This window comes from Streptomyces sp. NPDC097129 (assembly GCF_055668065.1).
The window spans coordinates 1-55,959 of sequence record NZ_JBVOQE010000021.1; the positions used below are offsets into that span (position 1 = coordinate 1).

A 55,959-nucleotide genomic window follows, 5' to 3' on the forward strand; every position below is an offset into this window, starting at 1 on the left:
GTACTGCAGGGGGGACCCTGTGGGAGAGTAGGACGCCGCCGAACAATTCTTGAAGAAAACCCCGCACCTTATGGTGCGGGGTTTTCTGCGTTTCCGGCACATCTGGAACCTTCAGAAGGTCAGTTCCTTCGTGGTCGTCGTCCCACCCTTGCGGCCGGGGGCCGAGTGCCACTGCCAGTACAGGTTGGTGTGTGCGATCACCTGCTCCGGGGCCGGCGCCCCGTACTTGGTCAGGTCCTCCGTGGTGTGGGCGTCGGCGACCAGGGTCGCGTCGTAGCCACGGACGATCGCGCCGTGCAGGGTCGATCGGATGCAGACGTCCGTCTGAGCGCCCGTCACCACCAGCCGCCCCACCTTGAGCTCCGCCAGCAGGGCTTCCAGGTCCGTTTCCTCGAAGGAGTCGCCGTACTTCTTGTGGACGAGCGGCTCGTCGTCGCGGCGGACCAGCTCGGGGACGTACTCCCAGCTCTTGCTGCCGTACTCCAGCTCGTCGTCGGAGTGCTGCACCCAGATCACCGGCACTGCGGCTGTGCGGGCCTTCTCCGTGAGGGTGCGGATGTTCGCCACGACGGCGTCCCGGTTGTGGGCCTGGTCCACCACACCGTTCTGGACGTCGATGATGAGCAGTGCGCAATGGGGTCTGTCGGGCAGAGTCGTCATGGGCCTCAGGGTAAGTGCGGGCACTGACAACGGCGGCCGAATAGCAGGTGTGGGGGGAGCAGTCGCTGACTACTGTGGCCGCATGAACTCCCTGACCAGCGACGGCATCGCCATCCGCCCCATACGTGCCGAGGAATGGCAGGCCGTGAAGGAGCTGCGGCTGGCGGCCCTGCGGGACCCGCTCGCGCATCTCGCCTTCCTCGACACCTACGAGCAGGCCGCAGAGCGGTCCGACGCCTACTGGCAGGAGCGGTCGGCCGGTTCGGGTGAAGGCGGCACCGGGGCACGGCAGTTCATCGCGGAGGGCGCTGACGGGCGCTGGGTCGGCTCGGTGACCGTACTCGTCGAGGAGGCCGGGACGACCGACTGGGCCGGGCATCCCGTGAGGCGGCGGCAGGGGCACATCGTCGGCGTCTACGTGCGGCCCGAGCACCGTGGATCCGGGCTGACGAAGGCGCTGTTCGATGCCGCGCTGGAATGGGCGTGGGGGATCGGTCTGGAGCGGGCCCGGCTGATCGTGCACGAGGACAACCAGCGCGCTCAGGCCTTCTACCGTAAGGCCGGGTTCGTGCCGAGCGGGCTGACCGTGCCGCTGCCGGGGGCGCCCGGGCAGGCCGAGCTGGAGTTCGTGCTGGAGCGGGGCTGAGTGCTGGAGCGGGACTGAGTGCTGGAACGGGGCTGAAGGCCGGCCGGCCCGGCCCGCCCCTTGCCGGTCACACCGGCAGTTCGTCGTGGGGCCAGCGGGAGCGGGCCTGTTCGCGGGAGCGGAGCAGGGCCAGGGTCGGCAGGCCCCGATCGGTCCCGCGTGACAGCAGCTCGGGGAGCTGGGGGAGCGGGGCCACGGCGGCGATGTCGTCCAGGACGAGCGTGAATGGTGGGTCGAGCCGACCGGAGGATGACCGTTCGGCCATGCGCCGGCCGTGCTCGACCACGCTCGAGACGAGGGCCGTCAGGAAGGGCATCGCGCCCGGCCGGGTCCTGGGGTCCTCGAGGGATTCGCCCACCACGTAGAGACTGCCCCCTTCGTGAACGAAGGAATCCAAGGCGAGCGCATCAGTTCGGTTGGGTGTGCACGCCTCGCGGATGTTGACCGTGGACAGGGCGGACAGGGCCCGCGTCAGCAGTTCCTGGGCCATGTCACGGCGGTCGGGGTGGGCGGTGAGCGCGGCCTCCAGTTCCCCCGCGGAGCCTGCGGCGGCCTTCGGACTCGTACGGAGGACGCGGACCGCGTCCTGGATCTGCGTGCCCTGGGACCAGCGGTGGACGTGGCGGAGGGTGCGGCCGTCGACGGCGGCGGCGTGCAGGTAGCTGCGCAGAAGGGTTTCCGCGGTGTCGCCGACCGCCTGGTCCAGGCGGGAGGTGGGGCGGACGGGGGTGAGGAGAGCGGTGGCTCTCTCCTTCGCCGTCTGCTTGTCCTCGCAGCCGGTGGTGGGGGACCAGTGGAGGCGGGACGGGGTGTCGCAGAGGTGGGCCGGGTCGTAGAGGTGGGTGGGGCCCAGTTTGGCGCGGGCGTCCTTGGTGTCCTGCCAGACGGCCGGGTTCGAGGTGACGACCAGCAGGGGGCCCTCGGCGTCGCGTACGGCTTGGACGGCCGTGAGCAGGCGGCTTTCCCGGGGGGCGTAGTGCACCGGGCCATCGGGTGTCTCCCAGCCGGTCACCGGTGTGCCGTGGGGGAGGGAGGCGGCGGGTTCGGGCGTCGCTTCCGTCGCCGGCAGCGGTTCCGGCGGCTCCGGTTCCGCCCGGGGCGCGGGGACCTCGTGCACGTCCGGCTGGGCAGGCGGCGCGGGTGACGTGGGCGACGACGCCGCCGCCTCCGTACGCCGTCGCGCTCGTCCCGCCCGCCAGCGGGCCAGGGTGCCCATGACGAAGACGGTCAGGACGAGCAGCACCATCAGCTGGCCGATGAACAGGCCCCAGAACAGGCCGTAGCCGGAGAGTTCGCCGGCCGGGGTGTCGGGCCAGGCGCCGGCGACGTCGTGGGGCCGCCCGATCAGGTGGCGCATGGCCGCCGGCGTGCGGGTGAAGGTGACCGCCGCCGGCCAGGCGCCGTGGGCGAACAGGCCGGCCAGGCCCGTCGCCGTCCAGACCAGCAGGGTCATGCCGAGCAGGAACGCGAGTATGCCGACGAGCAGGCCGTCAGGGATGCCGCCCTGGTTGCCGCGGCGGCCGTCGCGGTCGTCACCCGGTCTCATGGCTGCGCTGCCCTCCCCGCCGTGCCTAGGCCACCGTCGACTCGGACGAGCCGTCCACGTCGGCCAGATGCTCCTCCATGAACGCCGCCGCCCGCTCCTCGGCCTCCAGCTCGGCGGCGCGCAGGGCGTCGTGGTCGAGGGAGGACTCGGTCATCGCGCGGTCGGTGAAGACCAGGGGGCGTTCCGCCTCCGTGACCAGGTGTTTGACCACCTGGACATTGCCGTTGACGTCCCAGACCGCGATACCGGGAGTGAGCGACGGGATGATCTCCACCGCCCAGCGGGGCAGACCCAGGACGCGGCCGGTGGCCCGTGCCTCGTCGGCTTTCTGGGCGTAGATCGTGCGGGTCGAGGCCATCTTCAGGATCGCCGCCGCCTCCTTCGCGGCCGCGCCGTCCACGACGTCGGACAGGTGGTGGACGACCGCGACGAAGGACAGGCCGAGGCGGCGGCCGAACTTCAGCAGGCGCTGGAACAGCTGGGCCACGAACGGGCTGTTGATGATGTGCCAGGCCTCTTCGACCAGGAAGATGCGCTTCTTGCGGTCGGGGCGGATCCAGGTGTGCTCGAGCCACACTCCGACGATGGCCATGAGGATGGGCATGGCGATGGAGTTGCGGTCGATGTGCGAGAGGTCGAAGACGATCAGCGGGGCGTCGAGGTCGATGCCGACGGTGGTCGGTCCGTCGAACATGCCGCGCAGGTCACCGTCGACCAGGCGGTCCAGGACCAGGGCGACGTCCAGGCCCCACGCGCGGACGTCGTCTATGGCGACGTTCATCGCCTCGGCGGACTCCGGCTCGGGGTGGCGCAGCTGCTCGACGATGTCGGACAGGACGGGCTGGCGGTCGACGATCGTCTCGTTGACGTAGGAGTGGGCGACCTTGAGGGCGAAGCCGGCGCGTTCGTCCAGGCCGTGGCCCATCGCGACCTCGATGATGGTGCGGAGCAGCGCCAGCTGGCCCGTCGTCGTGATCGCGGGGTCCAGCGGGTTGAGGCGGATGCCGTGGTCCAGGGCGGCCGTCGGGTCCAGCCGGATCGGCGTTATGCCCAGCTCCTGCGCGACGAGGTTCCACTCGCCGACGCCGTCCTCGCCCTGGGCGTCCAGGACGACGACCTGGCGGTCGCGGAAGCGCAGCTGGCGCAGGACGTACGTCTTCTCCAGGGCCGACTTGCCGTTGCCGGACTCGCCGAGGACCAGCCAGTGCGGAGCGGGGAGCTGCTGGCCGTAGAGCTGGAACGGGTCGTAGATGTAGCCCTTCCCGGAGTAGACCTCGCGGCCGATGATGACGCCGGAGTCGCCGAGGCCGGGGGCGGCGGTCGGCAGGTAGACCGCCTGGGCCTGGCCCGTGGAGGTGCGCACGGGCAGCCGGGTCGTCTCGACCTTCCCGAACAGGAAGGACGTGAAGGCGTCGGTGAGGACGGACAGCGGATCCCGCATCGGCGAATCAGCCCCTACCTTCGGATGCCGGTGGCGAACGGAAGTGTGTTCACGAAGGCGCGGTGGTGCTCGCGGTCGCACCACTCGAGCTTCAGATACGACTTTCCGGCCGAGGCCCTAATGGTGCGCTTGTCGCGGGCGAGTGCCTCCGGGGAGCGGGACGACACGGTGATGTAGCCGACCAGGTTCACTCCGGCGGCGCCGCTGGCGAGGTCCTCGCCGCGCTGGTCGAGCCGGGTGTGGGCGGCGATGTCCCGCGGGTCGACGGTGCGGTTCATCTTGGCGGCGCGGGAGGCCTCGGCGACGTCGTTGGTCTTCTCGGTCAGCATGCGTTCGATGGCGACCTCGGTGGGTTCGAGGTCCATCGTGACGGCGACGGTGCGGATGACGTCGGGGGTGTGGACGAGCAGGGGCGCGAGGAAGTTCACGCCGACCGGGGTCATCGGCCACTCCTTGACCCAGGCGGTGGCGTGGCACCAGGGGGCGCGGGTGGAGGACTCGCGGGTCTTGGCCTGGAGGAAGGTGGGCTCGCGGGCGTCCAGCTCGGCCGGCCAGGCGTTGCGTTTGGTCATCGCCTGGATGTGGTCGATCGGGTGGTCCGGGTCGTACATGGAGTGGATGAGGGAGGCGAGTCTGCCCTGCCCGAGGGGCTGACGGACCCGGATGTCGGCCTCCTGCAGCCGCGAGCAGATGTCGGTCAGTTCGCGGGCCATGACGACGGCGAGGCCGGCGTCGCGGTCGGCCTTGCCGCCGTGGGCGCGGGCGGCGCGGGCCATGGCGTTGGCCTCGGCGGCGAGGTCGCGGGTGTAGTGCATGCACGCGACGAGGTAGGCGCGGTGCTGCTCGCTGGACGTGGACACCATCGACTGCAGTTGCTCGTACGACTGCTGCAGCCACGCCGGCGCCTTGTCGTCGCCGCGCACGGCGACGTCCTTGGCGTGGGCGTCGGGGTCGGCGGGCAGGGTGCGGGCGAGCATCTGCAGCCGGGTGACGAAGCCGTCGCCGTTGGCGACGTGCTTGAGCAGCGTGCCGAAGCGGTCGACGAGGGCTTCCTGGTCCTCGCTGTCGCGCAGGCCGACGCCGGGGCCCTCGATCTCGATGGCGGCGGTGACGGTCCGGCGGTCGGCGTGCAGGAGTACGGCGATCTCGTCGGGGCCGAAGGGGGCGGCGAGCCAGTTGATCCGGCCGATGCCGGGCGGCGGGCCGACCTCGATCTCCTTGCCGTCGAGCCGGGTGCCGGCCTCCACGGCGCCGGAGCGGTAGGCGGTGCCCTGCTTCAGGGTGCGCTTGTAGCTGCGGTTGATCTCGAACCACTTGTAGAACGTGCGTCGCTTGTACGGCACGTAGACCGCGGCCAGCGCGAGCAGCGGGAAGCCCATGAGCAGCACGATGCGCAGGGACAGGACGGGGACGAGGAGCCCGCACATCATGCCGAGGAACGCGCCGATGATGATCAGCGCGAGCTCGCCGGGTTCGCGGTTGCGTCCGACGATGGCGTTCGGCCGGGCGCGGCCGATCAGATATGTACGGCGGGGCGTGACCGGATGGGACACGTGGGACTCGGTCGTCAACGCCCTTCACCTCCCGTGCGGTTGGTACTGCTGTTGCGGGTGTTGCTGGCGTGCGGCGTGTTGACCGGGTTGTTCGCGCGGGGCGGGGGAGCGGCGGAGGGGACAGTTCCGCCGCCACCACCGGTCGAGGTGCGCGCGCTGTGCGCGGCGACGCCTCCGGAGGCGGGGTTGGCCTGGCGGGGGGTGCTGGGCGCGGACCCGGGGGCCTGGCCGCCGTTGCTGTCGGCGCGGGTGCTGTGCGTCTTGATGCCCTGGGCGACGAGGCTCGCCGGGGAGCTGATGACGGCGGCGGCCTTGCTTTCGGCGCCCTGCATGATGCGGTTGTTGCGGGAGTTGACGATCTCGTCGCCGAAGCCGGGGACGAAGCGGTAGATCATCGCCGAGGCGAAGATGGCGAGCAGGATGATCGCGAGGCCGGAGACGACGGCGGAGAACGCGTCGGGGCCGTCGCCGGAGGACAGGGCGCCGGCGAGGCCGAGCACGATGACGATGACCGGTTTGATCAGGATGACGGCGATCATGATGCCGGCCCAGCGGCGGACGTGGCCCCACATGTTCTTGTCGACGAGGCCGGAGTAGACGACGGTGCCGAGCAGGGCACCGACGTAGAGCAGGGCGGCGCGGATGACGAGTTCCAGCCACAGGACGCCGGCGGCGAGGATGCTGACCAGGGAGACGACGATCAGCATGATCGGGCCGCCGCCGATGTTGTCGCCCTTCTTCAGGGCGGCGGAGAAGGTGCCGAAGAAGGTGTCGGCCTGGTTGCCGGTGGTCCTCGCGAGCACGTCGCTGACGCCGTCGGCCGCGGAGACGACGGTGTAGAGGATCAGCGGGGTGAACGCGGAGGCGAGCACGGTGAGCCAGAGGAAGCCGACGGCTTCGGAGACGGCGGTGCTCAGGGGGACGCCGCGGACGGCTCGCTTGGCCACGGCCAGCAGCCACAGCAGGAGCGTGAGGATCGTCGACGCGGCGAAGACGACGGCGTACTGCTGGAGGAACTTCTGGTTGGTGAAGTCGACGTTCGCCGTCTCCTTCACGGCCGCGCTGAGCTTGTCGACGGTCCAGGACGCGGCCTCGGCACAGCCCTTGGCGAGGGAGGAGAGGGGGTCGAGGGTGGCGGTGGGGTCTTGGGTGACGGATCGGCTGCCGCGGGCTGCGCCGTTGCCTTTTTCGCAGTAGTCCTTGGCGGGGCCGACGATGAGGTCACAGTTGCCGTTGGAGGCGGAAGGCGAGGGCGAAGGGGTGGGGGCTGCCAGGGCGCGCGTGGCGAACAGCACGGCTGCCGTCTGTACGGCCGTGAGCGCGGCGGCGACCTTGAGGACGCGGCGTGGGCTACCGGGCATAAGTGAACCCTCCGAACTCCTGGACCGCCTTGGCCATCTCGTCGGCGCTGGACGCCTTGTCGTCACCGGGCACGGGCGCGGGACCGTTCTTCTGCGAGAAGCTGTCGACCTTCCACCCGCCGTCGGACCAGCGCAGCTGCAGCGTCATGGTGAACCAGTCGCTGGTGACGGGGTTGGTCGAGTTCTCACCGGCCAGACCGTAGAGCCCGGTGCACCAGACCTCGGCCGTGGCGGTCGCGTCCGTGTAGCTCGTGACCTTGGTGCCGATCGGCACCGTGCGGGACACGTACGTCTGCCCGGCGGCCGGATTGCCGTTCTCGTCCAGGCCGATGCTGCTCAGGAACTCCTTGGAATAGGTCTGGTCGAACTTGGCCTCGAGGCCTTGCTGCTTGTCGGCGGTGAAGACCTGCTGGACGATCTCCGTGCGTCGGGTGGGCATGAGGATGTCGGCTGAAACCAGCACGACCGCATAGTTCGCGGCAGCGGACTGCACCCCCTGCTGGTCGTGGGGGAAACCCGTGGGGATGCCTGACGTGTTCGTCTGGACCGGCTTCGCTCCCGTCGCCGCCGTCGGGGCCGCCTTGGGTTTGTTGCCCGACGCCGTGCCGGACGACGGGCCGTCACCGCCGCGGTTGGCGAAGGCGATGGCGGCGATGAGGAGGACCACCACCGCGACCACCGTGACCATGCTCCGTGAGGAGGAGCCGCGGCCGGGGCGGCGTGCCCCGCCGTAGGGGTCGCCGGAGCGTTCCGGCAGCCGTGTGCGCGTCTGGCCGCTGCCGCCGTACCCACCGCCGGCCGCGTCGTGCTCGTCCCCGAGACTCATGCCGCGTACGCCCCCTCGACGTCGTTCAAGAACACCTCGTACCGGAACGCGTAGGAGTACGACGGTAGCCGTGCTGGTTCCCGCGCGGGCGCGGTGTGGTGACTCGACATCAGGGAAACGCAACCTCAGCCGGTGGGCACGACAGGTGGGTGGGACGGGAGGGGGGACGGGAGACGCCTGTTACACGGCCATGCCGTACACGATCGTGAACAGCGTGCCGAGCGAACCGATGATGAATACCCCGGTGAGTCCCGCGATGATGAGTCCCTTGCCCTGTTCGGCGCTGAAGGTGTCCCGCAGGGCGGTGGCGCCGATACGCTGTTTGGCGGCGCCCCAGACGGCGATGCCGAGGCAGAGCAGGATGGCGACGGCCATCACCACCTCGATCATCACCTTGGCCTCGTTGCCCAGGCTGCCGAACGGGCCCCAGTCCGGAGCGATCCCGCCGATGATGGTGTTGATGTCTCCCTTGTCGGCCGCAAAGAGCATGTAAGTCACCGCCCCTGTTGGGTAGTTCCGCAGTCCCCTGCGGTGTGCAGAGGTCAGGCCTCATTCTCGCCGACGATGCCGCTGTCGTATGTCGACTTGGCGTCATTCGCTGGCGGGTTTCGTACGAACGGCTTGCGAAGAGTCGTATGGTCACTCTGTGTATCACGGCAGGTCACGCCGGGCAATGAGGCCGGAGCGGAACCAGTCGTGTGGTTCCGTCGTTGCGCCCTCTTGTGACCTGGGCCGTTTCTGACGGCTGATCGGGTGAGCGGTCGTGTGACTGTTCCGAGGGTGAAGGCTATCTCCGGCCGGTGGAAGAGGGCGCGCTGGCCCCGTGTGCGGCCAGCGTGGTGACGGAGCGTCAGGGCCGGAGCGTCAGGGCCGGCGCGGGGTGAGGCCGTGCAGGAGGTGGTGGACGTGGTCGTCCAGGCCGTCGAGGGCCTCCTGTGCGGGGAGTGCGCAGCTCGCGACGAGGGCGGCGAGGCCGTGCAGGCTCGCGGCCATGACCATGGTGATGCGCTCGGGGTCGCCCGCGACGAGTTCGCCGCGCTGCTGTGCGTCGGCGACGAGGTGCGTGAGGGAGCCGATGGAGCGTTCTACGGCGTCGGCGAGCTGGGCGTCCGGGTCGTGTTTGCGGGCGAACATCAGCTCGAGCAGCTCGGGGTTGTCGATGGCGAACCCGAGGTAGGCGCGGGCGAGTGAGGCGAGGCGCTGCGGCAGGGGGTGTCCGGGGGTGTCGGCGCTGTGCAGGGCCCGGATGAGCCGTTCGTAGCCGGTGAGGGCGAGGGCGTCGAGCAGGGCCTGCTTGTCCTTGAAGTGCCGGCCGGGGGCGGCGTGGCTGACGCCGATGTCGCGGGCGAGTTCCCGCAGGGAGAGTGCGCCGGCGCCCTTGTCGCGGAGGGTGCGTTCGGCGCTCTTGAGGAGGGCGGCGCGCAGGTCACCGTGGTGGTAGGGGCGGCTTGCGGGCATGTGGGTCATCGTATCCCGATGTTGCCGGTAGCAGCATTGTTGGCGGTGCCAGCTTTGTTGTCGTTGACAGCATTGTTGGCGCTGTCTACATTGGGTCCATGGCTGACAGGCAGAGCAAGTGGAACGTGTCCGCGATCCCGGATCTGAGCGGGCGTACGGCGGTGGTGACCGGGGCCAACAGCGGCCTCGGCCTCGTGACCGCCGGCGCGCTGGCCGGGGCCGGGGCGCACGTCGTCCTCGCGGTACGGGACGAGGAGCGGGGCCGGGCCGCGGCCGCGGGCGTGCGCGGCAGTACCGAGGTGCGCCGGCTGGACCTGGCCGATCTGGCCTCGGTGAAGGAGTTCGCGGCCGGCTGGGAGGGGCCGCTGGACCTGCTGGTCAACAACGCGGGCGTGATGATGGTGCCGCGGGGCCGGACCAAGGACGGCTTCGAAACCCAGTTCGGCACGAACCACCTGGGCCACTTCGCGCTGACCAACCTGCTGCTGCCGCACCTCACCGACCGCGTGGTGACGGTGTCGTCCGGCGCGCACCGCTGGCCCGGCGCCGCGATCCACTTCGACGACCTGAACCTGGACCGGCGCTACCACCCCCGGCTCGCCTACTCCCAGTCCAAGCTCGCCAACCTGCTCTTCACGCTGGAGCTCCAGCGCCGCCTGTCCGAGGCCGGCTCCCCGGTGCGCGCCCTCGCCGCCCACCCCGGCTACGCGGCGACCAATCTGCAGAGCCACGCGGCGAGCCCGGTGACACGGGCGCTGATGCAGGCCGGCAACCGCTTCTTCGCCCAGGACGACCGGGCCGGCGCCCTGCCGACGCTGTACGCGGCGGTCGAGGACCTGCCCGGCGCGAGCTACGTCGGCCCCGACGGCCTCGGCGAGCTGCGCGGGTCGCCCGCACTGGTGGGCCGCTCGGCCGCGGCGAGCGATCCGCTGGCGGCGCGGCGGTTGTGGACGGTGTCGGAGGAGCTGACGGGGGTGGGGTTGCCGGCGGGGGTCGCCAAGAACGCCTGAGCGCGCTTTTCACCGGGGTGGCGCCGTTCGGGTGTCGCGGCGCGACCCGGCGTCGTAGCGTGGGGCTGCCGTGCCGGGCGGGCCGCATCAGGTGTGCGGGGCCGCCCGCGGGGCATGCGGTGCGGTGTCGGTGCGATGAAGGACGGAGGCAGCCCTGTCATGGCCGTTGTCGTGGTGGGCGTCGCGTTCGGTGTCCTGGTCGAAACGCCCTGAACGCCGCGGTATTCGTGGTGCGGGCAGACGCCGGCGCAGCGCGTCTGACGATTTTCTCACCTTCGTCCGTCACAGTGGTGGCCGATGAAGCGCTCCTCACGCTCCGTGGGCCCCCGCAGACGCGCGCTGTTCTGTGTGCTCGTCCTGCTGGCCGGTGCCTCGTGTTCCGGTGCCGCCGCGCGCGCCTGGCCGCGTGCGCTCGGTGTGACCGTGCATGCCGCGCCCACTCCGCCGAGCGCCCGGATCGGGGCGCTCTTCCACGCCGGTACGACGGACTGGGAAGGCGAGCACTTCTGCACCGCCTCCGTGGTGCACAGTCCGCACCGCGACCTCATCGTCACAGCGGCGCACTGCCTGAGCGGTGACGGCAGCGAGGACGAGGGCGATCTGGTGTTCGTGCCGGGCTACCGGTACGGCAGGGCGCCGTACGGGGCGTGGCCGGTGCAGCGGATGATGCTGCCCGACGGGTGGCAAGAGGGGCACAGCGAGGACAGCGACGTGGCCTTCGCGGTGCTGGCGCCGCGGGGCGGCAAGCACATCGAGGACGTCGTCGGCGCCAACCGGTTCGTCACCGGTACGGCGCCCGGGGCGGCCGCGGTCACGGTCACCGGGTATCCCGACGACCAGGAGTCGCCGGTGGTGTGCACCAACAAGGCGACCCGGCACAGCAGCACCCAGCAGCGGATCACCTGTCCCGGATTCAGCAGCGGCACCAGCGGTAGCCCCTGGGTCAGCGGGGACGGTCTGGTCGTGGGGGTGCTGGGCGGCCTCGAGGGCGGCGGTGACACGGACGACGTCTCCTACAGCGTGGTGCTGGGGACGGAGGCGGCGGAGGCGTACCGGGACGCGGTGGGACTCGGCTGAACGGCCCGGCCCGGCCGCGGAGCTGAGCGCCCGTCATACCCGCCTGCGCGGCGATGATCTTTGTGGCAGGGTCGGTCCGTGCACGCACTCAAGGCTCACGATCCCGCGCACATAGGCGCGTACACACTGCTCGCGCGGCTCGGTGCGGGCGGGATGGGGCAGGTCTACCTCGGGCGGTCGCCCGGTGGGCGGCTGGTGGCGATCAAGGTGATCCGCGAGGAGATCACCGACCATCCCGAGGCCCTCGCCCGCTTCCGCCGCGAGGTGGAGACGGTCCGCGCGGTACACAGCGCGTACACGGCGAACCTGATCGACGCCTCGCTGGACGCGTCGCCGTTGTGGCTGGCCACGGAGTACGTCGCGGGACCGACGCTGGCTCAGGCGGTGGCCGCGCACGGGCCCGTCCCGCCCGGCAGCGCGCCACGGCTGCTCGCCGCGCTGGCCGAGGCGCTGGCGAGCGTGCACGCGTACGGCGTGACGCACCGCGACCTCAAGCCGCAGAACGTGATCCTCTCCCCGCAGGGCCCGCTGCTCATCGACTTCGGCATCGCGCGGGGCGCGGCCGACACGGCGCTCACCCACACCGGTCTGACCCCCGGTACGCCCGGCTACACCGCGCCGGAGGTGCTGACGCACGACCGGGTGGGCGCGGAGGCGGACGTCTTCGCGCTCGGGGCCACGGTCGCCCACGCGGTGACCGGGCGGGCCCCCTTCGGCGGCGGCGCCGGGCACGCCGTCTCCTACCGCGTGGTGCACGAGGACATCGACCTCGTGGGCGTCGAGCCGGCCCTGGCCGCGCTCATCGAGGAGTGCGTCGCCAAGGACCCGGCCCGCCGTCCCGCCCTGGACGCGGTCATCGCGCGCTGCGCGGTGAGCTCCGCGCTGACCGAGGACCCGTACTACGCGCGGCTGGCCGGGCAGGGTGAGGCGGCCCCGCGGGACCTTCCCGCCGCGGTGGCGGCCGGGCTGGTCCCGCCCGGCCACGGGGCGCGGCCGGACGCGTCCCGGCCGACCGTGGGCCCGGGCTACGTCCCCACCCTCGCGCCGGCCGCGCCGCCGGCAGCCACGCGGCGGTCCCGCTCCCGCCGTACCGCGTGGATCGTGACGCTGGCCGTCGCCGTGGTGGTGGGGTCGGGGACCGCCGTGGCCCTGCGCACGCTGAACGGGCAGGAGCAGCAGGAGCAGCGGGACCAGCAGGGGCGGCAGGCGCAGCGCGGCGGCGCGGCGCCCTCCGCGAGCCCGGTCGCGCAGGCGAAACCGCCCGCGTACATCGAGAACAACCGGATCTCGCGCGACTACTGGCGTCTGTCGGACGATCCGGACGAGGCCGCGCACGGCATCGGGCAGTGCGCGATGGTCGGGGCGGTCAGCCCGCCCGGTGAGCTGCAGACGAGCGTGGACGACGTGGCTGACGGGGCGTCCGCCACCGTCCGGACCAAGGCGAAGATCTCCTTCCGCTTCAAGGAGGCGAAGCTCCTGAGCAAGCTGCCCGCCCCCTACTACGTCTCCGTCGGCGTGAAACCGCCCCATGAGATCGACCCCGACACGGGAAAGCCGTACGAGGACGCGCTCATGGAGAGCAAGAACATCGGCTACACGAGCAAGCCGGTGGACATCTACCGGGCCGGGGACGACGTCGGCTTCATCGACCTGACCTATCCCGACGACTTCCGCAGCCACTTCCCGGGCAGGTCCGACAACGCCATCCCGGTCACCAACGACCCCGGTGACTGGACCGTGGTGCTCTATCACGTCAAAAGCGGCCCCGCCGACTACGAGAGCTTCGGTTGCACCGGATTCCGGGTGGGAAGCTCCTAAACTGGCGCGGGCGGACTCCCGGTCGGTGAGGGGCGGTTGACGGTGCGTAGGACGTGGCTCTGGGCGGGTGGGGCCGCCGCGGCGGGAGTGAGCTTCGTGCTGCTGCTCGTCGTCGGGGTGTACGTCGTCGCCGGCAACATCATGAACGGCGTCGGCGGAGCCGGCCGGGCCCTGGCGAAGGGCGCGGTGCCCGCCGCGTACCAGGCCCTCGTACAGAAGTGGGGCAATCTGTGCCCCGCGCTCAGCCCGGCGCTGCTCGCCGCCCAGCTCTACCAGGAGAGCGGGTTCAACCCCGCGGCCAGGAGCCCGGCGAAGGCGCTCGGGATAGCGCAGTTCATCCCCGGCACCTGGGCGACGCACGGCATCGACGGCGACGGCGACGGCGACCGCGACATCTGGGACCCGAATGACGCGATTCCGTCGGCCGCCTCCTACGACTGCGAACTCTCCACGTACGTCAAGGACGTCCCCGGCGACGCCACGCACAACATGCTCGCCGCCTACAACGCGGGCGCGTACGCGGTCATCAAGTACGGAGGCGTGCCGCCGTACCGGGAGACCCAGAACTACGTGAAGACGATCACCACGCTGCAGGTCAGCTTCGCCGCGCCCGTGGGCCGGGTCGACCCGTCCAGGCAGGCCGCGGGCGCCATCGACTTCGCGCAGAAGAAGCTCGGCACGCCCTATCTGTGGGGTGGCGAGGGCACGCCTGAGCAGGGCGGACGGTTCGACTGCTCGGGCCTGACGCAGGCCGCCTACCAGACCGTCGGCATCACCCTGCCGCGGGTGGCCAACGACCAGTACAACGCGGGGCCGCACCCCAGGCGGGACGAACTGCTGCCGGGGGACCTGGTGTTCTTCTCCCACGATCCGGTCGACTCGCGGCAGATCCACCACGTGGGCATCTACGTCGGCGGCGGGTACATGATCGACGCGCCGCGCACCGGGGCCGTCATCCGGTTCGATCCGATCGACACGGGCGACTACTTCGGGGCCACCCGGGTCACCCAAGATGGCGCGAAAGCGCTCCCCACCTCGGTGTGAACCCTCCGTGAACCCACCCCCTGAGCTGCGGCGATGAGTCTCTCTTCGATAACGTCTGAGTGATCATTCGGTGGAGTGTGGAACGTATCAACGGGGACCGTGCGTTCCTGTTGACGTAGTCGAGCGCACGTCTGACGTAAGCGGGTCTACAAACCACGGGGGTGGGCAGCAGCGGCGCACGCGAGGTGCGCCCGGGACAACGACGAAGGGGCCGCAGCACGATGGCTGGACTCGCCGAATCCGGGTCGAACCCCGACGTCGACCTGCTCTACGACATCAACGGCCTCGCCAAGGACGCTCCGCACTGGTTCGACCGGGCCATGGAGTTCGTCGGCGAGTACGGGCTGCTGCTCGCCATGGTCCTGCTGGTGCTGTGGTGCTGGTGGTCCGTGCGGCGCCGGGGCGGCGAGGACGCCGCGCCTTCCGTGGCCGCGCTGGTGTGGGCGCCGCTCGCGGCCGGCATCGCCGTCCTCGTCAACGTCCCCATCCGCGGCTTCGTGCAGCGGCCGCGGCCCTTCAACGACCATCAGGGCCTGGACGTCCTGGTCTCCGGCAAGAACGACTTCTCCTTCGTCAGCGACCACGCCACCCTCACCATGGCGATGGGCGTCGCCCTGTTCGTCGCCAACCGCCGCTTCGGGCTCGTCGGCATCGCACTCGCGCTCCTCGAGGGCTTCTGCCGCGTCTTCATGGGCGTGCACTACCCGACCGACGTCATCGGCGGCTTCGCCCTCGGCACGGCCGTGGCGCTGCTGCTGTCGCCGCTCGCCACGGCCCTGCTGACGCCGGTGGCGAAGGCCGTGGAGCGGTCGGGGGCCGGATGGCTGATCCGCTCCCGGCGGCTGCCGGCCGGCGAGCAGGAGGCGCTGATCCCGAACGCGCGGTCCGGGCAGCAGTCCGGCAGCGAGGAACGGGACCTGGCCGCCTGAGCGGCCGCCGGGCCCTCGCAGGGCCTGAGGCGAGCCCCTGCAGGGTTTGAGGCAAGCCCCTACAGGGCCTGGGGCAAGCCTCTACAGGGCCTGAGGCAAGCCCCTACAGGGCCTGGGGGAAGGTGAAGAAGCGGTTCGGGTCGTAGGTCTTCTTCACCTGCGCCAGGCGGGCCGCGGCGTCGCCGTAGTAGGCGGTGCGCCAGTTCTTCAGCGTCGCATCGGTGTAGTTCTGGTACGCCGCACCCGAGGCGTACGGCCGCATCGCGCCGTGCGCGGTCGCGAGCCACGACTGGGACGCCGTACCGGAGGTTCCCGCACGCCAGGCCGCGATGTACTGGGCCAGCATCCGGGAGCGGCGGTGCACGAACGCGGTCGAGGCCGGGGCGACACGGTTCACCGCACCGCCCAGCGCGGTCAGCGCGAAGCTGCCGGTGCCGCCGCGGACGGACCGGATCTGCGCGAGCAGCGTCTGGATGCCGGCCGGTGACAGGGAGCGGTCGAAGAAGTCCGAGCGGGCCGCGTACGTCTCGCGGTGCAGCAGGCCCTGCGCGGAGCGGCCCGGCGTCGCGCCCGGCAGATGGCACTGCGCGTCGGCGGAGAAGGCCGAGCAGCCGGCGTAGATCTCCATCGCCTCCTCGTAGGAGCGGCGGCGCAGCGAGACGCTGGTGGCGTTCGCCCCGGCGGCGTGCGCGAGGCGGTCGACGGCGTTCTTCAACTCGCCGTAGGTGCCGAGGGAGAAGGCGGAGACGGTGACCGTCGGGGTGCCGCCGGTGTCGTTCGCCAGGTGCAGCGACGACCAGATCTCGTCCGGCTGGGAGGGGCCCCACTCCTGCCATGCCTTGACCACCGCGGCCGCCTTGGACCACGGCCAGCTCAGATACGCGGTGACGGCCTGCGGGGCGGGGTGGGTGCGGAAGTGCAGCTCGGTGACGACGCCGAAGTTGCCGTTGCCGGCGCCGCGCAGGGCCCAGAACAGGTCGGGGTGGTTCCTGGCGTCGGCGGTGAGCTGCCGTCCGTCCGCGGTGACGAGGGTGGCGGCGGTGAGGCTGTCGCAGGTCAGGCCGTAGGCGCGGGAGACCACGCCGTGGCCGCCGCCGAGGGTGAGGCCGGAGACGCCGACGGTGGGGCAGGAACCGGCGGGTATCGTCGCGCCCTTCGCGGCCAGGGCGCGGTAGACGTCGATGAGCTTGGCGCCGGCGCCGACCACGGCCGTGGTGCCGGAGGCGCGGACCTGGTTGAGCCGGGAGACGTCGAGGATCAGGCGGTTGTCGCCGGAGGACCAGCCGGCGTAGGAGTGGCCGCCGTTGCGGATCGCGACGGTGAGGCGGTGGGCGCGGGCGTAGGCGAGGGCGGTGCGGATGTCGTCGGGGTGCGCGACGTAGGCGACGGCGGTGGGCTTCAGGGTGTCGAAGCGGGTGTTGTAGAGCTGGCGGGCGGCCGTCCAGGCGGTGTCACCGGGGCGGACGAGGGTGCCGTCGAGGTCGCGGGCGAGGGCGGCGAGGCCCGCGGGGACGGAGGCGGCGGAGGCGGTCTTCAGCAGGGGGCCCGAGGTCTGGGCTGCCGCTTTCGTCGCGGTGCCGCCCGTGCAGGCGGCCGTGGTCACCGTGGCGACCGCGGCGGCCGCGGTCCCGCCGAGGAAGGTGCGCCGGTCCATGTGTTCGTCTCCGTCCCGTGGGGGTTCTGTGGGTGGGGACGGGGTGGGGGCGCGCGGGGTTCCCTCGTGGCCCCACGGTCACGGCGTGTTCGCGTGGGTCTGCGCGTCGGTGCGGGCCTGGCTTCGCGCGCGGCGCGCCGGGCCTCGCCAGCCGCAGGTGCAGCGGGCCAGGCAGAAGCGGCCTTGTTCGACGGTGGTCGTGCGGTGTTCCTGGCGGGCTGCCTCAGGACCGTCCATCTGGGTCACGTACCCACCGTAGCGGGCGGTGGGCGACGGGCCGTCAGCCGGCCAGGGCTGCGCCGCGCGCCCGTGACGGCCGCACCTACCCGTCGTTAACCGGAACGACAGGCGGCCCGCGACGGACGTACCGGCTGGGGGTAGGCAGGCGATGGCACAGCGGCGGCAGCGCCGGCGGCGCGGAGGCGGGGCACTTGCCACGGCCGGGGTCATGGTGTGCGTGTGCGCCGGAGCCGCCGGGTGTTCCGGCAGCGGGGCCGCCGCCGACGACGGGCGCGGGACGGGCGACGTCGTCGGGCTGCTCCGGCAGGCGCCGGACCGGCTGGAGGCCGCCGGGAGTTCGAAGGCGCGCACGGCGATGGAGATGGCGACCGGCGGCACCCGCGTGACGATCCGCGGTGAGGGCGTCTACGACTTCCGGCGCAGGCTCGGGGAGTTGCGGGTGGTGCTGCCGCAGGATCCGGCGGGCAGCAGTGAGCACCGGCCGATCACGGAACTGCTCGCTCCGGGTGCGCTGTTCATGAAGAACCGGGGCGCCGGGGTGCCCGCCGACAAATGGGTGCGGGTGGAGACCGCCCAGGTCTCCGACGGCAACCTGGTCACCGGCGGCGCGACCGACCCGTTCGCCACCGCCGAGGTGCTGCGCGGCACACGGACCGCGACCTATGTGGGGCGCACCGAGGTCGCGGGGACGCCGGTGCGGCACTACCGCGGCACCGCCGACCTCGCCGCGGCCGCGCGCGACGCTTCCGTCCCCGCCGACCGGGACGCGCTGCGCGCCGCGGCGAAAGGGTTCGCCACCGCGCTGGTGCCGTTCGACGTCTATCTCGACGACGCCGGCCGCATCCGCAAGATCCGGCACCGGTTCAGCTTCGTCAACGGGCAGAAGAAGGACGCCGTCGCGGTCGCCTCCACGACGCTGCTGTACGACTTCGGCGCCCCCGTCGCCGTACGGCTGCCGAGGAGTGCGGACATCTACGACGGGCGGATCGCCCAGTGACCGAGGACTAGCCCTTCCGTGCCATGCGCGGGCTGTGGGCCGCTCCCTACTCTAGGAAGCCGGTGACGGCAGAGATGAGGTGAGGCTCGTGGCTCCGCTCGGCGGTACGGCGGTTCAGGACCATGTGGCGCTCGCCGAGATAGAACTGTGCTGCGAGCTGATCATCGCCGCCTCGGCCGCCCGGGAGCGGCTCAGCATGGAGAGCATCGACGAGGTGCTGCGCGTGGCCGAGGAGCGGGACGCCCGCGACGGATGACCGGCGTGGGGTGACCGGCGGGGGTGACCGGCGCGGTCCCGCGCCGGCGCCGCCTCAGGTGCGCAGCATGCGGGCGATGGCCTGGGTGGCCTCCTTCACCTTCGCCTCGATCTCCTCGCCGCCCTTGACGGCCGCGTCGGCGACGCAGTGCCGCAGGTGCTCCTCCAGCAGTTGCAGCGCGAAGGACTGCAGCGCCTTGGTGGAGGCCGACACCTGGGTGAGTATGTCGATGCAGTACACGTCCTCGTCGACCAGGCGCTGCAGGCCGCGGATCTGGCCCTCGATGCGGCGCAGGCGCTTGAGGTGCTCGGCTTTCTGGTGGTGGTACCCGTGCACGCCGCGGTCGTGGTCGCTCACCGCGTCCGGCGTCGCGGCCGTGGTGTCCGTCTCCATGGCGGAGGGCGCACCAGCGCCTGTCTCGGTCGTCATCGCGTCCTCCCGGTGTGCTGCCCTGTGTGCCGACCCGTGTCCAGATTACGGCTATATACCCCTGGTGGGTATATGGTACCGAAGTTTGCCGGGTAGAAGGGGAAACGGCCGCCGAAGCCCCCGTGCCGATCAGTCTCCTTGATGGGCGACACTGGGGGGCGGCCCGTTAGCCGTGGCCGGATGATGCGCCTAGCATCAGCCTGACCGAAAACCGATGCATCCCGAGGACCCCACGTGCGCTTTCGTCTGACCCCCAGGGAGACGAGCTTCTACGACATGTTCGCCGCGTCCGCGGACAACATCGTCACCGGCTCGAAACTCCTGATGGAACTGCTCGGGGCGGACACTTCCGCCCGGGCCGAGATCGCAGAGCGTATGCGGGCCGCGGAACACGCGGGCGACGACGCCACGCACGCGATCTTCCACCAGCTGAACTCCTCGTTCATCACGCCGTTCGACCGCGAGGACATCTACACCCTCGCGTCCTGCCTCGACGACATCATGGACTTCATGGAGGAGGCCGTCGACCTGGTCGTCCTCTACAACGTCGAGGAGCTCCCCAAGGGCGTCGAGCAGCAGATCGAGGTGCTGGCGCGGGCCGCCGAACTCACCGCCGAGGCGATGCCGAACCTGCGGACGATGCAGAACCTGACCGAGTACTGGATCGAGGTCAACCGCCTCGAGAACCAGGCCGACCAGATCCACCGCAAGCTGCTCGCCCACCTCTTCAACGGCAAGTACGACGCGATCGAGGTGCTCAAGCTCAAGCAGATCGTGGATGTGCTGGAAGAGGCGGCGGACGCCTTCGAGCACGTGGCGAACACGGTGGAGACCATCGCCGTCAAGGAGTCCTGACCCCTCCATGGACACCTTCGCTCTGATCGTGACCGTCGCGGTCGCGCTCTTCTTCACGTACACCAACGGCTTCCACGACTCCGCGAACGCGATCGCCACCTCGGTCTCCACCCGCGCGCTCACCCCGCGGGCGGCTCTGGCGATGGCCGCGGTGATGAACCTCGCCGGCGCCTTCCTGGGGTCGGGCGTCGCCAAGACGGTCAGTGAGGGTCTGATCGAGACGCCGCAGGGTTCGACGGGGATGGGCATCCTCTTCGCGGCGCTGGTCGGCGCGATCGTCTGGAACCTGGTCACCTGGTACTACGGCCTGCCGTCGTCCTCGTCCCACGCCCTGTTCGGCGGCATGGTGGGCGCGGCGCTGGCGGGCGGCACGGACGTGCTGTGGAACGGCGTCCTCGACAAGGTCGTCATCCCGATGTTCCTGTCTCCCGTCGTCGGCCTGGTGGTGGGTTACCTGGTCATGACGGCGATCATGTGGCTGTTCCGCCGGTCCAACCCGCACAAGGCCAAGCGGGGCTTCCGGATCGCCCAGACCGTCTCGGCGGCCGGCATGGCCCTGGGTCACGGTCTGCAGGACGCCCAGAAGACGATGGGTGTCGTCGTGCTGGCGCTGGTCATTTCCGGCCATGAGACGTTCGGCGACCCGATCCCGGTCTGGGTGAAGCTCGTCTGCGCGGTGATGCTGTCCCTGGGCACGTACGCCGGTGGCTGGCGGATCATGCGCACGCTGGGCCGCAAGATCATCGAGCTGGACCCGCCGCAGGGGTTCGCGGCGGAGGCGACGGGTGCGTCGATCATGTTCACGACCGCGTTCCTCTTCAAGGCGCCGATCTCCACGACCCATGTCATCACCTCCGCGATCATGGGCGTCGGCGCGACGAAGCGGGTGAACGCCGTGCGCTGGGGCGTCGCCAAGAACATCGTGCTCGGCTGGTTCATCACCATGCCGGCCGCGGGGCTCGTCGCGGCCGCGGTCTTCGGCGTCGAGAAGCTGGCTTTCCTGTAACCACCACGCACAAACCAACGGGCCCGCCCCCGGGAGCCAGGGGGCGGGCCTTTTTGACGCCTCCCGGTGGCACCGCCATGCAGCACCGCGAGGGGTTCGGGCGGCCGGTCGGCGGGGGTGGCTGCGGTTGCGCGGGCCGCGGGGGCGGGGGTGCGGGTCGGTTTAGGTGGGCCGCTCGGCCGCGGGGGCGGCTCGGCCGCGGGGGCGGCTCGGCCGCGGGGGCGGGTCGGCCGAGGGGTGGTTCCGCCGCAGGGGTGGTTCCGCCGAGGTGGGTGGGTCGGCGGAGGTGTGCCGCTCGGCCGCAGGGTGGCTCCGCTGGGGAGGCGGCTCGGCCAAGGGGTGCTGTTCGGCCGAGCGGGCGGCTCGGCCGCTGGCCGCCACCGCACAAGTCGACGGGGCCGTCCCTGGGAGCCACGGGGCGGCCCTTTTTGGTGCTTCGCGGTGGCATCGCCATGCAGCACCGCGAGGGGTCTGGGCGGCCGGTCGGCCGGGGTGGCTGCGGGGGCCGAGGGGGTGCGGGTTGGCCGAGGGGTGCGGTCGGTTGAGGGTGGGCGGGTCGGCCGCGGGGGTGGCTCCGCCGAGGTGGGTGGGGCGGCGGAGGTGGGCCGCTCGGCCGTAGCGGTGGCTCCGCGACCGGGGGGGCGGGTCGGCCGCAGGGGTGCCGTTCAGTCGAGCGGGCGGGTCGGCTGGTGGGGGCTGTGGGCGCAAGCCGACGGGCCCGCCCCCTGGGAGTCAGGGGGCGGGCCCTTTTGGCGCCTCGCGGTGGCACCGCCATGCAGCACCGCGAGGGGTCCGAGCGGCCGGTCAGCCGGGGTGGCTGTGCGGGCCGCGGGGGTGGGTCAGCCGAAGCGGCCCGAGATGTAGTCCTCCGTGGCCTGGACCGACGGGTTGGAGAAGATGCGTTCCGTGTCGTCGATCTCGACCAGCCGGCCGGGCTGGCCGACCGCCGCCAGGTTGAAGAAGGCGGTGCGGTCCGAGACACGGGCGGCCTGCTGCATGTTGTGCGTCACGATGACGATCGTGAAGCGCTCCTTCAGCTCGCCGATCAGGTCCTCGATGGCGAGGGTGGAGATCGGGTCGAGGGCCGAGCACGGCTCGTCCATCAGCAGCACCTTCGGCTCGACCGCGATCGCGCGGGCGATGCACAGACGCTGCTGCTGACCACCGGACAGGCCCGAGCCGGGCCGGTTCAGCCGGTCCTTGACCTCGTTCCAGAGGTTCGCGCCCTTCAGCGACTTCTCGACGACGTCGTTCAGCTCGCTCTTCTTGTAGTTGCCGTTCAGACGCAGGCCCGCCGCCACGTTGTCGAAGATCGACATGGTGGGGAAGGGGTTCGGGCGCTGGAAGACCATGCCGACCTCGCGGCGCACCGCGACCGGGTCCACCCCGGTGCCGTACAGGTCCTCGTCGTCCAGCATCACCTTGCCCTCGACGCGGCCGCCGGGGGTGACCTCGTGCATGCGGTTCAGGGTGCGCAGGAACGTCGACTTGCCGCAGCCCGAGGGGCCGATGAACGCGGTCACCGAGCGCGGCTCGACGGTCATCGAGATGTCCTCGATGGCGCGGTGGGAGCCGTAGTAGGCGGACAGTCCGCTGACGTCGATTCGCTTGGCCATGATTACGTCACTTCCAGAGTTCGTCGGTCGCTGTATGGCCGCGTCAGCGACCGGTCTGCGGGGCCTTCCAGCGGGCGATGCCGCGGGCCACCAGGTTGAGGATCATCACGAAGGCGATCAGGGTCAGCGCCGCCGCCCAGGCGCGGTCGTACGCCGCGTTGGCGCCGGAGCTGTTCGCGTACTGCTGGTAGATGTACAGCGGCAGCGACGCCTGCGGGTCCTTGAACGGGTTGCCGTTGATGAAGCTGGTCTTCCACACCAGCAGCAGCACCGGGGCGGTCTCACCGGTGATGCGCGCGACCGCGAGCATCACACCGGTGGTGATGCCGCCGATCGACGTCGGCAGGACCACCTTCAGGATGGTGCGCCACTTGGGCACGCCCAGGGCGAGGGACGCCTCGCGCAGCTCGTTCGGGACGAGCTTGAGCATCTCCTCGGTGGAGCGCACGACCACCGGCATCATCAGGATCGACAGCGCGAGCGCCCCGGCGAAGCCGGAGTAGCCCATGTTCAGGATGAGGATCCAGAAGCTGAGGACGAACAGGCCGGCGACGATCGACGGGATGCCCGTCATGACGTCGACGAAGAAGGTGACGGCCGTGGCGAGCTTGCCGCGCCCGTACTCGACCAGGTAGATCGCGGTGAGGACACCGACCGGCACGGAGATCAGCGAGGCGAGGCCCACCTGCTCCAGGGTGCCGAGGATGGCGTGGTAGATGCCGCCGCCCGGCTCGGAGTCGCCGACCACGCCCATCGAGTGGGTCAGGAAGTAGACGTCGAAGACCTTCACACCGCGCTGCACGGTCGCCCAGATCAGGGACGCCAGCGGGATCACGGCCAGCAGGAAGCAGACCCAGACCAGCGCGGTCGCGATACGGTCCTTGGCCTGGCGGCGGCCCTCGATCCGGGCCGAGACGGTGAAGGTGCTCAGCACGAACAGGATCGCGGCGACCAGGCCCCACTGGACCTTGCTGTCCAGTCCGGCGGCCAGGCCGATGCCCACGGCGACGGCCAGCGAACCGGCCGCGAACGCCCACGGGGACCACTTCGGCAGACGGGCGCCCTGCAGCGAGCCCTTCTTGTCGGTGACGACGGCTGCGGTGCTCATGCGTTGGCCCCCGAGTACTCCTTGCGGCGGTTGATGATCATGCGCGCCGCGCCGTTGACCAGCAGGGTGATGACGAACAGGACCAGACCGGAGGCGATCAGCGCGTCCTGGCCCAGCTCGGTGGCCTCGCTGAACTTGCTCGCGATGTTCTGGGCGAACGTGCCGCCGCCCGGGTCGAGCAGGCTGGCCTTGATCTCGAAGGTCGGGGAGAGCACCGTGGCCACGGCCATCGTCTCGCCGAGCGCGCGGCCGAGGCCCAGCATCGACGCCGAGATCACGCCGGAGCGGCCGAAGGGCAGCACGGACATCCGGATGACCTCCCAGCGCGTGGCACCGAGGGCGAGCGCCGCCTCCTCGTGCATGCGCGGGGTCTGCCGGAAGACCTCACGGCTGACGTTGGTGATGATCGGCAGGATCATGATCGCGAGCAGGATGCCCACGGTGAGCAGCGAGCGCGCGGCGCCGCCCTGCCAGGAGAAGACGCCGGTCCAGCCCAGGTAGTCGTCCAGCCAGCTGTACAGGCCGCTCAGGTGGGGGACCAGGATCAGGGCGCCCCACAGGCCGTACACGATGGACGGCACCGCGGCGAGCAGGTCGACCACGTAGCCGATGGGGCCGCTCAGGCGGCGCGGCGCGTAGTGCGTGAGGAACAGCGCGATGCCCACCGCGACCGGGACCGCGAGGGCCATGGCGATGACCGAGGAGACCACCGTGCCGAAGGCCAGCACAGCGATGCCGAAGACCGGCGGGTTGACGTTGGTGTTCCAGTCGAACGTGGTGAGGAAGTTCCCGTCGTCCTTGCTGATCGCGAGGCACGCGCGGTAGGTCAGGAAGACCGCGATCGCGGCCATGACCACCAGCAGGAAGATGCCGGATCCACGGGAGAGGCCGAGGAAGATCCGGTCGCCGGGGCGGGTGGCGCCGCGGGCTGCGCGCTTGATGTCGGCAGCGGGGCGCTCGGGCGTGGGAGGAGGTGCGTCTGTGGTCTGCGTCGATATGTTCATCGGGTTCTCCGGTCTGCGGAGCCGCGCGGGTGGGGGCGGCTCGGTGAGGTCGTACGTCACGTACGGCCCCGGGCGGCGGTGCACCGGACGGTGCGGCCCGGATCCGGGTGGGAGCCGGGCCGCACGCTCGTTTAGCTCAGGCCCTCGATGGTGGTGCGGACCTTGGAGATGATCTCGGCGGGGATGGGGGCGTAGGAGTTCTGCGACAGGACCTTCTGGCCGTCCTCGGAGGCGATGTAGCGCAGGAAGGACTTGGTGCCGGCGAGGGTGTCCGACTTGTTGCCCTTGTCGCAGGCGATCTCGTAGGTGACGAGGGTCAGCGGGTAGGCGCCGGCCTCGGTCGGGTTGTAGTTCAGCTTCAGCGAAAGGTCCTGGCCGGTGCCGACGACCTTGGCGGAGGCGATCGCCTTGGAGGCGTTGTCCGCGGTGGCCTTCGCCGGCTCGGCGGCGGCGGTCTTCAGGTCGACGGTCTTGAGGCCGTCGGAGGCGTAGGACAGCTCGAAGTACGAGATCGCGCCGGAGGTCTGCTTGACCTGCGCGGCGAGGCCGGAGGAGCCCTGCGCGGCCTGGCCGCCCTTGGCCTGCCACGCCTTGCCGCCGGAGTACGGCCAGTCGGTCTTGGCCTGGCTGATCAGGTACTTGGTGAAGTTGTCGGTGGTGCCGGACTCGTCCGAGCGGTGGAACGCCTGGATCTTGAGGTCGGGCAGCTTGGCGTTCGGGTTGAGCGCCGCGATCGCCTTGTCGTTCCAGTTGCTGATCTTGCCGTCGAAGATCTTGGCGATCGTCGGGGCGTCCAGGACGAGGCTGTCCACACCCGGCACGTTGAAGCCGAGGGCGATGGGGCCGCCGACCATGGGCAGGTCGATGGCCTGACCGCCGGAGCAGACCTTCTTGGACTCGGCGACCTGCTCGGGCTTCAGCGCGGAGTCCGAGCCGGCGAACGCGGTCTGGCCCTGCAGGAACGCGGTGATACCCGCGCCCGAGCCGGTCGGGTTGTAGTTGACCTGCACGCCGGGGCAGGCCTGCGTGAACTGCTTCACCCAGGCGTCGATCGCGTTCTTCTGCGCGGTCGAGCCGGACGCCTGCAGCTGGCCCTTGGCGTCGTCACACTTGATGTTGCCGGCCGCCGCGGACGTCGAGGCCCCGCCGCCGCTCGACTTGCTGCCCGTGTCGTCGGAGCCGCACGCCGTGAGGGCCAGGGCGCCGGAGACGGCGAGTGCGCCGAGGGCGAGGGCCCGCCGGTTCATGCGCTGAAGCTTCACTGAGGAAATTCCTTCCAGGAGCCGCCGTCCTGAATTCGGCGGCGTGCGTGGTTGCTGCGAAGCCGGGGTCGAGCGGACGCGTCCCCCCAGATCGCGTCCACACCGGGTAAGGCCGAAATTAGGCAGAACAGGTGAAGCCGCCGAAGGGCGTAAATGAACGGGGGGTGAACCCCTCGGGACGGTGTGGTTAGGTCACGGAACGCTTACGTCGAGGACACGGCCGGATTCCGGGACAAGCGGTACGGATGGTGACGGTGGGGCTACTGAGGGCCGCGGTGGGCGGCTGCGAAGTGACTGTGAAGCGGCCGTGAAGCGGCTGTGACGACGGGCCGGGGGCGGGCCGGGGTTCCGGCGGTCGCCGGGCGGGTGGGGTCGGCTCGCGCCGCGGACCGTCTCGGCCTGTGCCGGCCGCCGCGCCCGACTATGCCAGGCGCAGGGCCTGGAGCAGCGCGTCGACGAGCGTGCGGTCCCTCGGCTGGGTGAGGCGGGCGCGGGCCGCCGCGGGAGACAGCCAGAGGACGCGGTCGACCTCGTCGGTGGGCGTGAAGGCGCCCTGGACGGCCTCGGCCGCCCAGTAGCGGACCCGCTTGGGGCGGCCGTTCGCCAGGTAGCGCTGGGTGGGCAGCTCGGCGCCGGGCGCGGCGGTGTGGCCGGTCTCCTCCAGGGTTTCGCGCAGGGCGCCGGCCAGGTCGTCCTCGGCGCGCTTGAGCTTGCCCTTCGGGAAGGACCAGTCGTCGTACTTCGGCCGGTGGATCAGGCACAGCTCCAGCTCACCGCCGAGCGGGGACCGGCGCCACAGGACACAGCCGGCGGCCAGGACGACGGGGCCGTTCGCGGGGGGCGCGGGCGGCCCGGGCGATGTGGGGGGTGTCGGGGGTGTCGGGGGTGGCGTCGGGGGTGTCGGGTGCATGGCCTGGTGCTCCTTAAGGGAGTCCTACGGCTTCTTTCGCCCAGGTCCGCTGGAACGCGTACCGGGCCGCTTCCACCTCGTGCCGCTGGTCGGCGTGCAGGACGCCGAGGGCGTACGCCGTCGCCGGGGCGATCCGCGGGGTGCGGGCCGCCCGGGCCGCCGCGGCCGCCGCCTCCGAGGCGTCCCGGTGCCGGTCCAGGGCCTGCCCGGCCTGCAGCAGCCGTGCATGCGGCGCCCGGTCGCCGCCGAGCAGCGCCTCCTGGGCGTAGCGGTGCAGGCGCAGCAGCAGGCGGACCTGGTGCCAGGGCGCGTCCTGCGGGTGCGGGGAGGGCGGGTCCGGCGACAGACCGTGCACCAGCGCCTCGGCGTTGTACGGGCTGCCCGCGGTCACCAGCGGCAGCGCGGCCACCGCGTCGGTCAGCCGCTCCCGTGCCGCCTCGGCCAGCGGGCGCAGGTCGGCCGCCGGGGAGACGAGCGGGACCTCGCTGGCGAGCACGGCGACCTTGTCGGCGACCGCGTGGAAACGGGCCGAGCCGAGGGCCTGCAGCGCGGTGGAGTGCGCCCGGGTCCGGGCCAGCGTCAGCTGACGGTCCAGCAGGGCGCCCGCCTTGGCCGCGCCGACGGTGAGCTGGCCGCGTTCGGCCGCCGTCGACTGGTGGGCGGCGACGGACTGCGCGGGGACCGCCGTCGCGCCCGACAGCCGGTGCAGCGCCGTCAGGAGCCGCTCCAGGCGGGCCTCGCAGGCGTGCTCGAGGGCCAGGGTGCCGGAGACCCAGGCCAGTTCGGGGCGCATCTCCTCCGACCAGTCGGCGTCCAGGACCGGGCGGAAGGTGTGCAGGCTGCCACTGATACGGCGGGCCGCGCGCCGCAGCGCGCGGGCCGCGTCGACGGCCGTGTGCGGTGGCTCGTCCGTCCTCGCGCCGTGGGCGGTGCCGGGGGTTCTGGTCCCGTTGGTCGTGCGCGGCGCCCCGTCCCCGCCGGCCGTGCCGGGCGTTCTGCCCGCGTTCGGCCTTCCTCCGGTCGCCGTCGCGCCGGTCCTTGTTCCGTTCGTCGTCGCGCCGGTCCTTGTTCCGTTCGTCGTCCCGCCGGTCCTTGTCCCGTTCGTCGTCCCGCCCGTCTCCCGGTGCAGGCGCAGCGCCCTGAGGAACTCCGTTGCCTGGGCCCGGAGGTAGCCTGCGAGCGCGTCCCCGGTGGGGGCCCCTCCCTGTTCGAGCGCAGCCGAGAGCTCGGGGGACGGCCCGGCGGTGGGGTCCGTCAGGTCATGGTGTTGCTGTGCCACGCCGGCGCCTCCGGGCGTCTATGAGCATCTCCTGGACGTTGCGCAGGGGCCCGCCGTCCGCGTCGGTCGCGTGCCGGGTCCACTCGCCGTCCGCGCCCAGGTGCCAGGACGCGGTGCCGTCGGACATGCCGGTCTCCAGCAGCCGGTTCAGCGCGGCCCGGTGACCGGGGTCGACGACCCGCACGAGGGCCTCGATACGGCGGTCGAGGTTGCGGTGCATCATGTCGGCGCTGCCGAACCACACCTCCGGCTCGCCGCCGTTGCCGAAGGCGAAGACGCGGGAGTGCTCCAGGAAGCGGCCGAGTATGGAACGGACCCGGACGTTCTCCGACAGGCCCGCGACGCCCGGGCGGATCGCGCAGATGCCGCGCACCCAGATGTCGACCGGGACGCCGGCCTGCGAGGCGCGGTAGAGGGCGTCGATGATCGCCTCGTCGACCATCGAGTTGACCTTGATGCGCACGAAGGCCGGGCGGCCCGCGCGGTGGTGCTGGATCTCCCTGTCGATACGGGAGATCAGGCCGTCGCGCAGCGACTTCGGCGCGACGAGCAGACGGCGGTAGGTCTCCCGGCGGGAGTAGCCGGAGAGACGGTTGAACAGGTCCGACAGGTCCGCGCCGACCTGCGGGTCCGCGGTGAGCAGGCCCAGGTCCTCGTACAGGCGGGCGGTCTTGGGGTGGTAGTTGCCCGTGCCGACGTGGCTGTAGCGGCGCAGCATCTCGCCTTCCTGGCGGACCACGAGAGACAGCTTGCAGTGCGTCTTGAGGCCGACGAGGCCGTAGACGACATGGCAGCCGGCCTCCTCCAGCTTGCGCGCCCACTTGATGTTGGCGTGCTCGTCGAAACGGGCCTTGATCTCCACCAGGACCAGGACCTGCTTGCCGGACTCGGCGGCGTCGATGAGCGCGTCCACTATCGGGGAGTCGCCCGAGGTGCGGTACAGCGTCTGCTTGATCGCCAGTACGTCCGGGTCCTGCGCCGCCTGCTCCAGGAACGCCTGCACGGAGGTGGAGAAGCTGTCGTAGGGGTGGTGCAGGAGGACGTCGCGCTGGCGCAGCGCCGCGAAGATGTCGGGGGCCGACGCCGATTCCACCTCGGCCAGGTCGCGGTGGGTGCCCGCGATGAACTTCGGGTACTTCAGCTCCGGGCGGTCCAGGCTGTGGATGCGGAACAGGCCGGTGAGGTCCAGGGGGCCGGGGAGCGGGTACACCTCCGCCTCGGAGATCTTCAGCTCGCGGACCAGCAGGTCGAGGACCTCGCGGTCGATGGACTCCTCCACCTCCAGGCGGACGGGCGGGCCGAAGCGGCGCCGCATGAGCTCCTTCTCCAGGGCCTGGAGGAGGTTCTCGGCGTCGTCCTCCTCCACCTCGAGGTCCTCGTTGCGGGTGAGGCGGAAGGCGTGGTGCTCCAGCACCTCCATGCCCGGGAACAGCTCCTCCAGGTGCGCCGCGATGACGTCCTCGATGGGGACGTAACGGCCCGGGGAGGCCTCCAGGAAGCGGGAGAGCAGCGGGGGGACCTTGACGCGGGCGAAGTGGCGGTGGCCGCTGACCGGGTTGCGGACGACGACCGCGAGGTTGAGGCTCAGGCCGGAGATGTAGGGGAACGGGTGCGCCGGGTCGACCGCGAGGGGGGTGAGGACCGGGAAGATCTGGTGCCGGAACAGGGTGAACAGGCGGGCCTGCTCCTTCTCCGCCAGTTCGCTCCAGCGGACCAGGTGGATGCCCTCGTCGGCGAGCGCCGGGGCCACGTCCTCGTGGAAGCACGCCGCGTGCCGCGCCATCAGCTCGCGCGAGCGGGCCCAGATCATCTCCAGCACCTCGCGGGGCTGCAGGCCCGAGGCGGAGCGGGTGGCCACGCCGGTCGCGATACGGCGCTTCAGTCCCGCGACGCGGACCATGAAGAACTCGTCGAGGTTGCTCGCGAAGATCGCCAGGAAGTTGGTGCGCTCGAGGAGGGGGGTGTTCGGGTCCTCGGCGAGTTCCAGGACCCGTTCGTTGAAGGCCAGCCAGCTGCGTTCGCGGTCCAGGAAGCGGCCCTGCGGGAGCGTGGCGCCGAGCCGGCCGTCCTGGGCCTCCTCGTACGCGTCCAGGTCCGCGTCGAGGTCGGGATCGAGGTCGGAGACAGGGGCGGACACCGTGGGGGGGCGGTGCGCGGCGATGGAGCCCACGGAGGGCTGCGCTGGCTGGAGCTTGTCCTGCGTCTCTGACTGGCTCATGGACCCATTCTTCCGCGCCGGAAGGGTGACGGGCGCGTCGGAAAGTCCGACGGCGGGCTTCATTGAGCGAGGGTCGCAAGCTCGTCTGAATCGATGGTTACGGGGACATGACGTGAGGGTGCCTGGGGGGACTCCGGCGGTTGTTCGTGTGGGGTGCCTGCGGCGTCGGGGCGTGTGTCGGGTGCGGGTGCCTGCGGCGCCGGGTGCCTGCGGCGCTGGGTCGTCGTTTGTCTGCGGGTTCGTTGTGGCTGGTCGCGCCCACGCGGCGGAGCCGCATATCGACACAGCCCCGCGCCCCTTTGATGCCTGCGGCGGCCCGTTGCTGCCGGTGGGCGGTTGCTGTCGCGCCTGCGGTGCGTTGTGGGGCGGGGCCGGGGTGGGGGGTGTCCGTCCTCGGTCCGGCCGGCCGTTTCCGACGCGCTCGCTGTTGGTCGGTGCCGGCCGCTGCGGGCGGACACCCCCCACCCCGGCCCCTGCCCGCCGTACGCGGGTGCACCGACGTCGTGGCGGGTGCCGACGATGTGTACGTCCCTCCCCCCGAAGGGACGTACGGGGAGGCTCAGGCCGTTCGGCGGTGCAGCAGTGTGAAGGATGTCGCGGTCGCCGTCGCGGCCAGGGCCAGGACGATGCCGCACTCCACGAGCTGAAGCGGCCAGTAGTGAGACTCGGGGTGGAAGACGACGTAATAGCCGTCCGCGTTCCGTCCGCTGGTCAGCTCCCAGGCGTGTTCGGGGAGGTCGGCGGGGTGCGCGGTCGTGCGGGTCAGTGCGGGCCACAGGTCGGCCCGGTATGTCTCCAGGGTGATCGCGAGCAGCCACATCACGGCGACGGAGACGCCGAGGGCCGGCAGTGCGCGGCGGAGGAGGAGCGCGGTGAGGGTGCCCACGGCCAGGGCGCACAGGGCGTACGCCACCGCCGTCGGGCCGCGGGTCAGGAAGAGGGCCTGGGTGTACCAGTCGTCGGGGGCCATCAGGTCCCGGTTGGCGGCCCAGCCCCAGTGGAAGAGCGTGACGAGCACGGTGAGCCCGGCGGTGAGCGTGAGCGCGGGCAGGGCCAGCTTGGCCGTCAGCCAGCGGGTCGGGGTGACGCCCTGGGTCCACGCCAGGTGCGCCGTGCCGGACTCCAGCTCGCGGCCGATGAGCGCGCCGCCCGCGTGGGCCGCCACGAGGAGGAAGGCGTAGCCGATGAGGAGGGCGGCCATGCCCGTGTCGCCCGCGTAGGGGGACGAGAAGGTGTCGCAGTAGTCCTGTGCGCAGTGGGTCTGTGCGGTGCGGGTGTCGTCCGCCGTGACCTGGTTCAGCCACAGGGTCCAGACGGCGAGAGCGAGGACCAGGGCGATCCATACGGCCGTCGCCGCTCGGTGCACGCGCAGGAGCGTGGTGGTCATACGGCGGCTGCCTTGCGGCCCGTGATGCGGCGCAGGGCCACGTACGCGGCTGCGGTGAGCAGCGCGGTCAGGGCGAGGGTCAGGGCCGTCGTGGTCAGTTGCAGGGGCCAGTAGTGGGAGGCCGGGTGGTAGGTGTGGAAGTGGCCGACCGCGTCGAGTTGCTCGTACCGGGCCCGGCAGCCGGGGTAGGCGGTGCCGCCGCAGCCGGGGTCGGCGATGTGCCGGCCGGTGGAGGTGACCAGGCCCTCGTCGACGTACAGGACGTCGCCGAGGAGGTCGGCGTTGTGCAGGTCGGTGGTGTGGGTGACCGTGGGCCACAGGTGGGGCATGGCCTGGTCGGCGATCGTGCGGACGGCGAGGGCGAGGGCCATGCCGAGCATCAGGGCCGGCAGGGTGCGTTGCCACAGGAGGCCCGCGAGGGCGCCGGCGGCCAGACCGGCCAGGGCGAAGGCGACCGTGGTGGGGCCGTTGGCGTGCAGGGTGGTGCTGTCGAACCAGGCCTCGGCGGTGTCGATACGGCCCACGGCCGCCGTCCAGGCCAGGCGGTGCAGGGCGACGAGCAGGCCGGTGCCGGCGGTGATCAGGACGGCCGGCAGGGCGAGGCGGCCGGTCAGCCAGCGGGTCGGGGTGATCCCCTGCGTCCAGGTCAGACGGGCTGTTCCGGACTCCAGCTCGCGGCCGACGAGGGCGGCGCCGGACCAGGCGGCCACCACGAAGGGGACCGCCGTGACCGCGATGGTCGTGTACAGGTAGAGCGACTTGTAGCGCAGGATCGCCGGCTGGTCGTACGTGCAGGACTCGGTGTGGCACGCGTTCCACTGGCGCCAGGCGGCCGCTGCCGCGTCGGTCGCCGGGCCGTACAGCCACAGCAGGGCGGCGGCCGTCGCCAGCACCAGCGCCGCCCAGGTGAGCAGGGCCGGGCGGTGCAGGCGCAGGAGCCAGTGCAGGTGGCGGGGCGCGTGCGTCTTGTGGGTCGGGGCGGGCAGGGGCAGGGCGCTCATGCGGTGGCCTCCTGGGGGAGCGCCGGTGCTTCGGGGTTGCGCAGATGGGCCAGGACCAGTTCCTCCAGGGTCGGCGCCGAGGTGCGCCAGTGGGTGGGGAGCGGGGCGCCCGGGCGAAGGAGGGCGGTGAGCTGGCGGCCGGTGGTGCGGGACTCCACGACGGTGTGCTCGCTCAGGTCGGCGCTGTCGGCGGGGGCGCTCACGCGCGCGTGGGCTTCCAGCAGGGCGTCGATGTCGCCGGACAGGCGGACCTTGCCGCCGCCGAGCAGGAGGAGGTGGTCGCAGGAGTCCTCCAGTTCGGCGACGACGTGCGAGGACATCGCGATCGTCGTCCCGTACTGCGCGGCCTGCGCCATGAGCGTGCCCATCAGTTCGTGCCGGGCGAGAGGGTCGAGGTCGGCCATCGGCTCGTCCAGCAGGAGCAGCTCGGGGCGCTTGCCCAGGGCCAGGGCGAGGGCGACGCGGGTGCGCTGGCCCCCGGAGAGCGAGCGGACCCTGGACCGGGGGTCGAGGTCGCCCGCCGCCACGACGTGTGCGGCGGTGGCCGCGTCCCAGCGGGCCGGGTTCAGGTCGGCGCCCATACGCAGCGTCTCCGCGACGGTGAGCTGCGGGTACAGGGGCTTGTCCTGGGCGACGTAGCCCACACGCGCGCGTGCCGAGGCGGGGCCGGTGCCGAGTACGGTGATCCGGCCCTCGGTCGGCGTGGTGAGCCCGGCGGCCAGGGCGAGGAGCGTGGACTTGCCCGCGCCGTTGGGGCCGACGATGGCCGAGACGCGTCCGGCGGGCAGGCGCAGCGCGCAGTCGCGCAGCGCCCAGCGGGCGCGGCCCGGACGCCGGCCGAAGCGCTTGCCGAGGCCGGTGGCCTCGAGGGCCGGGTCGGTCATGGACGTTCTCCCTGTTCTCCCGGGAAGTGCTGGTCGAGGACGGCGGTGAGGAGCGCGGCCACGTCGTCCCGTTCCAGTCCGGCGGTACGGGCCCGCTCGGCCCACTCCTCCAGCTCCGCGCGGAGCGGGGAGTCGGCCGGGGCGGTGCCCAGCGAGCGCCGTACGAAGGTGCCGAGGCCGCGGCGCGCCTCGACCAGTCCCTCGCGCTCCAGCTCGCGGTAGGCCTTCAGGACGGTGTTGGGGTTGATGGCGGTGGCCTCCACGACCTCGCGGGCCGTGGGCAGCTTGTCGCCGGGGCGCAGCAGGCCCAGGCGCAGGGCCTGTTTCGTCTGCTGCACGATCTGGACGTAGGTGGCCACGCCGCTGTGCCGGTCGATGCGGTACTCGACCACTCCACCAACCACCCTTTCACTAATTGAGTAGTGAAAGGGTGGTGCAAGGGGTGGGGCAAAGTCAACTCGGCCGTCGGGACGCCGGTGATCGTGACGGTGGCCGCCGAGCGGCTGGAAAAGTCGTCGCCGGCCGCGTGAACCGATCGGCGGGGGTCGTCCGATGAGGAGATGTGAGCGAAACGGAAAGCGACGGGGAGCTGCTGCGGGCCATCGCGGCAGACGGGGACCGTCACGCCTTCGAGGAGCTGTACCGGCGGTACGCGCCGTGGCTGACCGCGCGCATGCGCAGCCGCTGCGCCGACGCCGGAATAGTCGACGACGTCGTACAGGAGACGTTCCTCGCGGTGTGGCGGGGCAGCGCCCGCTATCGCGAGGAGGGCGACGTCGCCGGGTGGCTGTGGCGCATCGGCGCGCGGCGCCTGGTCGACGCGCTGCGCGGGGACGGCGCGCGCGGCCGGCTGCGGCAGGCGCTCGCCCGGCTGCGGCACCGGGACGAGGTGTCCGCGGAGGAGCGCGTGCTCGCAGGGGTGGAGCACGGGGATCTCGCGGGCGCGCTCACCAGACTGTCGCCCGAGTTGCGTGCCGTGCTACAGGCCACGGTCATCGACGGGCTCAGCACCCGGGAGGCGGCCGTCGTGCTCGGCATTCCGCCCGGCACGGTCAAGACGCGGGCGATGCGCGCCCGCAAGCAACTGCGGGAGGCGCTGGCATGACGTGGCATGTGGCCGAGGACGACCTGCGCGCCTACGGGCGCGGCGAGCTGGAGCCGCCGCTGCTGTGGTCGGCGGACACGCATCTCACGGCGTGTGCCGAGTGCCGCGCCCGGCTCGCGACCGTCACCGAGCCCGTCGCCCTGGACCTGGGCTGGGAGCGGCTGGACGCCGAGCTGGACGCGCCACGGCCCGGGCTGTGCGAGCGGCTGCTCGTGCGGTGCGGGGTGGCCGACCACACCGCGCGGCTGCTCGCCGCCACCCCGGTGCTGCGCCGCTCCTGGCTGCTGGCGCTGGTGTTCGTGCTGGCGGCGACCGTGGTGATGGTGCACGCGGCTGGTTCCCTCGCCTTCTTCCTCGCCCTGGCGCCACTGCTGCCGCTGGCCGCGGTCGCGCTGTCCTACGGCCCCGTCCTGGACCTGACGTACGAGATGGCCGTCGTCGCCCCGATGCACGGCTTCCGGCTGCTGATGCTGCGCACGGTCGCCGTGCTGTCCGGCAGCCTCGTGCTCAACGGCGTGGCCACGCTCGCCCTGCCGGAGTACGGACTACGCGCGCTGGCCTGGCTGCTGCCCGCCCTCGCCCTGACCACCACCGGGCTCACCCTGACCCCGCGCCTCGGGCCGGTGCTCGCACCCGCGCTGGTCGGCGGCGTCTGGGTCGGGATGCTCGCCGTGGCCAGAGCGCTGAACCACGGGACGCTCGCCCCCTTCACCCTCCTCGGGCAGCTCGCCGCCGCCGTGATCGCCGCCGGCGCCGGCTGGCTGCTGACCCGGCTGCGGGACCGCTTCGACACGACCTCGGCGCACGCGCCGTTCACCACCTACGGGAGTGCCGTATGACCACCACCGTCTCCGCCTCGGGGCTGACCCTCCGCTACGGCGGCACCCGCGCCCTGGACGACGTCTCGCTCAGCCTCGCCCCCGGCGTCACCGGGCTGCTCGGGCCCAACGGCGCAGGGAAGACCACCCTGTTGCGGGTGCTGGCCACCGCGGTCCCCGCCGACCGGGGCTCCTTCAGCGCCCTCGGCCACGACCCGGCCACGGCCGCCGGCCGGCAGCGGCTGCGCCGCGAGCTGGGCTACCTGCCGCAGAACCCCGGCTTCCACCCGGACTTCACGGCCTTCGAGTTCGTCGACTACGTGGCGATCCTGAAGGAACTCACCGACCGCGCCGCGCGCCACCGCGAGGTGCGCCGGGTCCTGGACGCCGTCGACCTGTCCGACGTGCGCGGCCGGCGCATGAAGCGGCTGTCCGGAGGGATGCGGCAGCGGGTCGCCCTGGCCGCCGCGCTCGTCGGCGACCCCGGCTTCCTGGTGCTGGACGAGCCGACCGTCGGCCTCGACCCGGAACAGCGCATGCGGTTCCGCGAACTGATCGCGCGGGCCGGCGAGGGGCGGACAGTGCTGCTGTCCACCCACCAGACCGAGGACGTGGCGATGCTGTGCCACCGGGTGATCGTCCTGGCCGGCGGACGCGTCCGCTTCGAGGGCAGCCCCGCCGAGCTGACCGCACGGGCGGCCGGCCGGGTGTGGAGCAGCGCCGACCGCGACCCCGGCGCCCGCGCCGGCTGGCGCACCGGCACCGGCGCCCACCGCAACATCGGCGACCCGCCAAAGGGCGCCGACCTGCTCGAACCCACCCTGGAGGACGGCTACCTCCTCGCCCTCGACGACCGGGCCGCGGAGGTGGCGGCATGAGCGCGACGATCACCTCGCCGGCGCCCGAGGTCACCGGCCCGGAGCACACCACCCGCCCCTGGCGGGCCGCTCTCGCCCTGGCCCGCTTCGAGGCCCGTGAACTGCTGCTGTACATCCCGGTGTCCGTGTTCCTGCTGCTGTACACCGGCTACACGCTCTGGCAGTTGTTCTTCCACCGTGACGGCATGGACGGCTACCCGGTCCTCCAGGACGTCGACCGCGCCACGCAGACCGGCCCGCTGCTCGTCGCCATCGCCGTGTTCCTGTGCGTCAACCGTGCCGCGCTGCGCTCCCACCGGAGCGGCACCGACCGGCACTTCGCCGTGCTGCCCGTCCCGCCCTGGCAGCGCACCCTCGCCCACGCCCTGTCCGTCGTACCGGTCGCGGCCGTCGTCGCCCTCGTCGTCACCGCCGAGTTCACGGTGGCGGCGCTGCGTCCGGGTGCGGTCGGGCACGGTTCGCTCGCCGAGCTGGCGGTCGGCCCGCTGTCAGTGCTGCTGGCCGGGGTCTTCGGTGTGCTGCTCGCCCGGCTGGTGCGCTCCTCCTTCCCCGCGCCGCTGTTCGTCATCGGTCTGTACGTCCTCGTGACCGTCGTCGCCGTCGCCGCGGACGGTTCGGACCCCCACGGGCTCAACTGGCTGTCCCCGGTCCTCGACGAGACCGGCGGCAACCCGGTCCCCTCCGACCTGCTGGGCCGCCCGGCCGGCTGGCACGCCCTGTATCTGACCGGGCTGACGGTGCTGCTGCTGTGCGCCGCGCTGCTGCGCAGCGGGCTGCGCGGCCGGTCGCTGGGCGCGCTCACCGCGATGGCCGTCGCCGCCACCGGCGCGGGCATCGCCGGCCAGTCCACCGGCGACGCGCACGAGGTCCTCGCGGCCCGTACGACGGCCTCGGTCCACCCGGAGCGGGTCCAGCGGTGCGTCCCGCACGGCACGAACAGGTACTGCGCCTTCCCGGAGTGGACGGGCCGCACCGCCGACTGGGCCACCGAAGCCGACCGGGTCCAGCAGCTCGCGGGCGGCGACGCCGAGCACCGCAGACTGACGGTCCGCCAGCGGCTCGAAGCACGCTACGGGCTGACGTCGGACTCCGCGCTCGCCCCGCTGACCGGGCCGGGCCAGGTGACCGTCGGCACGCGCTGGGGCGGCAACCGCGTTCCCGAGTTCGCCGTCGGTGTCGCCTCGGTGCTGGTGGCCGGGGACGAGAAGGCCGCGAGCGGCATGTGCGACGCCCGCACGGTGACGGTGATGTGGCTGGCCCTGGCCGCCCAGCCGGACCCGATGACCGCGCTGCGCGACGTCCGGCTCGACGACAGCGTGACGGGCCCCGCGGTCGCCAACAGCACCACCGACCCGGTGGCCATGAGCGCCGCGCAGACCGATGTCGTCCGGGAACTGCTGGCCAAGCCGCGCACCCGGGTCGCGGCCTCGGTCAAGACCCACTGGTCCGAGCTGACCTCATCGAAGACGACGCTGGCACGCGTCGCCGAGCTGCTGGGCGTACCGGCCCCGGCGAAGGAGAAGGACGGTGACTCCTGTGACCTCTGAGACTGTGGCGCCGGGAACTGCCGGCGCCCCGACCGGTCGGCGTGCCGCTCTCGGCACCCTGCTGTCGGCCACCGCCCGGACCCTGCCCCGGGCCCCGCTCGCCGCGGGCGCCGCGCTCGGACTGTGCACGGCCGCCCTCCCGCGCCTGCTGTCCGGAGGCCCCGCCGACCCCTGGCTGAGCCTGACATTGCTTCGCGTGGCCGCCGTAAGCCTCGGACTCGGCCTGGCCTTCCTCCTGGACGATCCGGCCCGGCGTACGACGGAGACCGTGCCGACGGGGCGGGCGCTGCGGGCCTGCCTACGGCTGGCGTTGACGGCCCCGCTCACGGCGCTGTGGTGGACGGCGGCCCTGCTGCTCAGCCCGGCCGACGCGCGGCCCCCGCTGGCGGAGACCACGCTGGAAGCCGTCACCCTGGCCACGCTGGCCCTCGCCCTCGCGGCCCTCGCCGTGCGCCGCAGCACCGAGCCGGAGCCCGGACGGGCCGCGGCGGCGGGACTGCTCGCGCTGGCCGTGCTCGCCGCGCTGCTGCCGGACCGCTGGGGACTGTTCGTGGCACAGGGCAGCCCGCACTGGGCCGGCGCCCACGACCGGTGGGCGGTGCTGCTCGCGGTGACGGTGGCGGTCTGGGGACTGTCCATACCGGAGCCGCTGCACGGTGGACGGATACGCCCCCGACGGATACGCCCCCGCCCGTCGGGTGCCTGAGCCGCCCCCGCCGAGCTTGAGCCGCCCCCACCGGGAGCCTTTGCCGCCCCCGCCGGGAGCCTCTGCCGCGCCCACCGGGCCTGAGCCGCGCCCACCGGGCCTGAGCCGCCCCCACCGGGAGCCTCTGCCGCCCCCACCGGGAGCCTGAGCCACCCCCGCTGAGAGCCTGAGCCGCTGCCGGGCCCCTTGGAGGGGCAAGACGCTGGGGCGGGCCGCTGTCAGGTCTCCGTGCGGTACATCAGGTCCGTCTCGTACGTGGTGAAGCCCATCCGCTCGTAGACGGACACGGCCGCCTTGTTGTCGGCGTCGACGTACAGCATGGCCGTGGGCAGGCCCTGGGCCGCCAGGTGGCGCAGGCCGATGACCGTGAGCGCCTTGCCGAGGCCGCCGCCCTGGTTGCCGGGGGCGACGCCGAGGACGTAGATCTCGCCGAGCTGTTCCTCGGCGTGGACCTTCGTCCAGTGGAAGCCGACGAGTTCGCGCCCCTGAGCGCCGGTGCTCTCCCGCTCGGCGAGGAAGAAGCCCGCCGGGTCGAACCAGGGCTCCGTCTTGCGGGCGTCGAGGTCCCGCTGGGTGAGGGAGCCCTGCTCGGGATGGTGGGCGAAGGCGGCGGCGTTGACGGCGAGCCACGCGGTGTCGTCCTGGCCGGGCACGAAGGTGCGCACGGTCACGCCCTCGGGCAGCACCGGGTCGGGCAGGCCGAGGTCGGTCAGCGGGCGCCGCATCTGACGCAGTTCGCGGAACAGGGTCAGACCGAGGACCTGCGCGAGGTGCCGGGCGGCGGAGTGCCCGCCGTGCGCCCACACCCGCAGCCGCTTGCCGGACGCGGCGAGCAGGGCGGAGCCGAGTGCCCGCCCGTGTCCGTGGCCGCGGTGGGCGGGATGCACGACCAGCTCGGCGGCCGGCGCCTCGACGGGGTCGGTGTCCTCCAGCTGGGCGTAGCCGACGAGTTCGCCGTCCACGGTGAGCAGCAGATGCGAGACGCCCTCGCGTTCGCCGTCGCGCAGCTGGAGCCGGCCCTGCTCGGACACCGCCTGCTGGCCGTCCGAGCGGAAGGCCTCCGTGAGCAGACCGAGGACCGCCTCGGTCTGCTCCTCGGAGAGCGCGGCGTGGGTCTCGATGGATCGGGCGCCGGGGAGCCGTGCGGTGTCGTCGCTGGTCATGCGTACGAGGGTAAGGGGAGCGGCCCGCAAAGTGGGGACAAAGGCGAGGGCAAAGGGAAACCAGGATGTAACCCCGAACCCCCTGTCGCGCTACGCGCGTTGACCCTAGGCTGCGCCCGGGCGTGGCCACCGCCGCACAGGGACCCGCCAGGTCACGTCGTCACCGCACACCACAGGGGGGCGTATGCCAACCACGGATCAGCCGAACCACCCCGCGAGGCGCCGCACCCGCCGGCTGCTGGCGGCCGCCGCCGCGCTCGCCACGGCCGGCGCGCTGGCCGCCGCGCTGCCCGCGTCCGCGAGCACGGGGGGCCACCACCAGCAGGCCCCGAGCCGTTACCAGGACGTGCAGCTGCTGTCCTTCAACGACCTGCACGGCAACCTGGAGCCGCCGTCCGGTTCCTCCGGCCGCGTCACCGAGCTGCAGCCCGACGGCACGACGAAGACGATCGACGCGGGCGGCGTGGAGTACCTGGCCACGCATCTGCGGGACGCGCGCAAGGGTCACCCGTACTCGATCACCGCGGCGGGCGGCGACATGGTGGGCGCCTCGCCGCTGATCTCCGGCCTGTTCCACGACGAGCCGACCATCGAGGCGCTGAACAAGCTGAAGCTGGACGTGACCAGCGTCGGCAACCACGAGTTCGACGAGGGCGCCCAGGAACTCGCCCGCCTGCAGAACGGCGGCTGCCACCCCAAGGACGGCTGCTACACCGACGAGGGCTTCGAAGGCGCGGACTTCCCGTACCTGGCCGCGAACGTCCTCGACGTCAAGACCGGCAAGCCGATCCTGAAGCCGTACTGGGTCTGGCAGAAGAAGGGCGTGAAGATCGGCTTCATCGGCGTCACCCTGGAAGGCACCCCGGGCATCGTCTCCGCCGACGGCGTCAAGGGCCTGGCCTTCAAGGACGAGGTCGAGACGATCAACAAGTACGCGAAGGTGCTGCAGCACCAGGGCGTGCAGTCGATCGTCGCGCTGATCCACGAGGGCGGCTACCCGGCGTCGGGGTCGTACAACTACGACTGCGACTCCCCGGGCGCCGGTGACGGCATCTCCGGCCCGATCGTCGACATCGCCAAGAACGTCACTCCGGCCGTCGACGCCCTGGTCACCGGCCACACCCACAACGCGTACGTGTGCACCGTCCCCGACCCGTCCGGCAAGCCGCGCATGGTCACCTCGGCATCCTCCTTCGGTCGCCTGTACACGGACACGACGCTGACGTACGACCGGCGGACGGGCGACATCGCGCGTACGGCGGTGAAGTCGGCGAACCACGTGGTCAGCCGGGACGTCCCCAAGGCGGCGGACATGACCGAGCTGATCGGCAAGTGGAACGCGCTGGCCGCGCCCATCGGCAACCGCCCCGTCGGCTACATCTCCGCCGACGTGCCGAACACGGGCACCGAGTCCCCGATGGGCGACCTGATCGCCGACGCCCAACTGGCGTACGGCAAGCAGCTCGACGCGAACACGTCCCTGGCGCTGATGAACCCGGGCGGCGTGCGCGCGGGCCTGACGTACGCGGCCAAGGCGGCCGAGGGCGACGGCGTGGTGACGTACGCGGAGGGCTTCACGGTCCAGCCGTTCGCCAACACGGTGAACCTGCAGGACTACACCGGAGCGCAGCTGATCCAGGTGCTCAAGGAGCAGGTGTCCGGCCCGAACCAGGCCGCGCCGAAGATCCTCCAGCCGTCGGCGGGGCTGACGTACACGCTGGACATGACGAAGACCGGCGCGGACCGTGTCGTCACGGACTCCATCCGGCTGAACGGCAAGCCCATCGACGCGTCGGCCACCTACCGCGTCGCGACGAACAGCTTCCTCGCGGGCGGCGGCGACGGCTTCCCGACGCTGGGCCAGGGCACGAACGACCTGGTCGGCACGGACGACCTGGCGGCCCTGGCGCAGTACCTGACGGCCAACTCCTCCCCGGCGACCCCGCTCACGCCTCCGACGGCGAACCGCATCACGATCACGCAGTAACCCCTCGCCCGAGACCCCGGGGCCCGGTTACCGCGCACACACCACACGCGGCAACCGGGCCCCGACCCTTGCCCGGACTGCGCCTGCCACGGCGGACCGGCGCCACGACCCGCGCCCGAACGACCTGCCGTCAGCGCAAACGGAACCGTCGCCCCGCAGAGTGCATATGCCAAGCCTTGGTCACTCTTTGTGATGAGTACGGCATGCGCGGACCGATGTTCTCTCTGTATGAAAGGGGACCCGCACGACGCAAACCCCTGGGGAGATCACATTGAAGTCCTGGACGCGCACACGGCTGACGGCTTGCGCCGCGGTTCTGGCGACGTCGGCGGCTCTCGTCGCCACGGCGGCACCGACGCACGCGACGACCGCTTCCACCACGGTGGGAGTGCCGGGCGGCAACAAGCTCGCGATCAACGCGTGGCACTGCAGCGTCTACGCACAAGCGTGCGGCTGGAAGGCGTCGACGAAGATGTCGGGCACCGCACCCCGCAAGGCGCGCTGGATCCAGAGCCGCGCCGAGTTGGAGGCGCACGGAGTAGCCGTATCCCTCGGCATCTCCAAGAACCCTTCAGCCACGCTGACGATGGTGAGCAGGTCGCTGGGCGTGGTGCGGTGGCGAAACACCAACGCGAGCATCGCCGACACCTACGGCCAGATGCGCCCGAGCAAGTCGACCCTGTACGTCTCGACTCGGAGTTGCGGCTCGGCCCAGCTCACCGGCTCGATCAAGGTCAGCGAGAAATGCGCTTACGCGGGCGCCTCCTGAAGGCCGCGAGCATGGCTGCAGGGACTGTCCTCATGGCGTCGTGCGCGGTTTCCCCTGATGACGCGCCACCCGCGAGGAAGGCCGCCATCTCCAGCGAGTTCGACCTGCTGCGCAGTCAGGCGAACGGCTACTACTACCCGCCCTTCCTGCGGGAGCAGCCCGCCGGGCCGGAGGCTCAGTCGTATGCCCTGCGTGTGCTGTCCGACCTCGGCCGCGCGCCGCAGGTCAGGCTGTCCGCGGGGCGGCTCGCCTCGTTGCGCGGTCAGGCGCTCACCTCCTCACCGTTGTGGGGTCGCGTGTGGCTCGTCGCGCTGCGCCGGGCCGGTGTGCCGGGCGCCCTGGGGCCAGGCGATGCGGCCGCTGTGCGTGCCGTGCGTGCACCGGGTGGCTGGTATGTCGATCGCAGCCTCGGTGGTGAGGACACGGCAGCACGGATCGGGGCGACATGGGCGGCGTTGCAGGTCATCGACGGCCTCGGGCCCATGGCCCAGCTGTCGGGCGCCGAGCGCTCCCGCACCGCGGACTGGTTGCGTTCGCTGGTCCGTACGCCGCGGACCCTGGAACAAAGCGCCGCGATCGCTTGCTCCTTACGGCTGCTCGGACATGCGGTCCCCTCTGGCCTCGCCGCTGCGGCACCTCCCCGCACGGACGACTTCGCGTCCCTGACCCCCGCGGCCAGAGCAGCCCGTCTGACCGATACGTACCACTACGTGCTGCTCGAGCAGGCCGCGGGATCCCGCTTTCACCTCGACCGGGCGGTCTGGGAAGCCGTGCTGCGCAGCGGCTCGTCCACGCTGACGTACGAACAGCTCAGTCAGCTCGTGCATCTTCTGAAGGCCGGAGATGCAGCGTCGGGTGTCTTCGCGGCCGTGGTCGCCCGGCTCGAAAGGGAGCGTCTCGACGACGGCACCGTCCGTGATCCGGCCGCCTACCTCGGCGACGCGGACGCGTCCCTCTTCGTCGAGCGCCTGCGGGCGCTCGCGGGACTCTCCGGGCGGGACGGGCCGCTCCTCGGCGCCCTTGATCGCGAGGAGCGTTCCGGGGGTGCCGACCAGGCCCGGAACGAGCAGCTGAGCCGCGAAGCATTGCGGACGGTCATCACCGGTACCGCCGGTGACGAGGCCAGACACCTGTGCACGGATCCGCGGGTCGTTCCGACGGCGGTGACGGCTTCCAACGCCGGCCTGTGGCAGCGTACGGTCCTCAACTGCCGCGACGCCGGAGCCGTCGTGCACGTGCCCGAGGTCCGTCCGTGGCCGGTGGGCACGGTCGCCGCGGCAGTCGCCGCGGCCTCGGTCGTCGTCGGTCTTTCCGATGCCGGACAGCCACGGGCTGTTCCCTCCTGGATCACCACAACGGTCTTGAAGAGATGGGCGTCGCGCCCTGAGCGGTTCGTCTCCGTCTATGACTTCGCTCTGGTAGTCCGGGCGTACCTCTTGCTCGGAGGCGTTGCCGACCAGCCACTGCTCACGGCTCTCGACCGCGGGGTCACAGCACACCGGAGCTGTCCGCAACTCCCCGATCTCTTCCGGATCAGCGGTGCGGAGCCGGTGTGCGATCTCAAAACCACCTGGGCGGTGTGGGCACTGGACCGCCAACTGCGCGGGGTCATGGGCTGGGTGCCGGATGCACCGCAACACGGACAACTCAAGGTGAGCACGAGAGGCGATGAAGGCGTTGCTGCGGGTTGAGGGCGTGGGCAAGTCCTACACACTGCGGGGACGGCGGATCGACGTCTTGCACAACGTCGACCTCGCCGTACCCGCAGGAAAGATCACGGCGCTGACCGGGCATTCAGGCTCCGGGAAAACCACGCTGCTGCAGATCCTCGGTCTGCTGACGAGGCCGGACGGCGGCCGGGTGTTCGTGGAGGGCAAGGACACATCGGGGCTCCGCGACGATGCCCTGGCGGACATGCGGCGCCGCCGGCTGGGTTTCGTGTTCCAGTCGTTCAACCTGCTGCCTCAGCACTCCGCCCTGCGCAACGTGCTGCTGCCGTACGTCGGTCGCCGCACCGACGGTGAGGTGCGCTCGCGTGCACTGCTCGACCGGGTGGGTCTGGCGGAACGCGCCGAGCATCTCCCGAGTGAACTCTCCGGTGGCGAGCAACAGCGCGTTGCGCTGGCCAGAGCGCTGGTGAACGACCCACCCGTGGTGCTGGCGGACGAACCGACCGGCAATCTCGACACGGACAGCGAGAACGTGCTCCTCGCCCTGTTCCGTCAACTGGCGGACGAAGGGCGGGCCGTGCTGCTCGTGACCCACAACCGAGCCGTGTCCGAGAGCGCGGACGTGGTGCATCGCCTGGACAAGGGTGAGCTCGTGGCTGCCGAAGGGAGCGCCGCGTGAACGTCCTCACCCTCGCCCTGGCCAACGTCCGTGCCCTGCGCCGACGGCTCTACGGCTTGGTGGCGCTGGTGTCGGTCGCCGCCGCCGTCTGCCTCGGCGCCCTCGGCATCGCCGACCGGGCGCAGGGGGCCGCCGACACAGGTGTCGGCGAGAGCATGGCCAACCGCAGCATCACCGTGGACCGGCCGGACGGCCGTCCCGAGGCCGCGCCGTTGACGGACCGCACGGCATCCCGGCTGGCACGTCTGCCGCACGTGGCGTCGGTGCAGCACCGGGTGCAGGTGTCGTTCGGCATGGACGCCAAGGCCGGTGATCCGGTCCTGCTGTACGCGACGACGTACCGGCCGGCGGTGGCACCGCCGATCATCCGGTCCGTGCGGAAGGGAGTCTTCCCGCTGAGGCCGGGAGAGATCGTGGCCCCGGCCCGCGCACAGGGCATGGACCTGAGCAGGGCGCTCGGCAGGGAGGTCGACACAGAAACGACCCAATATGTCCGGCCCGGTGAGGGAACCGGTGTCGTCGGCAGAGCCCGCCTCGTCGCCGTCTACGACCCTTCCTGGCAACTGGATGGTCCCGATGCCGCGTACGCGGCGGACCCGACGGTCGTGCAGTGGGCGGCAGCCCGGGCCGGCCAGCCGAAGGACCGGTACCTGAGCACAGTCGGATACGACCAGTTGACCGTCGTCGCCCGGTCCGCCGCGGATGTGCCGTCGGTCATGAAGTCGGTGCAGGACCTCGGCTACCCGGCAGCCACGCTCCGGCAGCAGCTGGAGGCGCTGCCCGCCGTGCTGGAACTGGTCCGGGCGGTCGGAAGGGTCCTGCTGGTGGTGCTCGGCATCCTGGCTTTCGCCGGCGCTGTCACGGTGACGGGTGCGCTGTCGCGGCAGCGGGCGCAGGAGATCGGCATCCTCAAGGCCGTCGGCTTCCGCACCCGGGCCGTGCTGACCATGCTGATCGCCGAGATGACCCTGACGGGGGCGGTCGCGGCACTGTCCGGGGTGGTGCTCGGGGTGCTTCTCAGCGGCGCGGGAACGGCGCTGCTGCGTAACAACGCGGAGCTTGCCCCGTATGTCAGAGGGGGGCTGCCGCTGCCGACAGTGAGCACCTTGGCGCTGATCCTGGCTCTGACGGTGCTGGTGGTCGCCATCGGCGCGCTCGCGCCGGCCCGGCGGGCGGCGTCGATGGCGCCGGCCGACGCGATGAAGGACTGGTGAGCAAGATGATGCGCCGTTTTCTCTCCTTGGCCGCGGCCTGCGCCCTCATGGCTGCCTGCTCCGGTCCCGGGGGAGTGACCCTGGGTGATGACTGGAAGGGGGCCTCGGCTTTTGTGCTGGCCGACGTGGACGGGCTGACCACGGTCGTCGGGGTGGACGCGGTGGAGGGGCGCGCGGAGAGCCTTGCCGTCGTGCCGCAGCAGGCTGATGACGGGACGGACACGGTGAGTCCGCAGATCGTCGCGCTCGCCGATGGTCGGCGGCTGGTCACCGTGCCCCGCAAAGGTGGTGGCGGCGACCGGCGTTACGTGCTCGATCCGCGGGCCCGGGCGCTGGACGGCATGGGTACCGGGGCGGGGCCGAGTCGCTTCCTGCCGGGGAAGACGCTGGTCGGTGAGGTGGCGGGGCTGCCGGATGCCGGGACGGGGGCCACGCGCGTGCTGGTGAAGGACCCGGCCGACTGGGCGACCGAACGGGAGATGCGGGTGCCCGGTACGGTTCGCTTCCTGGCCTCCGACCCGGCCTCGGACACCGTCTGCCTGGCCACCGACCGCGCGGTCTTCGTCGCCCGGCTGGCGAGCGGGGACGTCGCAACGGTGGCGACCGGGAGTGCCGTGGCCGGGCTCGCGTGCCCCGGCGGGCGGCCGGTGATCGTGGTGACCGACACCCCGGCCAGTGCCAAGGGCGGCGCCGACGGCTCGCCGCTCGGCTTCCGCCGTACGCCGACGGTCACCACCGTCACCGTCCACCGCGGCCGGGTCGACGCCGTCGCCGCCACCGCGACGTCCGTCGCCCTCGCCGTGGCCACCGGCGAGGGGACCCGGCTGACGGAAGTCGACACCGGCACCGGCAGGGAACTGCACCGGGTCCGCATCGAGGACCACCCGGCCTCGCTCACCCTCACCCCCACTCCCGCGGGCTGGCTGCTCTACGACGAGAAGATGGTGACGCGGATCGACTTCGACAGGGGACGCACCACGGTGTTCGCCCTGCCGGGCACGCTGCTCGACGCGTGAGTCGTCGCTGTTCGTTCCGAACCGGAAGCGGGGCGGCGGCGGGGTTCCGTCGCCTTCGTCGCCGGCGTCCGCTCGTCGGCTCCGGGCCGGGCGCCGTTCCGTGAGCCAGGACCCCGGCCGCCGTCAGGGTCAACGGTATGCCGGGCGTGAGCGCCGTGCGGGCCTGCGGTGGCGCTACGGCAGTGGCGTGTCCGGGGGAGGGGTCGGCGCGCCCGGCAGGCGTACCGTCGTCACCGTGCCGCCGCCCTCGGCGCGCGCCAGTGACACCTGGCCGCCCGCCTGCCGTACCGTGCGGGCCACGATGGACAGGCCCAGGCCCGAGCCCGGCAGCGCACGGGCCGACGGGGAGCGCCAGAAGCGGTCGAAGACGTACGGGAGTTCGTCGTCCGCGATGCCGGGGCCGTGGTCGCGCACGGTCAGTACGCCGTCGGTCAGGCGGACCTCGACCGTGCCGGCGCCGGGGCTGAACTTCACCGCGTTGTCCAGGATGTTCACCACGGCCCGCTCCAGCGCGGCCGGTTCCGCGCGGACGTACCAGGGCTCGAGGTCCGCGGTGATGGTCAGTTCCGGGCCGCGCAGGCGGGCGCGGCGCAGCGCGGAGTCGACGGTGTCCTCCAGGGAGACGACCTGGATGCGTTCGCCGCGCTGGTTGTCGGCGCGGGAGAGTTCCTGGAGGTCGCCGATGAGCGAGGCCAGCTCCGTCATCTGCGCCTTCACCGACGCCAGCAGCGCCTTGCGGTCCGCCTCGGGCAGGGGCCGGCCGGTCTCCTCGCTGCGGGAGAGCAGCTCGATGTTGGTGCGCAACGACGTCAGCGGGGTGCGCAGTTCGTGGCCCGCGTCGGCGATCAGCTGCTGCTGCAGGTCGTGCGAGCTGGCCAGGGCGGAGGTCATGGAGTTGAAGGAGCGGGAGAGGCGGGCGATCTCGTCGTCGCTGTCGTTCTCCACGGGGATGCGGACGGTGAGGTCCTCGGTGCGGGCGACGTGTTCGACGGTCTCGGTGAGCTTGTCCACGGGGCGAAGGCCCGCCCGGGCGACGGCGAGACCCGCGACGCCGGCGCCGAAGACCCCTATGCCGGAGACGACGAGGAGGACCAGCGCCAGGTCGTTCAGCGTGCTCTCGGTGCTCTTCAGGGGCGCGGCGACCAGCAGCGCGGTGTTCGGGTAGCGCTGCGGCGGGCCGATCCCCGGGTCGACGACGAGGGGAACCGTCAGCACCCGTACGGCGTTGCCGTCGGTGTCGGTGCCGTTGTGGGGCGCGACCGTGCCGGTGTCCGAGCCCCGGGCGGCCCGGCGGTCCTGCGCGGTGGTCCGCACCACGCCGGTGGAGTTGGCGGAGACGCAGGTGGTGCCGTCCTCCTGCACCAGCTGGAAGTAGTACGTGCTGCGCACCCGGAAGCCGCGGCCGGATTCCGACGGGGCCTGCGGGCAGGTGGCCAGCAACGCCGACACGTCATCGGCCTGCTGGGGCCGCTGCACGACCTTGCGCAGGTCGTTGTCCACCTGCTCGTACAGCTTCCCCTGGACGATGAACCAGCACGTCACCGACACCGCCGCCACCGCGAACGCCACCGCCGCCGCCACCAGCAGGGACAGCCGCGTCCGGATCGGCAGCGTGCGGAAGCGGCGCAGCGGGCCGCTCACTCCGCGCCGCCCTGCCGCAGGACGTAGCCGACGCCGCGCACGGTGTGGACGAGCCGGGGCTCGCCGGCCGCCTCCGTCTTGCGGCGCAGGTACATGACGTACACGTCGAGGGAGTTCGACGACGGCTCGAAGTCGAAGCCCCACACCGCCTTCAGGATCTGCTCGCGGGTGAGCACCTGGCGCGGGTGTGCCATGAACATCTCCAGCAGGGTGAACTCCGTGCGGGTCAGTTCCACCGCCCGCCCGCCGCGCGTGACCTCGCGGGTGGCGAGGTCCATGCGCAGGTCGGCGAAGGTGAGCGCGTCCTCGTCGGCCGGGTCGCCCGCGCCCACGGCCGCCGCGTAGGAGCTGCGGCGCAGCAGGGCGCGGATCCGGGCGAACAGCTCGTCCAGCTCGAACGGCTTGACCAGGTAGTCGTCTGCGCCGGCGTCGAGCCCGGTGACCCGGTCACCGACCGTGTCGCGGGCCGTCAGCATCAGGATGGGCGTGGTGTCGCCGGTGCCGCGGATACGGCGGGCGGCGGTCAGGCCGTCCATGCGGGGCATCTGGATGTCCAGGACAATCAGGTCGGGCCGGCAGGCGGCGGCCTTCTGCAGGGCGTCCGCGCCGTCGACGGCGACCTCGGTGTCGTACCCCTCGAAGGCGAGGCTGCGCTGGAGGGCTTCGCGCACCGCCGGTTCGTCGTCGACGATCAGGATGCGCTGGGGGTCACGGTCGCCGTCGGCGGGGCTCATCGGTCGCGGTGTCCTCGGGTGCGGTGGTCGGGTTTCCCGGCGGTATCAGCCTCGCATGCCGGTGGCGTGCCGAGCGCGTGGTGGTGGCGTAGCGGTCGCGAGCCGGGCCCGTGGCGGTGGCGTGCCGGGCGAAGGCACCGCTCAGCAGGTCACCGCCGTCAGGCGGTTCAGCAGGTCACCGCAGTCAGCCGGCGCAGCGGAACCTTGTGGCGGTGGGGGCGCTCGGCGCCGGTGCGCAGGCCCATCAGATGCGGCACGGCGATCTCGGGAGCCGGGGCGGCAGCGGCCTTCGCGGTGTCCGGGCCCACCGGTGTCTTCGCGGGCGACGGTGCCGTCCGGTCGGCCGCCGGCGGGGTGAGGGCGTCGGCCAGGCGCTCGGCCAGGGCGGTGCCGGCCGGGGCGGTGTCCGCCTGACGCGGGGCCGGGGCGGTGTCGGCGGGGCCGACGAGGGAGGCGGTGGGGGAAGCGTGCTCGATCATGTCGTACTCCCTGCTCTCATGGACCGGACGGCGTTTCGGGCCGGACGGTGTTCAGGGGCCGGGCGCGGTGGTTCAGTCGTTCGCGCCCGCCCGCAGCTTGGCCAGGTCGGCCTTGACGGTGTTGACCGGGATGGCGAAGCCCAGGCCGACGCTGCCGGCGTCCGAGGACGAGGAGGACGAGCCGGCCGCCGAGTACATCGCGGAGTTGATGCCCACGATGTTCCCGTTCATGTCGATCAGGGCGCCCCCGGAGTTGCCGGGGTTGAGGGAGGCGTCCGTCTGGATCGCCTTGTACGTCGTCGTGGAGGAGCCGGTGTCGCCGTTGAACTGACGGCCGCCGAACTCGAACGGCCAGCCGCCGTCGGGCTGTTGCTGCCCCTCGTCGGTGGGCACCGTCACGTCGCGGTTGAGGGCGGAGACGATGCCGCTGGTCACCGTGCCGGTCAGGCCCTCGGGCGAGCCGATCGCCACGACCGTGTCACCGACCTGGAGGCGGGAGGAGTCGCCGAGGGAGGCGGCCTTCAGCCCGGCGGCGCCCTGCAGCCTGATCAGCGCGAGGTCCTTCTTGCTGTCGGTGCCGACGACGTTCGCGGCGTACTCCTTGCCGTCGCTGGTGCGCACCTTGATCGAGGAGGCGCCGGAGACGACGTGGTTGTTGGTGACGATCTCGCCGTTCGATGTGATGATCACACCGGAGCCGGTGGAGCGCCCGGCGTTCGAGGTCGCGTTGATCTCGACGATGCTCGGGCTGACGGCCGAGGCGATGGCCGCGATGTCGCCCCGCTTGCTCGACGGCACCACGTTGGTGGCGGTCGAGCTCGCGGTGGTGTCCTTGCCGGTCAGCTCCTGGATGCCGTACGCCGTGGCGCCGCCGACGGCCGCCGCGACGATCGCGACGGCGGCGAGCAGCGCGAGCGGGCCGCGACGGCGCCGCTTCGGGGCCGACGCGGGCCCCGCCGCGACGGAGCCGCCCGGCGGGACCGGCGGAACCGGGGCGCCCGGCGGAACCGGGGCGCCCGGCCCTCCCGCTCCCGGCGCTTCCGGCGTGACCGTCGGCCTGTAGGGCGGCGGAGGCGGCCACTCCGGGTTCACGGCGGAGGGAGCATACGGCTGAGCCTGCTGGTGAGCGCCCTCGTAGGGGCGGTGAGCTTCCTCGGAGGGGCGCTGGTGAGCGCCCTCCTGGGGGCCCGGGCGGGCGCTCCCGTAGGGGTTCTCGTACTCGTCGTCGCGGCGGATGCTCTCGGTCATGTCATACAGCGTTCCCGGGGATCATGAGAGCTCTCTGAGGGCTGTCTGAGAAGCCCGGCAGAACCTCGTATGCCCGATATAAAGCCGCTCCTCGCCCTTCGGGGAGGCGCTCTCAGCGGCGTCTCATGCGCAGCCGCACGACGTCCGCACCACCAGCCGCGACGGGAACACCTTCAGCCGCTCCCGGCGCGAGCCCGCCACCCGCAGCCCGTCGTCCAGGACCAGGTCGACGGCCGTGCGGGCCATCGCCGAGCGGTCCGAGGCGATCGTGGTCAGCGGCGGGTCCGCCAGCGCCGCCTCCTTGATGTCGTCGAAGCCGGCCACGGCCAGCTCGCCGGGCACGTCGATGCGCAGCTCGCGCGCCGCGCGCAGCAGGCCGATCGCCTGGTCGTCGGTGGAGCAGAAGATCGCCGGCGGGCGCCTGGGGCCGGAGAGGATCTCCAGGGCGACGCGGTAGGCGTCGTAGCGGTTGTACGGCGCCTCGAACAGGCGGTCCTCGGTCGGGAGGCCGGCCTCGGCCATGGCCCGGCGCCAGCCCTCGACGTGGTCCGAGACCGGGTCGCCGACGGCCGGGGTGTCGGCGGTGCCGCCCATACAGGCGACGTACTCGTAGCCGTGCTCCAGCAGGTGGCGCACGGCGAGCTGGGCGCCACCGAGGTCGTCGGTGGTGACGGCGACGTCGTCGATGGCCTCCGGGCGCTCGTGCAGCAGCACCACGCGCGCGTCCCAGGCCTCGATCTCGGCGGCGGCCAGGTCGTTCAGCGCGTGGCTGACCAGGATCAGGCCGGAGACCCGCATGCCGAGGAAGGCGCGCAGATAGTGCACCTCGCGTTCGCCGACGTAGTCGGTGTTGCCGACCAGGACCATCTTCCCGCGCTCGGCGGCGGCCCACTCGACCGCGTGCGCCATCTCGCCGAAGAAGGGCTGGCGGGCGTCGGGGATGATCAGGCCTATGAGGTCCGTACGGCGGGACGCCATCGCCTGGGCGACCCGGTCCGGCCGGTATCCCAGCTCCTTGATCGCGGCGAGGACACGCTCGCGCGTGGCCGGGGCGACCGGCCGGGGTCCGTTGTTGATGACGTAGCTGACGACGGCAGTGGAAGTGCCTGCCAGTCGTGCCACGTCGTCCCGAGTCACCTTGGCCACGCGCGGAGTCTACGCGGAGAGAACCGCTCCGGGCAGGGCGTATCGAGGCGTGGATGTGCGACCGCAACGCCTGCCGGCCGGGGTCGTGCCGCCCCGGGGCGGTGGGTCAGGCGTCCGCGGAGACCTCTGCGGCCTGTGTGGAGGCGTCACTGCCCGTCCTGCCCGGCTTTGTCCGGTCGGCTTTCGCCTTGGCCTCCTCGGCGGCGCGCTCGACCTTCTCGGGTGTAACGAATCGATAACCCACGTTCCGGACGGTGCCGATCAGCGACTCGTGCTCGGGGCCGAGCTTGGCGCGCAGCCGCCGCACGTGGACGTCGACCGTGCGGGTGCCGCCGAAGTAGTCGTACCCCCAGACCTCCTGCAGCAGCTGGGCGCGGGTGAAGACCCGGCCCGGGTGCTGCGCGAGGTACTTCAGCAGCTCGAACTCCTTGAAGGTCAGGTCCAGGACCCGGCCCTTGAGCTTGGCGCTGTACGTCGCCTCGTCCACCGAGAGATCACCGTTGCGGATCTCCATCGGGGAGTCGTCGTTGACGATCTGCTGGCGGCCCATCGCCAGGCGCAGCCGCGCCTCGACCTCGGCCGGGCCGGCGGTGTCGAGCAGGACGTCGTCGATGCCCCAGTCGGCGGTCACGGCGGCGAGGCCGCCCTCGGTCACCACCAGGATCAGCGGACAGCCCGGGCCGGTGGAGCGCAGCAACTGGCACAGGCTGCGCACCTGTGGCAGGTCGCGCCGCCCGTCGACCAGGATCACATCGGCGCCCGGGGTGTCCACCAGGGCCGGCCCCTCCGCCGGAGCCACCCGCACGTTGTGCAGCAGCAGGCCGAGCGCGGGCAGCACCTCCGTCGACGGCTGGAGGGCGTTGGTCAGCAGCAACAGAGCGCTCATGCCCCACCTGCCCGGGTCGTCGTCTCGTCGTGCACGGTTCGCTCGCCCATAACGTCTGGTTCCTCCTCGGTCCCTGCGAGGACGTTTACGGCACTGCTCGTACGGTGCGGTTCCCCCGCGCCCCTGGGGATCCGCCGGGGCCCCCGAGAGGGCGCCCGTGCGATCGACGGCCCGTACACCTGCGGTTTCCCGCATTCACCTGCGGTTTGCCGTTTCGTATACAACGCTTCCGAAAGCACAAAAGGACCCGGGGGCTACGCTGCCCGGATCCTCTCCGCAGCAGAATAGCCCACATGAGCATCGGTCCGGCAGGTGATGTGGCGCGTTCCACCGTACGTCCGAAATGTGAGACGGACCTGCGGGCGCCCGCGCGCACGCTGCTGCACACGTCCGACGGGGTGACGATCGACGCGCTGTACGAGCCCGGGACCGGCGGATACGACACCTCGGCGCCATCCACCGGCCGCCCGGTGTTCGTCGTGGCGCACGGCTTCACCGGGGAGGTGGACCGGCCGCACGTGCGCCGGGTCGCGCGCGCCCTCGCGCACTTCGGGGCGGTCGTCACCTTCTCCTTCCGCGGGCACGGGCGCTCGGGCGGCCGTTCGACCGTCGGCGACCGCGAGGTGCTGGACCTCCAGGCCGCCGTCGGCTGGGCGCGCGAGCTCGGGCACACGCGCGTGGTCACCGTCGGCTTCTCCATGGGCGGCTCGGTGGTGCTGCGCCACGCGGCGCTGCACGGCGGCACGGACGCCGTCGTCTCCGTCAGCGCGCCCGCCCGCTGGTACTACCGGGGCACGGCGCCCATGCGGCGGCTGCACTGGCTGGTCACCCGGCCGGCGGGGCGGCTGGTGGGCCGCTACGGGCTGCGCACCCGCATCCACCACCGGGACTGGGACCCGGTGCCGCTGTCCCCGGTGGAGGCGGTGCCGGAGATCGCGCCCACGCCGCTGCTGATCGTGCACGGCGACCGGGACGGCTACTTCCCGCTCGACCACCCCCGGATGCTGGCGGACGCCGCAGGTGAGCACGGCGAACTCTGGCTGGAGCCCGGCATGGGCCACGCGGAGAACGCGGCCGCCGACGAGCTGCTGGAGCGCATCGCGCGCTGGGCGGTCGCGCGGGCGGGCTAGCCTGGCGGGGTTCACTGCCGAAGAGGACTGAAGAGGACTTGAGGGACGAGATGGCAAAGGTCACGGTGCGCTACTGGGCCGCCGCCAAGGCCGCGGCCGGGATCGCCGAGGAGCCGTACGACGCGACCACGCTGGCCGAGGCGCTCGACGCCGTGCGCGAGCGGCACCCCGGCGAGCTCACGCGCGTGCTCCAGCGCTGCTCGTTCCTCCTCGACGGCGACCCCGTCGGCACGCGCGCGCACGAGACGGTACGGCTGACCGAGGGCGGCACGGTCGAGGTGCTCCCGCCGTTCGCAGGAGGATGAGCACGCCGATGAGCGATCAGCCGTACGAGGGGTACGACGACCGGTACCCGCAGGCACAGCCGCAGCCGCATCCGCAGGCACAGCCGCAGCAGGGCTGGCCGGGGCCGGAGCAGTACCAGCAGCCCTACGACGACTCCCAGCAGTACACCCAGCAGTGGCAGGGCCAGACCTGGGAGACCCAGCTCCAGTCACCGGTCGCCCCGGCGCCGGATCAGACCGCGTACCTGCCGCAGCAGGGACAGCAGCAGCAGTACGGCGGCGGCGCGTACGGCACCGGTGAGGCTTACGGCGCCGGTGGGGCCTATGGCGCCGGTGGGGCCTACGGCGCCGGTGAGGCGTACGGCAGCGCTCAGGGGTACGGCAGCGGGCAGGGATACGACGCGGGGCAGGGGTACTCCGGGTACGCGCAGCCGGTGGCCGAACCGTACGGGGCGCCGGCCCCGGCGTCGGCACGGCAGCCCCAGCCCTTGCCGCAGCCGCAGCCGCAGCCGCAGGCGCCGGTGCCCGCCGCCGTGCCCGAGGCGCCGGGGTCGGCGTCGGCGTCCGCTGCGGCCGGACCGGACTACGGCCCGGCCACCCTCGCCGGCAACGCGCGCATCACCGACGCCCAGCGGGCCCGCCTCGAGGGCCGGTCGCCGATCATCGACCCCGGCATGCAGCCGGCGGCGCTCACCGCGCTGCTCGGGCTGCTGCTCGCGGCCGCGGCGCCGGTCGGGTCGTACGCCCTGCTCGTGCCGCTGGTGGCGCTGCAGGCGGTCACGGCGGCGGGCTGGTTCCGGCTGAACGGCATGTGGCCCGCACGGCAGGGCATCGCCCTCGCCTTCCTGGGCGCGCTCGCCGCCGACGCCGCCGTCCTGGTCACCGGCCGCGAGCACGGGCCCGCGGCGATCCTCGGCACCCTCGGCGTGTGGGTCCTGCTCTCCCTGGTTCTGCAACTGCGCTCGCACGCGGACCCGGACGAGCGGATGTACGGCCTGATGGCGACCGTCGCCTCGGCCGCGCTCGCGATCATGGCCTGCGGGTACCTGGCGGCCGACGCCGACGCGGTGTCGGTCGGTGCCGCGTCCGTCGCGGTGGCCGTCCTGGCCCGTGCGCTGCCGCTGCCCACGCCGGTGTCGGTGGGCGTCGCGCTGCTGGCAGCGGCCGGCGCGGGGATCGCGGTGGGCGGCATGACCGGCCTGGGCACGAGCGGCGCCCTGCTCGGCGCGTCGGCCGCCGCCTGCGCCCTGATCGGCCACCGTGTCGCCGCCTACGACTACCCGTCCCGCTTCGTCCACTTCACAGCAGGCGTGGCCCTCCCCCTGACGGCAGCGGCCCCGGCGGCATACATCCTGGGCCGCGCCCTGAGCTGAGCAAGGACGCC

General features: G+C 72.1%; 53 protein-coding genes. 24 read left to right on the plus strand and 29 right to left on the minus strand.

Annotated elements, in window-relative coordinates:
* Positions 1-111 precede the first annotated feature (111 nt).
* Positions 112-660, minus strand: coding sequence for a cysteine hydrolase family protein (locus AC0B9F_RS35765; protein ID WP_472009675.1), 549 nt, complete (start codon positions 658-660; stop codon positions 112-114).
* An 82-nt stretch (positions 661-742) separates the two neighbouring features.
* Here AC0B9F_RS35765 and AC0B9F_RS35770 point away from each other — a divergent pair, with 82 nt between their 5' ends.
* Positions 743-1,306 carry a GNAT family N-acetyltransferase gene (locus tag AC0B9F_RS35770; RefSeq protein ID WP_472009677.1) on the plus strand — a complete coding sequence of 188 codons (564 nt, stop codon included), beginning with the start codon at positions 743-745 and terminating at the stop codon, positions 1,304-1,306.
* A gap of 67 nt (positions 1,307-1,373) precedes the next feature.
* Here AC0B9F_RS35770 and AC0B9F_RS35775 read toward each other — a convergent pair whose 3' ends face one another.
* The 7 genes from AC0B9F_RS35775 to AC0B9F_RS35805 form a co-directional block, all read right to left on the minus strand.
* Positions 1,374-2,852, minus strand: a complete 1,479-nt coding sequence (locus tag AC0B9F_RS35775) for a type IV secretory system conjugative DNA transfer family protein (RefSeq protein ID WP_472009679.1) — start codon at positions 2,850-2,852, stop codon at positions 1,374-1,376.
* A 25-nt stretch (positions 2,853-2,877) separates the two neighbouring features.
* On the minus strand, positions 2,878-4,293 hold the full coding sequence (locus AC0B9F_RS35780; protein ID WP_472009681.1) for an ATP-binding protein: 1,416 nt from the start codon (positions 4,291-4,293) through the stop codon (positions 2,878-2,880).
* Between the two features lie 14 nt (positions 4,294-4,307).
* Complete coding sequence (locus AC0B9F_RS35785; protein ID WP_472009683.1) at positions 4,308-5,864, minus strand: SCO6880 family protein; 1,557 nt, start codon at positions 5,862-5,864, stop codon at positions 4,308-4,310.
* Positions 5,861-7,207, minus strand: coding sequence for a hypothetical protein (locus AC0B9F_RS35790; RefSeq protein WP_472009685.1), 1,347 nt, complete (start codon positions 7,205-7,207; stop codon positions 5,861-5,863). The genes AC0B9F_RS35785 and AC0B9F_RS35790 overlap by 4 nt, the downstream gene beginning before the upstream one ends.
* Positions 7,197-8,033 (minus strand): DUF8175 domain-containg protein, encoded by an 837-nt coding sequence (locus AC0B9F_RS35795; protein ID WP_472009687.1) that lies wholly within the window; start codon positions 8,031-8,033, stop codon positions 7,197-7,199. Before AC0B9F_RS35795 ends, AC0B9F_RS35790 begins: the two co-directional genes overlap by 11 nt.
* A 180-nt stretch (positions 8,034-8,213) precedes the next feature.
* The gene (locus AC0B9F_RS35800) at positions 8,214-8,522 is read right to left on the minus strand and encodes a hypothetical protein (protein WP_014673544.1); all 309 of its coding nucleotides are present in this window, start codon (positions 8,520-8,522) and stop codon (positions 8,214-8,216) included.
* A gap of 375 nt (positions 8,523-8,897) precedes the next feature.
* Entirely contained in the window at positions 8,898-9,500 is a 603-nt protein-coding gene (locus tag AC0B9F_RS35805) for a TetR/AcrR family transcriptional regulator (RefSeq protein ID WP_472009688.1), read from the minus strand.
* An 89-nt stretch (positions 9,501-9,589) separates the two neighbouring features.
* Here AC0B9F_RS35805 and AC0B9F_RS35810 point away from each other — a divergent pair, with 89 nt between their 5' ends.
* The 5 genes from AC0B9F_RS35810 (at position 9,590) to AC0B9F_RS35830 (ending at position 15,369) form a co-directional block, all read left to right on the plus strand.
* The gene (locus AC0B9F_RS35810) at positions 9,590-10,501 is read left to right on the plus strand and encodes an oxidoreductase (protein ID WP_472009690.1); all 912 of its coding nucleotides are present in this window, start codon (positions 9,590-9,592) and stop codon (positions 10,499-10,501) included.
* 297 nt (positions 10,502-10,798) lie between these two features.
* Complete coding sequence (locus AC0B9F_RS35815; RefSeq protein WP_472009692.1) at positions 10,799-11,578, plus strand: trypsin-like serine peptidase; 780 nt, start codon at positions 10,799-10,801, stop codon at positions 11,576-11,578.
* Positions 11,579-11,656: 78 nt separating this feature from the next.
* Positions 11,657-13,396 carry a serine/threonine-protein kinase gene (locus AC0B9F_RS35820; protein WP_472009694.1) on the plus strand — a complete coding sequence of 580 codons (1,740 nt, stop codon included), beginning with the start codon at positions 11,657-11,659 and terminating at the stop codon, positions 13,394-13,396.
* 36 nt (positions 13,397-13,432) lie between these two features.
* Complete coding sequence (locus AC0B9F_RS35825) at positions 13,433-14,440, plus strand: C40 family peptidase (protein WP_472009696.1); 1,008 nt, start codon at positions 13,433-13,435, stop codon at positions 14,438-14,440.
* Between the two features lie 221 nt (positions 14,441-14,661).
* Positions 14,662-15,369: a phosphatase PAP2 family protein gene (locus AC0B9F_RS35830; RefSeq protein WP_472009698.1), complete on the plus strand. Its 708-nt coding sequence runs from the start codon at positions 14,662-14,664 to the stop codon at positions 15,367-15,369.
* Positions 15,370-15,472: 103 nt separating this feature from the next.
* Here the strand turns inward: AC0B9F_RS35830 and AC0B9F_RS35835 are convergent, their stop codons facing one another.
* Together AC0B9F_RS35835 and AC0B9F_RS35840 are read right to left on the minus strand one after the other, a co-directional pair.
* Positions 15,473-17,023, minus strand: coding sequence for an FAD-binding oxidoreductase (locus tag AC0B9F_RS35835; protein ID WP_472009700.1), 1,551 nt, complete (start codon positions 17,021-17,023; stop codon positions 15,473-15,475).
* Between the two features lie 78 nt (positions 17,024-17,101).
* Positions 17,102-17,269 carry a hypothetical protein gene (locus AC0B9F_RS35840; RefSeq protein ID WP_472009812.1) on the minus strand — a complete coding sequence of 56 codons (168 nt, stop codon included), beginning with the start codon at positions 17,267-17,269 and terminating at the stop codon, positions 17,102-17,104.
* A gap of 142 nt (positions 17,270-17,411) precedes the next feature.
* Between AC0B9F_RS35840 and AC0B9F_RS35845 the strand changes: the two genes are divergently transcribed.
* Together AC0B9F_RS35845 and AC0B9F_RS35850 are read left to right on the plus strand one after the other, a co-directional pair.
* Positions 17,412-18,260, plus strand: a complete 849-nt coding sequence (locus tag AC0B9F_RS35845; protein ID WP_472009702.1) for an SCO4651 family lipoprotein — start codon at positions 17,412-17,414, stop codon at positions 18,258-18,260.
* Positions 18,261-18,348: 88 nt separating this feature from the next.
* The gene (locus tag AC0B9F_RS35850) at positions 18,349-18,516 is read left to right on the plus strand and encodes a hypothetical protein (RefSeq protein ID WP_472009704.1); all 168 of its coding nucleotides are present in this window, start codon (positions 18,349-18,351) and stop codon (positions 18,514-18,516) included.
* A gap of 54 nt (positions 18,517-18,570) precedes the next feature.
* On the opposite strand, the gene AC0B9F_RS35855 is transcribed toward AC0B9F_RS35850, so the two are convergent.
* Positions 18,571-18,945, minus strand: coding sequence for a metal-sensitive transcriptional regulator (locus AC0B9F_RS35855; RefSeq protein ID WP_472009706.1), 375 nt, complete (start codon positions 18,943-18,945; stop codon positions 18,571-18,573).
* Positions 18,946-19,179: 234 nt separating this feature from the next.
* Between AC0B9F_RS35855 and AC0B9F_RS35860 the strand changes: the two genes are divergently transcribed.
* Positions 19,180-19,800 carry a DUF47 domain-containing protein gene (locus AC0B9F_RS35860; protein ID WP_472009708.1) on the plus strand — a complete coding sequence of 207 codons (621 nt, stop codon included), beginning with the start codon at positions 19,180-19,182 and terminating at the stop codon, positions 19,798-19,800.
* 7 nt (positions 19,801-19,807) lie between these two features.
* Positions 19,808-20,806, plus strand: a complete 999-nt coding sequence (locus AC0B9F_RS35865; RefSeq protein ID WP_472009710.1) for an inorganic phosphate transporter — start codon at positions 19,808-19,810, stop codon at positions 20,804-20,806.
* An 839-nt stretch (positions 20,807-21,645) separates the two neighbouring features.
* Here the strand turns inward: AC0B9F_RS35865 and pstB are convergent.
* From pstB to AC0B9F_RS35920, 11 genes are all read right to left on the minus strand, one after another.
* Positions 21,646-22,422 carry a phosphate ABC transporter ATP-binding protein PstB gene (gene pstB / locus AC0B9F_RS35870; RefSeq protein ID WP_472009711.1) on the minus strand — a complete coding sequence of 259 codons (777 nt, stop codon included), beginning with the start codon at positions 22,420-22,422 and terminating at the stop codon, positions 21,646-21,648.
* 43 nt (positions 22,423-22,465) lie between these two features.
* A complete protein-coding gene (pstA, locus tag AC0B9F_RS35875; RefSeq protein ID WP_472009713.1) occupies positions 22,466-23,530 on the minus strand; it encodes a phosphate ABC transporter permease PstA in 1,065 nt (354 codons plus the stop codon).
* On the minus strand, positions 23,527-24,534 hold the full coding sequence (pstC, locus tag AC0B9F_RS35880; RefSeq protein ID WP_472009715.1) for a phosphate ABC transporter permease subunit PstC: 1,008 nt from the start codon (positions 24,532-24,534) through the stop codon (positions 23,527-23,529). Before pstC ends, pstA begins: the two co-directional genes overlap by 4 nt.
* Positions 24,535-24,665: 131 nt before the next feature.
* Positions 24,666-25,796: a phosphate ABC transporter substrate-binding protein PstS gene (gene pstS, locus AC0B9F_RS35885; RefSeq protein ID WP_472009717.1), complete on the minus strand. Its 1,131-nt coding sequence runs from the start codon at positions 25,794-25,796 to the stop codon at positions 24,666-24,668.
* Between the two features lie 421 nt (positions 25,797-26,217).
* Positions 26,218-26,706 carry an NUDIX hydrolase gene (locus tag AC0B9F_RS35890; protein ID WP_472009719.1) on the minus strand — a complete coding sequence of 163 codons (489 nt, stop codon included), beginning with the start codon at positions 26,704-26,706 and terminating at the stop codon, positions 26,218-26,220.
* Positions 26,707-26,719: 13 nt separating this feature from the next.
* Positions 26,720-27,985, minus strand: a complete 1,266-nt coding sequence (locus AC0B9F_RS35895; RefSeq protein ID WP_472009721.1) for a CHAD domain-containing protein — start codon at positions 27,983-27,985, stop codon at positions 26,720-26,722.
* Positions 27,966-30,203, minus strand: a complete 2,238-nt coding sequence (locus AC0B9F_RS35900; protein WP_472009723.1) for an RNA degradosome polyphosphate kinase — start codon at positions 30,201-30,203, stop codon at positions 27,966-27,968. Before AC0B9F_RS35900 ends, AC0B9F_RS35895 begins: the two co-directional genes overlap by 20 nt.
* Before the next feature lie 559 nt (positions 30,204-30,762).
* Positions 30,763-31,590, minus strand: coding sequence for a hypothetical protein (locus AC0B9F_RS35905; RefSeq protein WP_472009725.1), 828 nt, complete (start codon positions 31,588-31,590; stop codon positions 30,763-30,765).
* Entirely contained in the window at positions 31,587-32,591 is a 1,005-nt protein-coding gene (locus AC0B9F_RS35910) for an ABC transporter permease (RefSeq protein ID WP_472009727.1), read from the minus strand. The genes AC0B9F_RS35905 and AC0B9F_RS35910 overlap by 4 nt, the downstream gene beginning before the upstream one ends.
* Positions 32,588-33,475 carry an ABC transporter ATP-binding protein gene (locus AC0B9F_RS35915; protein WP_472009728.1) on the minus strand — a complete coding sequence of 296 codons (888 nt, stop codon included), beginning with the start codon at positions 33,473-33,475 and terminating at the stop codon, positions 32,588-32,590. The genes AC0B9F_RS35910 and AC0B9F_RS35915 overlap by 4 nt, the downstream gene beginning before the upstream one ends.
* Entirely contained in the window at positions 33,472-33,867 is a 396-nt protein-coding gene (locus tag AC0B9F_RS35920; RefSeq protein WP_472009730.1) for a GntR family transcriptional regulator, read from the minus strand. The genes AC0B9F_RS35915 and AC0B9F_RS35920 overlap by 4 nt, the downstream gene beginning before the upstream one ends.
* Positions 33,868-34,037: 170 nt before the next feature.
* Between AC0B9F_RS35920 and AC0B9F_RS35925 the strand changes: the two genes are divergently transcribed.
* From AC0B9F_RS35925 to AC0B9F_RS35945, 5 genes are read left to right on the plus strand one after another with little or no spacing between them, the layout of a single operon-like run.
* Positions 34,038-34,580, plus strand: a complete 543-nt coding sequence (locus AC0B9F_RS35925; RefSeq protein ID WP_472009732.1) for an RNA polymerase sigma factor — start codon at positions 34,038-34,040, stop codon at positions 34,578-34,580.
* Complete coding sequence (locus AC0B9F_RS35930; RefSeq protein ID WP_472009734.1) at positions 34,577-35,419, plus strand: cupin domain-containing protein; 843 nt, start codon at positions 34,577-34,579, stop codon at positions 35,417-35,419. Before AC0B9F_RS35925 ends, AC0B9F_RS35930 begins: the two co-directional genes overlap by 4 nt.
* Complete coding sequence (locus AC0B9F_RS35935) at positions 35,416-36,276, plus strand: ABC transporter ATP-binding protein (protein ID WP_472009735.1); 861 nt, start codon at positions 35,416-35,418, stop codon at positions 36,274-36,276. The genes AC0B9F_RS35930 and AC0B9F_RS35935 overlap by 4 nt, the downstream gene beginning before the upstream one ends.
* A complete protein-coding gene (locus tag AC0B9F_RS35940; RefSeq protein ID WP_472009737.1) occupies positions 36,273-37,823 on the plus strand; it encodes an ABC transporter permease in 1,551 nt (516 codons plus the stop codon). Before AC0B9F_RS35935 ends, AC0B9F_RS35940 begins: the two co-directional genes overlap by 4 nt.
* The gene (locus tag AC0B9F_RS35945) at positions 37,813-38,529 is read left to right on the plus strand and encodes an ABC transporter (RefSeq protein WP_472009739.1); all 717 of its coding nucleotides are present in this window, start codon (positions 37,813-37,815) and stop codon (positions 38,527-38,529) included. Before AC0B9F_RS35940 ends, AC0B9F_RS35945 begins: the two co-directional genes overlap by 11 nt.
* Positions 38,530-38,747: 218 nt before the next feature.
* Here the strand turns inward: AC0B9F_RS35945 and mshD are convergent, their stop codons facing one another.
* Positions 38,748-39,692, minus strand: a complete 945-nt coding sequence (mshD, locus tag AC0B9F_RS35950; RefSeq protein ID WP_472009741.1) for a mycothiol synthase — start codon at positions 39,690-39,692, stop codon at positions 38,748-38,750.
* A gap of 184 nt (positions 39,693-39,876) precedes the next feature.
* On the opposite strand from mshD, the gene AC0B9F_RS35955 reads away from it, so the two are divergent.
* The 6 genes from AC0B9F_RS35955 (at position 39,877) to AC0B9F_RS35980 (ending at position 47,027) form a co-directional block, all read left to right on the plus strand.
* Positions 39,877-41,679: a bifunctional metallophosphatase/5'-nucleotidase gene (locus AC0B9F_RS35955; RefSeq protein WP_472009743.1), complete on the plus strand. Its 1,803-nt coding sequence runs from the start codon at positions 39,877-39,879 to the stop codon at positions 41,677-41,679.
* 271 nt (positions 41,680-41,950) lie between these two features.
* Positions 41,951-42,448, plus strand: coding sequence for a hypothetical protein (locus AC0B9F_RS35960; protein WP_472009745.1), 498 nt, complete (start codon positions 41,951-41,953; stop codon positions 42,446-42,448).
* 32 nt (positions 42,449-42,480) lie between these two features.
* Positions 42,481-44,139, plus strand: a complete 1,659-nt coding sequence (locus AC0B9F_RS35965; RefSeq protein ID WP_472009747.1) for a hypothetical protein — start codon at positions 42,481-42,483, stop codon at positions 44,137-44,139.
* A complete protein-coding gene (locus AC0B9F_RS35970; protein WP_472009749.1) occupies positions 44,117-44,797 on the plus strand; it encodes an ABC transporter ATP-binding protein in 681 nt (226 codons plus the stop codon). The genes AC0B9F_RS35965 and AC0B9F_RS35970 overlap by 23 nt, the downstream gene beginning before the upstream one ends.
* Entirely contained in the window at positions 44,794-46,011 is a 1,218-nt protein-coding gene (locus AC0B9F_RS35975; protein WP_472009751.1) for an ABC transporter permease, read from the plus strand. The genes AC0B9F_RS35970 and AC0B9F_RS35975 overlap by 4 nt, the downstream gene beginning before the upstream one ends.
* A complete protein-coding gene (locus AC0B9F_RS35980) occupies positions 46,008-47,027 on the plus strand; it encodes a hypothetical protein (protein WP_472009753.1) in 1,020 nt (339 codons plus the stop codon). Before AC0B9F_RS35975 ends, AC0B9F_RS35980 begins: the two co-directional genes overlap by 4 nt.
* A gap of 174 nt (positions 47,028-47,201) precedes the next feature.
* Here the strand turns inward: AC0B9F_RS35980 and AC0B9F_RS35985 are convergent, their stop codons facing one another.
* The 6 genes from AC0B9F_RS35985 to AC0B9F_RS36010 all read right to left on the minus strand — a co-directional run bounded on the left by AC0B9F_RS35985 (position 47,202) and on the right by AC0B9F_RS36010 (position 53,161).
* Positions 47,202-48,668 carry a HAMP domain-containing sensor histidine kinase gene (locus AC0B9F_RS35985; protein WP_472009755.1) on the minus strand — a complete coding sequence of 489 codons (1,467 nt, stop codon included), beginning with the start codon at positions 48,666-48,668 and terminating at the stop codon, positions 47,202-47,204.
* On the minus strand, positions 48,665-49,402 hold the full coding sequence (locus AC0B9F_RS35990; RefSeq protein WP_472009757.1) for a response regulator transcription factor: 738 nt from the start codon (positions 49,400-49,402) through the stop codon (positions 48,665-48,667). The genes AC0B9F_RS35985 and AC0B9F_RS35990 overlap by 4 nt, the downstream gene beginning before the upstream one ends.
* A gap of 167 nt (positions 49,403-49,569) precedes the next feature.
* On the minus strand, positions 49,570-49,881 hold the full coding sequence (locus AC0B9F_RS35995; RefSeq protein ID WP_472009759.1) for a hypothetical protein: 312 nt from the start codon (positions 49,879-49,881) through the stop codon (positions 49,570-49,572).
* A gap of 72 nt (positions 49,882-49,953) precedes the next feature.
* A complete protein-coding gene (locus tag AC0B9F_RS36000; protein ID WP_472009761.1) occupies positions 49,954-51,129 on the minus strand; it encodes a S1C family serine protease in 1,176 nt (391 codons plus the stop codon).
* A 123-nt stretch (positions 51,130-51,252) separates the two neighbouring features.
* Positions 51,253-52,275 carry a LacI family DNA-binding transcriptional regulator gene (locus tag AC0B9F_RS36005; protein WP_472009763.1) on the minus strand — a complete coding sequence of 341 codons (1,023 nt, stop codon included), beginning with the start codon at positions 52,273-52,275 and terminating at the stop codon, positions 51,253-51,255.
* Positions 52,276-52,381: 106 nt separating this feature from the next.
* On the minus strand, positions 52,382-53,161 hold the full coding sequence (locus AC0B9F_RS36010) for a response regulator transcription factor (protein WP_472009765.1): 780 nt from the start codon (positions 53,159-53,161) through the stop codon (positions 52,382-52,384).
* Between the two features lie 293 nt (positions 53,162-53,454).
* Between AC0B9F_RS36010 and AC0B9F_RS36015 the strand changes: the two genes are divergently transcribed.
* Genes AC0B9F_RS36015 through AC0B9F_RS36025 form a run of 3 tightly spaced genes read left to right on the plus strand, consistent with a single transcriptional unit; the run spans position 53,455 to position 55,948 of the window.
* Positions 53,455-54,291: an alpha/beta hydrolase gene (locus AC0B9F_RS36015; RefSeq protein ID WP_472009767.1), complete on the plus strand. Its 837-nt coding sequence runs from the start codon at positions 53,455-53,457 to the stop codon at positions 54,289-54,291.
* 50 nt (positions 54,292-54,341) lie between these two features.
* Positions 54,342-54,596: a MoaD/ThiS family protein gene (locus AC0B9F_RS36020; RefSeq protein WP_472009769.1), complete on the plus strand. Its 255-nt coding sequence runs from the start codon at positions 54,342-54,344 to the stop codon at positions 54,594-54,596.
* Positions 54,597-54,604: 8 nt separating this feature from the next.
* Positions 54,605-55,948, plus strand: coding sequence for a hypothetical protein (locus AC0B9F_RS36025; protein WP_472009771.1), 1,344 nt, complete (start codon positions 54,605-54,607; stop codon positions 55,946-55,948).
* The last annotated feature ends 11 nt before the right edge of the window (positions 55,949-55,959 follow it).

Coding starts and splice junctions, on each gene's coding strand:
- AC0B9F_RS35790 (WP_472009685.1), bottom strand. CDS start 7,207: ATGCCCGGTAGCCCACGCCGCGTCCTCAAGGTCGCCGCCGCGCTCACG.
- AC0B9F_RS35995 (WP_472009759.1), bottom strand. CDS start 49,881: ATGATCGAGCACGCTTCCCCCACCGCCTCCCTCGTCGGCCCCGCCGAC.
- AC0B9F_RS35965 (WP_472009747.1), top strand. CDS start 42,481: ATGGCGTCGTGCGCGGTTTCCCCTGATGACGCGCCACCCGCGAGGAAG.
- AC0B9F_RS35770 (WP_472009677.1), top strand. CDS start 743: ATGAACTCCCTGACCAGCGACGGCATCGCCATCCGCCCCATACGTGCC.
- AC0B9F_RS35940 (WP_472009737.1), top strand. CDS start 36,273: ATGAGCGCGACGATCACCTCGCCGGCGCCCGAGGTCACCGGCCCGGAG.
- AC0B9F_RS35830 (WP_472009698.1), top strand. CDS start 14,662: ATGGCTGGACTCGCCGAATCCGGGTCGAACCCCGACGTCGACCTGCTC.
- AC0B9F_RS36010 (WP_472009765.1), bottom strand. CDS start 53,161: ATGAGCGCTCTGTTGCTGCTGACCAACGCCCTCCAGCCGTCGACGGAG.
- AC0B9F_RS35935 (WP_472009735.1), top strand. CDS start 35,416: ATGACCACCACCGTCTCCGCCTCGGGGCTGACCCTCCGCTACGGCGGC.
- AC0B9F_RS35810 (WP_472009690.1), top strand. CDS start 9,590: ATGGCTGACAGGCAGAGCAAGTGGAACGTGTCCGCGATCCCGGATCTG.
- AC0B9F_RS35955 (WP_472009743.1), top strand. CDS start 39,877: ATGCCAACCACGGATCAGCCGAACCACCCCGCGAGGCGCCGCACCCGC.
- pstB (WP_472009711.1), bottom strand. CDS start 22,422: ATGGCCAAGCGAATCGACGTCAGCGGACTGTCCGCCTACTACGGCTCC.
- AC0B9F_RS35805 (WP_472009688.1), bottom strand. CDS start 9,500: ATGACCCACATGCCCGCAAGCCGCCCCTACCACCACGGTGACCTGCGC.
- AC0B9F_RS35855 (WP_472009706.1), bottom strand. CDS start 18,945: ATGACGACCGAGACAGGCGCTGGTGCGCCCTCCGCCATGGAGACGGAC.
- AC0B9F_RS35835 (WP_472009700.1), bottom strand. CDS start 17,023: ATGGACCGGCGCACCTTCCTCGGCGGGACCGCGGCCGCCGCGGTCGCC.
- AC0B9F_RS36025 (WP_472009771.1), top strand. CDS start 54,605: ATGAGCGATCAGCCGTACGAGGGGTACGACGACCGGTACCCGCAGGCA.
- AC0B9F_RS35915 (WP_472009728.1), bottom strand. CDS start 33,475: ATGACCGACCCGGCCCTCGAGGCCACCGGCCTCGGCAAGCGCTTCGGC.
- AC0B9F_RS35905 (WP_472009725.1), bottom strand. CDS start 31,590: ATGACCACCACGCTCCTGCGCGTGCACCGAGCGGCGACGGCCGTATGG.
- AC0B9F_RS35865 (WP_472009710.1), top strand. CDS start 19,808: ATGGACACCTTCGCTCTGATCGTGACCGTCGCGGTCGCGCTCTTCTTC.
- AC0B9F_RS35890 (WP_472009719.1), bottom strand. CDS start 26,706: ATGCACCCGACACCCCCGACGCCACCCCCGACACCCCCGACACCCCCC.
- AC0B9F_RS36000 (WP_472009761.1), bottom strand. CDS start 51,129: ATGACCGAGAGCATCCGCCGCGACGACGAGTACGAGAACCCCTACGGG.
- AC0B9F_RS35970 (WP_472009749.1), top strand. CDS start 44,117: ATGAAGGCGTTGCTGCGGGTTGAGGGCGTGGGCAAGTCCTACACACTG.
- AC0B9F_RS36020 (WP_472009769.1), top strand. CDS start 54,342: ATGGCAAAGGTCACGGTGCGCTACTGGGCCGCCGCCAAGGCCGCGGCC.
- AC0B9F_RS35845 (WP_472009702.1), top strand. CDS start 17,412: ATGGCACAGCGGCGGCAGCGCCGGCGGCGCGGAGGCGGGGCACTTGCC.
- AC0B9F_RS35910 (WP_472009727.1), bottom strand. CDS start 32,591: ATGAGCGCCCTGCCCCTGCCCGCCCCGACCCACAAGACGCACGCGCCC.
- AC0B9F_RS35800 (WP_014673544.1), bottom strand. CDS start 8,522: ATGCTCTTTGCGGCCGACAAGGGAGACATCAACACCATCATCGGCGGG.
- AC0B9F_RS35775 (WP_472009679.1), bottom strand. CDS start 2,852: ATGAGACCGGGTGACGACCGCGACGGCCGCCGCGGCAACCAGGGCGGC.
- AC0B9F_RS35900 (WP_472009723.1), bottom strand. CDS start 30,203: ATGAGCCAGTCAGAGACGCAGGACAAGCTCCAGCCAGCGCAGCCCTCC.
- AC0B9F_RS35795 (WP_472009687.1), bottom strand. CDS start 8,033: ATGAGTCTCGGGGACGAGCACGACGCGGCCGGCGGTGGGTACGGCGGC.
- AC0B9F_RS35765 (WP_472009675.1), bottom strand. CDS start 660: ATGACGACTCTGCCCGACAGACCCCATTGCGCACTGCTCATCATCGAC.
- mshD (WP_472009741.1), bottom strand. CDS start 39,692: ATGACCAGCGACGACACCGCACGGCTCCCCGGCGCCCGATCCATCGAG.
- AC0B9F_RS35815 (WP_472009692.1), top strand. CDS start 10,799: ATGAAGCGCTCCTCACGCTCCGTGGGCCCCCGCAGACGCGCGCTGTTC.
- AC0B9F_RS35990 (WP_472009757.1), bottom strand. CDS start 49,402: ATGAGCCCCGCCGACGGCGACCGTGACCCCCAGCGCATCCTGATCGTC.
- AC0B9F_RS36015 (WP_472009767.1), top strand. CDS start 53,455: ATGAGCATCGGTCCGGCAGGTGATGTGGCGCGTTCCACCGTACGTCCG.
- AC0B9F_RS35780 (WP_472009681.1), bottom strand. CDS start 4,293: ATGCGGGATCCGCTGTCCGTCCTCACCGACGCCTTCACGTCCTTCCTG.
- pstC (WP_472009715.1), bottom strand. CDS start 24,534: ATGAACATATCGACGCAGACCACAGACGCACCTCCTCCCACGCCCGAG.
- pstA (WP_472009713.1), bottom strand. CDS start 23,530: ATGAGCACCGCAGCCGTCGTCACCGACAAGAAGGGCTCGCTGCAGGGC.
- AC0B9F_RS35930 (WP_472009734.1), top strand. CDS start 34,577: ATGACGTGGCATGTGGCCGAGGACGACCTGCGCGCCTACGGGCGCGGC.